Here is a 56,684-nt window from a genome sequence, read left to right on the forward strand (position 1 = left end):
CAACATCCTCGCGTCTCCAGAACCTTGACAACCCGCCCCAACCCCCAAACTTCACGGCCTTGGCACTAGCCCTGGTCCTCCCGCCCCTCCCGTTCCTTCTCCGCGAGATGGATCACGCACACCGTCAGCGCGATCAGCAGCGCCGGGTCCGCGTCGTCCCGTACGACGTCCAGGCCGTAGGTGTCCCGGAGGGTGAGCCACCGCCGGGAGGCGACGGCCAGCAGTTCGCCGTCGTACTCGATGGCGAACTCCCGGTCGAGGATCTTGCCGCTGACGTCCAGCTCGTTGCCGTCGGCCAGGGAGACCCGGTAGTGGTTGCGCAGCAGCGAGAGCCGTTTCCGCCTGATCCGCGCCAGTGGCTCGCCGTCCCGTTCGATCACCATCGTGTCGCGCAGCGCGAGCATCTTCTGGTGGATGTCGACGAGGACCCGCCCGCGGGTGTCCTTCAGCTCCCAGGTGTCCCGCAGCCGCATCGCCTTGCCGTCGACGAGGAACACCTTGTTGCCGTTGTCGTCCTCGATCCAGTAGTCGTCACCGAAGCCGAGGAGCCGGTCGTGCACGAGGAATCTCATGGCGAGATCGCTTCCCCGGCGTCCGTCGCGAAACGCCGTCGGTAGGCCGACGGGCTGAGTCCGATCTCGCGGCGCAGCCGCACCCGGAGGTTCGCGGCGGTGCCCAGGCCGCTGCGGGCCGCCACCACGTCCAGCCGCTCCTCCCCGAGCTCGATGAGCCTGCGCGCGAGGGTCACGCGCTCGGCCGTCAGCCAGGCGAGCGGCGTCGTCCCCAGCTGCGCCCGGAAACGCCGGTGCAGCGTCGCCGGTGACACCGCGGCGCGGTCCGCGAGATGCGTCACGGTCAGCGGCTCGTGCAGTCGCCCCTGCGCCCACTCCAGCAGCGGCGCCAGCGACAGGTCGGGTACATCGGGCACCGGCCGCTCCACGAACTGCCGCTGCCCGCCCTCCCGGTATGTGGCGAACACCAGCCGCCGGGAGACGGCGTTCGCGATCTCGGCGCCGTGGTCCGTGCGCCAGATGTGCAGTCCCAGGTCGAGTGCCGCCGCGCTGCCCGCGGCGGTGAGCACGTCGCCTTCGTCCACGAACAGCACGTCCGGTTCCAGCAGCACGCGCGGATGCAGCCGCCGGAAGGAGTCCGCCCACAACCAGTGCGTGGCGGCCCGCCGCCCGTCCAGGAGCCCCGCCTCGGCGAGCGCGAAGCTGCCGGTGCACAGGCTGACGATGCGTGCGCCACGCTCGTGCGCGCGCCGGACGGCGTCCAGGACGGCCGGGCCGCGCGGTACGACGTTGTCCGGCCGGCCGGGGACGACGAGCGTGTCGGCCCCGTCCGCGGCCTCCAGACCGGGCACGTCGGTGAGTGTGAAGAACCCGTGGTTCATCCGGATGTCGGTGGCCGGCCCGCACACCACCACCTCGTACAGCGGCCCGGTCAGCCCCAGTTCGGGGCGCGGCAGACCGAACAGCTCGGTGGCGCAGCCGACCTCGAACGGGTTGGTGCCCTCGTCGACGATCACTGCGACGCGGTGCGTGCGCGGGCGTTGAGAGGATCCTTGCGGCATGTGCGATTTCTAGCACTCGTCCGTCACAGGCGGCGGCGACACGATGGCGTCATGACACAGGAACCCGTCGCTCTCGCCGCCGCCCTCGCGTCCTTCGCCGAGCTGTGGAGCCCACGCATCGTCACCGCCGTCAACGACTACGACGTCCGTATCGCCAAGGTCGAGGGGGAGCACGTCTGGCACGTGCACGACCACACCGACGAGTTCTTCCTCGTCGTCGAGGGCGAACTGCACATCGCCCTGCGCGAAGCCGACGGGGAACGCACGGTCGTCCTGCCCGCGGGCTCGGTCTTCACCGTCCCGCGCGGCACGGAGCACAAGCCGTCCGCCCCCGTGCGCACCGCGATCCTGCTCCTCGAACCGACGGGGACGTCGACCGTGGGCGACCGGCACGACGAGGTGCCCGACCACGTGGACGCGACGACGGGGCACGCGCTGACGTGAAGCCGCGAGGGCGCGGGAGCCGTCCTGCTCCCGCGTCCCGGATCAGGCGCCGTAGCCGTTGTGGTACCCGTCCCGGGTGTGGGTGTGGGTGTGGGGCCGTTCCTCGACGACCGGGGTGGTCGGCGGCATCACGACGCGGCGGCGCCGGGCGATGCTGCTGAACGTCGCGACACCGATCAGGCCGACGATCATGAAGATGACACCGACCAGGTCGAGGTTGACGCCCTGCATGTCCCAGTCGGTCGCGAACGTGAGGATGGCTCCCACGGCGATGAGGATGATGCACCCGCCGAGGCCCATGAGTGTTGCCTCCCTGTCAGATCCGGTCGGTTCCGGGTTTCCGGTCGATCCGGTTCCGTGCGGGTACCCCCGGCCGGAACACACATGCGGGGCGCGGGTGTTCTTGCCGGGCAGGCCCGGGGCTCAGCCCTCCAGGAAGGCCACCAGCGCGTTCGCCAGCAGGTGCGGGTCGTCGGCGCCGCACAACTCCCGGGCGCTGTGCATCGAGAGGATCGCCGCGCCGATGTCGACGGTGCTGATGCCGTGCCGGGCCGCGGTGATGGGGCCGATGGTGGTGCCGCAGGGCATGGCGTTGTTGGACACGAAGGTCTGGAAGGGGACATCCGCCCTCTCGCAGGCGGCGGCGAACACCGCGCGGCCAGAACCGTCGGTGGCGTAGCGGTTGTTGACGTTGACCTTGAGGATGGGGCCGCCGTTGACGCGCGGGTGGTGCGTCGGGTCGTGCCGCTCCGCGTAGTTGGGGTGCACGGCGTGGCCGGTGTCGGACGACAGGCAGACCGTGCCGGCGAAGGCGCGGGCCCGGTCCTCGTAGGAGCCGCCGCGGGCGAACACCGAGCGTTCCAGGACGCTGCCGAGGAGCGGGCCGTCGGCGCCCGTGTCCGACTGGGAGCCGGTCTCCTCGTGGTCGAAGGCGGCCAGGACGGGGATGTACGACAGGTCGGCGCCGGAGGCCGACACGGCGGCCAGGGCGGCCGTACCGGCGTGCACGGACAGGAGGTTGTCCATGCGCGGGCCGGCCACCAGCTCCCGGTCGCGGCCCAGGTACGCCGGGGCCTCCACGGAGTGGGTCATCAGGTCCCAGCCGGTGACCTCGCCGCGGGCGAGGCCCGTCTCCTCCTCCAGGAAGGCGATCAGGTCGCCGTCGCGGACGGGGTCGCCGAGGCCCCAGACGGGCTGGAGGTGGCGCTGCTTGTCGAGCTTGAGGCCCTCCGCCGAGACGTTGCGGTCCATGTGGATGGCGAGCTGGGGGACGCGCAGCAGCGGGCGGTCGACGTTGACCAGGCGGGTCGAGCCGTCGCGCAGGGTGAGGCGGCCGGCCAGGCCCAGGTCGCGGTCGAGCCAGGAGTTCATCAGCGGTCCGCCGTAGATCTCCACGGCGACCTGGCGCCAGCCGTGCGCGCCGGTGTCCGGGCGGGGCTTCACGCGCAGGTTGGGGGAGTCGGTGTGTGCGCCGACGATGCGGAACGGGGTGTGCGGCTCGGCACCCTCGGGGACGTACCACGCCACGATCGCGCCGCCGCGCAGCACGTACTTGCCGCCCGCCGTCCCCTCCCAGGCGTCCGTCTCCGCGACCTGCCGGAAGCCCGCCTTCTCCAGCCGTTCGGCGGCGTTCGCGACGGCGTGGTACGGCGTCGGGCTCGCCGCCAGGAAGGACATGAGGTCGTCGGTGTGGCCGCGGTCGAAGCGGGAGGGTGCGCTCATGGGTTCACCTTAACGACGTGCGAGGGCCCGCTTCCCGCGGAGCGGGAGCGGGCCCTCGTCAGGGTGTGTGGAATTGGTGGAGGGGCCGGGCCGGTCCTAGAAGGCGGCCTCGTCCAGCTCCATCAGGTCCAGCTCGACGCCCTGGGCGACCTTGCGGGCCAGGGTGAGGCCGGGCAGGACGTTCGCGGCGAAGAACTTCGCCGCCGCGATCTTGCCGGTGTAGAACGCCTTGTCCTTGGCGGAGGCCGTCGGCAGCTTCTCGGCGGCGATGGCGGCGCCCTTGAGGAGCAGGTAGCCGACGATCACGTCACCGGAGGCCAGCAGGAGGCGGGTGGTGTTGAGGCCCACCTTGTAGATGTTCTTGACGTCCTGCTCGGTGGCGGCGAGGTCGGTCAGCATGACGCCGACGATGGCTTCCAGCTCGACGGCGGCCTTGGCCAGGTGCTCGCGGGCGCCGGACAGCTCCTCGCCGCCGGTGCCGAGGGCGAGGAACTTCTTGATGTCCTCGGCGAGCGAGTTCAGCGCGGCGCCCTGGTTGCGGACGATCTTCCGGAAGAAGTAGTCCTGGCCCTGGATCGCCGTGGTGCCCTCGTACAGGGTGTCGATCTTGGCGTCGCGGATGTACTGCTCGATCGGGTACTCCTGGAGGAACCCGGAGCCGCCGAAGGTCTGGAGCGACTGCGCGAGCTGCTCGTAGGCCTTCTCCGAGCCGTAGCCCTTGACGATCGGCAGGAGCAGGTCGTTGAGGGCGTGCTCGGTCGAGGCGTCCTCGCCGTTCGCCTCCTTGATCTGGATCTCGTCCTGGACCGAGGCGGTGTACATCACCAGCGCGCGCATGCCCTCGGCGTACGCCTTCTGCGTCATCAGGGAGCGGCGGACGTCCGGGTGGTGCGTGATGGTGACCTTGGGGGCCGTCTTGTCCATGAAGTTGGCCAGGTCGGGGCCCTGGACGCGCTCCTTGGCGTACTCCAGGGCGTTGAGGTAGCCCGTGGAGAGGGTGGAGATCGCCTTCGTGCCGACCATCATGCGGGCGAACTCGATGATGCGGAACATCTGGCGGATGCCGTCGTGCTTGTCGCCGATCAGCCAGCCCTTGGCGGGGTGGCGGTCGCCGAAGGTCATCTCGCAGGTGTTGGAGGCCTTCAGGCCCATCTTGTGCTCGACGTTGGTGGCGTAGACGCCGTTGCGCTCGCCCAGCTCGCCGGTCTCGAAGTCGAACTCGTACTTCGGGACGAGGAAGAGGGACAGGCCCTTGGTGCCGGGGCCGGCGCCCTCGGGGCGGGCGAGGACGTAGTGGAGGATGTTCTCCGACATGTCGTGCTCGCCGGACGTGATGAAGCGCTTCACGCCCTCGATGTGCCAGGAGCCGTCCTCCTGCTGCACGGCCTTGGTGCGGCCGGCGCCCACGTCCGAGCCGGCGTCCGGCTCGGTGAGGACCATGGTGGAGCCCCACTGCTTGTCGACGGCGATCTTGGCGATGTGCTTCTGGACCTCGTTGCCCTCCTCGAAGAGGATGCCCGCGAACGCCGGACCGGAGGAGTACATCCACACGGCCGGGTTGGCGCCGAGGATCAGCTCCGCGTAGGCCCAGATCAGGGAGCGCGGCGAGGTGGTGCCGCCGATCTCCTCGGGCAGGCCCAGGCGCCAGTACTCGGAGTCCATGAAGGCCTGGTAGCTCTTCTTGAAGGAGGCCGGGACCGGCGCGGTGTTGGTTTCCGGGTCGAAGACCGGCGGGTTGCGGTCGGCGTCGGCGAAGGACTCGGCCAGCTCGTTCTCCGAGAGGCGGGTCAGCTCCTCCAGGACGCTCCTGGCGGTGTCCGTGTCCATCTCCGCGAACGGGCCGGTGCCGTACACCTTGTCACGGCCGAGCACCTCGAAGAGGTTGAACTCGATGTCCCGGAGATTCGGCTTGTAGTGCCCCATGGCGACGGCTCCGTTGAGAGATCGGCGAGGCACTGACTCCTCGCATCTGTACACATACCGACTGCACGTACCGAGCAGTAGCTACGATGATGCTACCCGTCGGTAATAAGAAGCAACCCCGAGCGGGCCATCTGTGACTCGTCACTCGTTACTCTTTGTCGCATGTACGGCTACGACCAGACCGCTGGCCAACAGCAGCAGCAGTACGCCCCGCCGCAGCAGCCGATGTCCGGTGGGTACGGGCAGCAGCCGCCGCTGTACCCCGAGCCGTCCCCGCCCTCGCTCGCGGACGCGGTGCGCGCCTTCACCACCGGCCAGATGTCCGCCGAGGACTTCCAGCAGATCTTCGCCACCTCGAAGGTCTACTGCCCCCGCGGCGACAACCCCGGCTTCCTCGCGCTGCACAACACCCAGCAGCCGGTGATCCCGATGTTCACCGGCCTCAAGGAGCTGCGCCGGTACGCGGGCAAGGAGTCCAAGTACTTCGTGATCACCGGCGCGGAGGTGATCGACCTCCTGCCGACCGGCTACGGCTTCGTGCTGGACATGGAGGGCGAGCACCGGATGGTGTTCGACGCCAAGGCCGTGGAGCAGATGGTCGACTTCGCGATGCGCAGGATGTACGGCTAGACGCCGCTGCCGCGCGGACGGCTGACCGGTGACGGCGAAGCCCGTGGGCCCGGAGGGAATGCCCTCCGGGCTTTCTCGGTTCTGGGTGGCAAGAAGTTCAACGCTCAACTAAAGTGGGGCGCACGCCGCCCGAGGAGGATCGACGGGATCTTCGACCACCAGGACTCCAACGGCGGTGGCGGCACCATCACCAACGGCGACACCCAGTGGATGACGGCCGGTTCCGGCCTCCTCCACATCGAGGCGCCGCCGGAGCAGCTCGTCATGTCCGGCGGTCTCTTCCACGGCCTCCAGCTGTGGGTGAACCTCCCGGCCAAGGACAAGATGATGGCCCCCCGGTACCAGGACATCCGCAGCGGCAGCGTCCAGCTGCTCACTTCCCCCGACGGCGGCGCGCTGCTGCGTGTCATCGCCGGTGAGCTGGACGGCCACGAGGGCCCCGGCATCACCCACACGCCGATCACGATGGTCCACGCGACGCTCGCGCCCGGCGCCGAGGTCACCCTGCCCTGGCAGGAGGATTTCAACGGCCTGGCGTACGTGATGGCCGGACGCGGATCGGTGGGCGCCGAGCGGCGTCCGATCCACCTGGGCCAGACGGCGGTCTTCGGCGCCGGCGGTTCGCTGACCGTCCGCGCGGACGAGAAGCAGGACTCGCACACGCCCGACCTGGAGGTCGTGCTGCTGGGAGGCCGGCCGATCAGGGAGCCCATGGCCCACTACGGCCCGTTCGTCATGAACACCAAGGACGAGCTGATGCAGGCCTTCGAGGACTTCCAGAAGGGCCGGCTGGGGACCGTTCCCGCCGTGCACGGCATGTCGGAGGCGGGGCCGGAGGCCTGACACGCCGACGCCGGTGACGCGTCACCCGGGCGGGTCGTCCGCGCAGGACAGCCCGCCCGGTGCGTGATCGGCTGGGGGAGTGCAGCTGCTTCCCGCCCCGGTGCGTCGGTTCGCCGCCTGGTGCGCCGTCATCCTGCTCGCCAGCGGCGTCGTCTACGTGGCGATCCGGCTCTGCGTCGAGTTCCGCACCGCGGTGACCCCGGCGCTGCTCGCGCTGCTCGGCACCGCGCTGCTCAGGCCGCTGCACCGGCGGATGGTGAAGGCCCACGTGCAGCGGTCGCTGGCGGCCGGGCTCACCTGCGTCGCCGTCGTGGCCGTGGTCGGCGGGGCCGTGTACATCGTGGTGTCCGCGCTCATCGAGACCGGGGACCAGATCATCGCCTCGCTGCGGACCGCGGCGCAGGACATCGCCGACCACTTCGGGGCGGCCGGGACCTCGCTGGACGACATCGCCTCCAACGCGCGCGGGCTGCTGGGCAGGTTCGGGGGCACCGCCGCCTCCGGAGTGGTCACCGGGATCAGCGTCGTCGGGGAGATGCTGGCCATGGCCGTGCTCGCCCTGCTGCTCGTCTTCTTCTTCCTGCGCGACTCCGACCGGGCCGTCGGCACGGTGCGTTCCGTCGCCCCGCCCGGCGGTGCCGACACGGTCGAGGCGATGGCCCGGCGGGCCTTCGGGGCCGTCGAGGGCTTCATGCGGGGCACCACCCTCATCGCCCTGATCGACGCCGTCTGCATCACGGTCGGGCTGCTGATCCTGCGAGTGCCCGGTGCGGTCGGGCTCGGCGCGCTGGTCTTCGTCGGCGCCTACATCCCCTACCTCGGCGCTTTCATCTCCGGCGCCGTCGCCGTGCTGGTCGCGCTGGCCGACCGGGGATTCGTCATCGCACTGTGGGCCCTCGGGGTGGTGCTGGCCGTGCAGGTGCTGGAGGGGCACGTGCTCCAGCCGATGGTCCAGAGCCGGACCGTGCACATGCATCCCGTGATCGTGCTCCTGGCGCTCACCGCGGGGGCCTCGGTGGCGGGCATCCTGGGGATGCTGCTCGCCGTCCCGCTGACCGCGGCGGCGTTCGGAATCGTGCACGAACTTCAGGGGCGTTACGCGGCGTCGGCGCCGTCCTCCGGGCCGCCGCCGCGGCCGGCCTCCGGGCCCGTGGACTCGTAGACCTCGTACCAGATGCTCTTGCCGGCGCCGCGCGGGGCGACGCCCCACTCGTCGGCGAGCAGCTCGATCAGCATCAGGCCGCGTCCCGAGGAGGCCATCTCGCCGGGCCGGCGCTTGTGCGGCAGGTCGTCGCCGGTGTCGGTGACCTCCACCCGGATGCGGCGCTCGCCAGGCTCCCCGGTGACTTCGGCGACCAGCAGGGCGTCGGCGTCGGTGTGGACCAGGACGTTCGTCAGCATCTCGGAGAGCAGGAGCACCGCGGCGTCCAGCTGGTCCTCGCTGGGCCAGTCGTGCAGGAGGTCACGCAGGTGCCGCCGGGCGGTGGCGATCCGCTCCGGCTCGGCCTGGGCGACCGTCAGCATCGTGCGGCGCACCGGCGTCCGGATGACGTGGCTGTCGCCGCAGCCGCACCCCTCGCCCTGGCGGCAGAGCAGGAGCAGGGCGATGTCGTCCTCCCGCCGGTCGACCAGGGGGCCGGTGGTGTGGTGCGAGGAGGGCCCGTGCACGGCCTGGACCAGCGCGTCGGCCAGCTCCTCCAGATCGCCTTCGTGCTGCTCCAGGATGACGCGGAGGCGGTCCCAGCCGGTGTGCAGGTCGTGGCCGCCGGTCTCGACCAGGCCGTCCGTGCACAGCATCAGGGTGTCCCCGGGCTCCAGGGCCAGCCGGGTGGTCGGGTAGTCGGAGTCCGGGTCGATGCCCAGCGGCAGCCCGCCCGCCGTGGCCCGGATCAGCGCCGTTCCGTCCGCCATCCGGACGACGGGGTCGAGATGTCCGGCGCGGGCGCTCTCCACGGTGCCGGTCGCCGGGTCCACCTCGGCGTAGTAGCAGGTCGCGAAGCGGGTGTCGCCGGGGTCGTCCTCGGAGGAGGTGAGGCCGTGCAGGAAGTGGGAGGCGCGGGCGAGCACCGCGTCGGGACGGTGCCCCTCGGCGGCGTAGGCGCGCAGGGCGATGCGCAACTGGCCCATCAGACCGGCCGCGCGCACGTCGTGTCCCTGTACGTCGCCGATGACCAGGGCGAAGCGGCCCGCGGGCAGCGGGATCATGTCGTACCAGTCGCCGCCGACCTGGAGGCCGCCGCCGGTGGGGACGTAGCGGGCGGCGATGCCCATGCCGGGGATCTCCGGGCCGAGCACGGGCAGCATGCTGCGCTGCAGTCCGTCGGTCAGTTCCCGCTGGGTCTCGGCGGCGCCCGCCCGGGACAGGGCCTGCGCCAGCATCCGCGCCACGGTGGTCAGCACCGAGCGCTCGTCCGGCGTGAACGCCACCGGGTAGGCGAAGGCCGCCATCCACGCGCCCATCGGGCGGCCCGCCACCGTCAGCGGCAGGAAGGCCCAGGAGCGGCGGCCGTAGCGCTCGGCCAGCGGCCAGGTGAGGGGGTAGCGGGAGCGGTACTGCTCGGGGGAGGAGAGGTAGACGGCGCGGCCGGTACGGACCACCTCGGCGGCCGGGTAGTCCGTGTCCAGGGGCATGTTCACGAACGGGTTCATGTCGTTGTGCGGCTGCCCGTGGTGGCCGATGACCGTCAGACGGTCGCCCGAGACGCCGAAGACCGCGAGCCCGTCCGGTGAGAACCCCGGCATCGCCAGGCCCGCCGCCACGCGCAGCACCTCCGCCGTGGACCGTGCCTCGGCCAGCGCCCGGCCCGCGTCCAGCAGGAACGCCTCCCGCGAGCGGCGCCACTCACCGGTGACCGCGCTGCGCCCGGCGGGCGTGCCCGGCGTGGGCTCGGCGACCTCCTGGAGGGTGCCGGTCAGCTCGTACGTCTTGTGCACGGGGTCGAACGACGGCTTGGAGCGGCTGCGCACGATTCGGACGATGTGGCCCCGCTCGTCCATGATCCGCACGCGTACCTCGGCGAGGGTGCCCTCAAGGACGGCGAGCCGGACCACTCCGGTGATCTCGTTCCAGTCCACGGGGTGCAGCCGGGACCGTACCTGGGCCTCGGTGAGCCGGGCGCGCTCGGCGGGCAGCCCGAGCAACCGGGCCGCCTCCGCGTCGACCGTGACCTCGCCGGTGGCGGTGCTCCAGTGCCACAGGCCGGTCGCGAGAGCGGCAAGGACGTCCCCCACCTCGGGCAGGGGCTCACCAGTGCGCATTGCCCCACTTTAAGAAGAGGTGATCGGTCGCTGCCACCGCTCGTCCCGGCGGCGACCGGGCCCGGAGGGGGCCGGGCGGGGGCTCGCGGGCGGTCGGCGGGAGCCGACGGGAGTCAATGGGGAGGATTACAGCGGTGGCCGCCCGGTACGCTGGGGTTGTTTCACGTGAAACGCGAAACACCACTCCCGATCCGCGAAGGCTGGATGAACGACGATGCATCGGTACAGGTCCCACACCTGCGGCGAGCTCCGCTCCTCTGACGTCGGCACCGACGTCCGACTGAGTGGCTGGCTGCACAATCGGCGCGACCTGGGCGGCATCCTCTTCATCGATCTGCGCGATCACTACGGCATCACGCAGCTGGTCGCCCGTCCGGGTACGGAGGCGTACCAGGCGCTCGACAAGCTGACCAAGGAGTCGACCGTTCGGATCGACGGCAAGGTCGTCTCCCGCGGCGCCGACAACATCAACCCCGACCTGCCGACCGGTGAGGTCGAGGTCGAGGTGGGCGAGGTCGAGCTGCTCGGCGCCGCCCAGCCGCTGCCCTTCACCATCAACACGGAGGACGGGGTCAACGAGGAGCGGCGCCTGGAGTACCGCTTCCTGGACCTGCGCCGCGAGCGCATGCACCGCAACATCATGCTGCGCACGTCGGTCATCTCCGCCATCCGCCACAAGATGGTGGCCCTGGGCTTCAATGAGATGGCGACGCCCATCCTCACCGCGACCTCCCCCGAGGGCGCCCGCGACTTCGTCGTGCCCTCCCGCCTCCACGCGGGCCGGTTCTACGCCCTCCCGCAGGCGCCGCAGCAGTTCAAGCAGCTGCTGATGATCTCCGGCTTCGACCGCTACTTCCAGATCGCGCCCTGCTTCCGCGACGAGGACGCCCGCGCCGACCGCTCGCCGGGCGAGTTCTACCAGCTCGACGTCGAGATGAGCTTCGTCGAGCAGGAGGACGTCTTCCGTCCGATCGAGCAGCTGATGACGGAGCTGTTCACCGAGTTCGGCGGCGGCCGCGAGGTCACGTCCCCGTTCCCGCGCATCCCGTTCCGCGAGGCGATGCTGAAGTACGGCTCCGACAAGCCGGACCTGCGCGCCAAGCTGGAGCTCGTCGACATCACCGACATCTTCGAGGGTTCGGAGTTCAAGGCGTTCGCCGGCAAGCACGTGCGCGCGCTGCCCGTCCCGGACGTATCGGCGCAGCCCCGCAAGTTCTTCGACCAGCTCGGTGACTACGCCGTCTCGCAGGGCGCCAAGGGCCTGGCCTGGGTCCGCGTCGGCGAGGACGGCACGCTGTCCGGCCCGATCGCGAAGTTCCTCACCGAGGAGAACGTCGCGGAGCTGACCAAGCGACTCGCCCTGGCCCCCGGCCACGCGGTGTTCTTCGGCGCGGGCGAATTCGACGAGGTCTCCAAGATCATGGGCGCGGTGCGGGTCGAGGCCGCCCAGCGTGCCGGGCACTTCGAGGAGAACGTCTTCCGATTCTGTTGGATCGTGGATTTCCCGATGTACGAGAAGGACGAGGAGACGGGGAAGATCGACTTCTCCCACAACCCCTTCTCGATGCCCCAGGGCGGCATGGACGCCCTGGAGAACCAGGACCCGCTGGACATCCTCGCCTGGCAGTACGACATCGTCTGCAACGGCGTCGAGCTGTCCTCCGGCGCCATCCGGAACCACGAGCCGGACATCATGCTCAAGGCCTTCGAGATCGCGGGCTACGACGCGGAGACCGTCGAGCGCGAGTTCGCCGGCATGCTGCGCGCGTTCCGCTTCGGCGCCCCGCCGCACGGCGGCATCGCCCCGGGCGTCGACCGCATCGTCATGCTGCTGGCCGACGAGCCCAACATCCGTGAGACCATCGCCTTCCCGCTCAACGGCAACGCCCAGGACCTGATGATGGGCGCGCCGACCGAGCTGGACGAGACCCGGCTGAGGGAGCTGCACCTGACGGTGCGCAAGCCGCAGCCGAAGTAGGCCGAGGCAGGTCACGAGGGGCCCGGGGACCGATTCGATCGGATCCCGGGCCCCTTCGCCGTGGGGCAGCGGTCATGTGGCAGCGGTCATGGCACGACCGCCCGGCTTCTCCCGCGGCTCCGGGTTCAGGCGCCCGCTGCCGGGGTCTCGGTTCCGGGAGCGTCCTCGGACGAGGAACGTTCGCTCCGGCGCGAGTGTCCGCGTCAGCGGGCCACGAACTGCGTCAGGATCGCCTGGACCTCGTAGATGTCGACGCCCTTGGTGAAGGTCTTCTCGATCGGGGCCGGGGTGCCGGAGAGCCAGATCTTCAGCTCCGCGTCGAGGTCGAAGTGGCCGGCCGTCTCGACCGAGAAATGCGTGATGCTGCGGTACGGGACCGAGTGGTACTCCGTCTTCTTGCCGGTGATGCCCTGCTTGTCGACCAGGATCAGACGCCGGTCGGTGAACAGGATGGTGTCGCGGATCAGCAGGTAGGAGGCGTGTATCTGCTCGCCGTGGCCGAGCAGCCGCGCGTACTCCTGCTGAGCCTGCGTCGGGTCCATGCGGTGCGCGTTGCCGAACAGTGCCATGGATCGGTCCCCCGGGTGAGTTTGCCGTGGGTCCGATCCTCGCAAAGAGCGGGGCCCGGGCGGAAGCTCAGCTCCTCCCGGGCCCCGCCCTGTAGCGAGCGCGTTACGCGGTCGGCTTCTCCTCGAGACGAGGGAACAGCACCGCGCCCTTGGTGACCGTCGAACCGGCAGGCAGCCGGCCCCAGTCCGCCGCGTCCTGGACCTTCTGGTCCGCGAGGGCGCCGAGGGAGGGCTCGGCGCCGAGCGAGTCCCACAGCTTCTGGGAGGTGTCCGGCATGACCGGGTTGAGGAGGACCGCCACCGCGCGGAGGGACTCCGCGGCCGTGTAGAGGATCGTCGCCAGACGGGCCTTGCCCTCCGGCGAGTCGTCCTTGGCGACCTTCCAGGGCTCCTGCTCGGTGATGTAACCGTTGACCTGCTTGACGAAGTCGAATACCGCCAGGATGCCGCCCTGGAAGTCCAGCTCCTCGCCGATCTTCCGGTCGGCCTCCGCGACCGCCTTGGTCAGGCCGTCGTGGATCGCCCGCTCCGCGTCGCCGTCGGCGGTCGCGGCCGGCAGCTCGCCGCCGAAGTACTTGTTGACCATGGCCGCCACACGGGAGGCGAGGTTGCCGTAGTCATTGGCCAGCTCGCTGGTGTAGCGGGCGGAGAAGTCCTCCCAGGAGAAGCTGCCGTCCTGGCCGAACGCGATCGCGCGCAGGAAGTACCAGCGGTACGCGTCCACGCCGAAGTGCGAGGTCAGGTCCTGCGGCTTGATGCCGGTCAGGTTGGACTTCGACATCTTCTCGCCGCCGACCATCAGCCAGCCGTTCGCGGCGATCCTGCCGGGCAGGGGCAGGCCCTGCGCCATCAGCATCGCGGGCCAGATGATCGCGTGGAAGCGGAGGATGTCCTTGCCGACCAGGTGGACGTCGGCCGGGAAGGTGGCCTCGAACTTCTCCGGGTTCTCGTTGTAGCCGACCGCCGTGGCGTAGTTCAGCAGCGCGTCGACCCACACGTAGATCACGTGCTTCTCGTCCCACGGGACCGGCACGCCCCAGTCGAACGTCGAGCGGGAGATGGAGAGGTCCTGCAGGCCCTGGCGGACGAAGTTCACGACCTCGTTGCGCGCGGACTCCGGCTGGATGAAGCCCGGGTTGGCCTCGTAGTGGGCGAGCAGCTTCTCGCTGTACTCGCTCAGCTTGAAGAAGTAGTTCTCCTCGCTGAGGATCTCCACCGGCTTCTTGTGGATCGGGCACAGCTTCTGGCCCGCGTACTCGCCCTCGCCGTCGAGCAGCTCGCCGGGGAGCTTGTACTCCTCGCAGCCCACGCAGTACGGGCCCTCGTAGCCGCCCTTGTAGATCTCGCCCTTGTCGTACAGGTCCTGCACGAACTCCTGGACGCGGTCGGTGTGCCGCTTCTGCGTGGTGCGGATGAAATCGTCGTTCGCGATGTCGAGGTGCTCCCAGAGGGGCTTCCAGGACTCCGTGACGAGCTTGTCGGCCCAGGCCTGCGGGGTGACCCCGTTGGCCTCGGCCGTGCGCATGATCTTCTGACCGTGCTCGTCCGTGCCGGTGAGGTACCACACCTTCTCGCCGCGCTGGCGGTGCCAGCGGGTGAGCACGTCGCCTGCGACGGTCGTGTAGGCGTGGCCCAGGTGAGGAGCGTCGTTGACGTAGTAGATGGGGGTCGAGACGTAGTACGCCTTCGCCCCCTGCTTCTCGGTTCCAGTGGCCGCCATGGGCGAAATCCTACTGGTCCGGTGGGGATCGGCTCACACGCGTTCCGGGGGGTGGACCGGGCCCTTCCGGTCCACCCCCCCGGGGGGTGCGGCTGCGGTGGCGCCGGGGCGGCCTACGGGCGCCAGGCGGCCAGGACGCCCTCGTAGAGCTCCTTGTCGGTGAGCTCCTTCGGGGTCTCGCCGGCGAGGAAGTGAGAGGTGTTGGGTGTCTTGAGCTTGCGGAGGTAGTCGAAGGCCTTGTTCTCCCGGTCACCGAAGGCGACGAAGGAGAAGTGGACGTTCGGGTGGTCGGCCGCCGCCTTGGTGAGGGACTGGGTGGCGGGGGTCTTGGCGTCCGGGGCGCCGTCGGTCTGGAAGACCACCAGGGCGGGGGTGCCGGGGGCTAGCTTCTCGTGGCGGGCGAGGACCGCCTCCACGGCGGCGTGGTAGCTCGTACGGCCCATGCGGCCGAGGGCGCCGTGCAGCTCGTCGATCTTGTTCTCGTGGTCGGTGAGGGTGAGCTCGCCGGTGCCGTCCACTTCCGTGGAGAAGAACGTGACGTGGACGGTGGCCTCGGGGTCGAGGTGGGCGGCGAGGGCGAGGGTCTGCTCGGCGAGGGCCTGGGCGGAGCCGTCCTTGTAGTACGGGCGCATGGAGGCGGAACGGTCGAGGACCAGGTGGACGGTGGCGCGGATGCCGGTGAGCTCGCGCTTCTTGAGGGCGGCCGCGGCGGCCTTGTAGGCGGTGGTGAGGCCGGGGGCGCGGGTGCGGATGCGGGCTGCGGGGGTGGCGGGCTTGGGGGGCGCCTCGGCTTCGCCTTCGGTGGGGGTGTTCCCACCCGCACGATCCGTGCTGCTCTCGTCGTCGGGTGCGGGTGGCCCCTGGGGGGCGGGTCCGCCGTCGGCGGCTGACGGTTCGGGGGCGGGGTCGGGGGCGAGGGCCGGAGCAGCCTTCGGCTCCGGCTGGGGCTCGGGAGCCGCGTCGGCTGTGGGCTCCGGCCGGGCGTCGGCGGTGGCGTCGGTCGTGGGCTCCGGCGCGGTCCCAGGGGTCGCGGGCGCTGTGGGGTCAGCTGCGGCCTGGGGCTCGGCCTCGGCTTCCGGCTTCGGCTCGGGCTCCGGGGGCGCCTCGGTCTCGAGCTTCGGCTGGGGCTCGGCCTCGACCGCGGGCTCCGTTCGCTTCGGCTCGGGCTCGGGCTCCGGCTGGGGCTCGGGGGCCGCGTCGGCTGCGGGCTCCGCCTCGGGCTCGGTCTCGGTCCCGGGCTTGGGCTCCGCCCCGATCACGGGCTTGGGCTCGGGCTCCGCCTCGATCACGGGCTCGGCTTCGATCACCGGCTCCGCCTCGATCACGGGTTCCGCCCGGGTCTCAGGAGCCGCCGCCGCTGCGGGTTCCGCGTCGGCCAGTGGCTTCGGCTCAGTCTCGGCCGTGGGCTCTGTCACGGTCTCGGCGACCGGGGTCGGGGCCGGGTCCGAGGCCGGAGCCGGAGCCGGAGCCGGAGCCGGCGCCGGGTCGGAGGCCGCGGCCGGGGTCGGGTCCGAGGACTCCGTCGGTTTCGGGACGGTGACGTTGGCGAAGGCGGCCTTGACGAGTTCGTGCTCGTCGGGGGCGGCCGGTTCCCGGCGGGGCTCGGGGACCTGGGCGGATTCCGACGGGGCCGGCTCCTCGACCGGCTCCGCGGGCGCGGTGGGCTGGGACGGGAGCTTCGGCTCCGGCGCGGTGGCCGGCGGTGCCGTCTCCTGCACCGCACCCTCCGCCTGGGCGGCCCGGTCTTTGCGTGACCGGCCGAACGCGTTCCGCAGGAGAGTGAGAATGCCCATGTGCGCAACCCTTCGCGTGAGTTGATGCCCGTAGATCCCTGGCCAGGACGGACACGTAAGGTTAGCGGCCCCGACTTGTGATCTTGTGCAGGGTCTGCCACGGAAGCACCGGCGCGTCAAGGCGGGATCGAGACGCCGCACGAATTCCTTCCCGGCTGCCACGGGTTCACCCGTCGTTCACCGCGACGCCCGTCTCCCGCACGTATGTGCACCTACGGTCGCGCTGATACCAAGGGCATACGAGGGCATCTCAGGGAGAACACAGTGCGCAAGCTGCTGCCGTTGATCGGAACGCCGTCCGGTTCGCACCCCGGCGGCCGGTCCGCCATGACCTGCCGTTTCCGGTGTGGTGACGCCTGCTTCCACGAGGTGCCCAACACCAGCTCCAACGAGTACGTCGGCGACGTCATCGCCGGCGCGCTCAGCCGCCGCTCCATGATGCGTGCCGCCGCCGTCGTCACCGTCGCCGCGGCGGGCGCCGGTGCCGCGGGCGTGGCCGGGGCGCCGTCGGCGCAGGCCGCGCCGGCGGCCGGAAAGGGACCCGGGACCGGAAAGCCGTCGAAGACGGACGGTGCGCGCGGGCTGCGGTTCGCGCCCGTCGCGCCCAACACCGACGACGTGGTGACCGTCCCGGAGGGTTACCGGCAGGACGTCGTGATCCGCTGGGGCGAGCCGATCCTGCGCGGTGCGCCCGCCTTCGACCCGGAGAACCAGACCGCGAAGGCGCAGGCGGGGCAGTTCGGTTACAACAACGACTTCCTCGCGCTGCTGCCGCTGCGCGGTGAGCACGGCCGGCAGGTCCTCGTCGCCAACCACGAGTACACCGACGAGGTGCTCATGTTCCGCGACTACGACCCCGAGAACCCGACCCGCGAGCAGGTCGAGATCGCCTGGGCCGCGCACGGCCTGTCCGTCGTGGTCGTGGAGGAGGAGCGCCGGAGCGGGAAGCTGACGCCCGTCACGCGGCACCGCCTCAACCGGCGGGTCACCGCGACCACCGAGTTCCGGCTGACCGGCCCGGCCGCCGGGTCCGAACTGGTGAAGACCTCCGCCGACCGCACCGGCCGCAAGGTCCTCGGCACCCTCAACAACTGCTCCGGCGGCACCACCCCGTGGGGCACGACGCTGCACGGCGAGGAGAACTTCAACCAGTACTTCGCCAACAGCAGCCGGGCGACGGACAAGCGCTACGGCATCGGCACCGGCGCCACCGAGCGCAAGTGGGAGCGTTTCGACAAGCGGTTCGACGTGGCCCAGGAGCCGAACGAGCCGCACCGCTTCGGCTACGTCGTCGAGCTGGACCCGTACGACCCGGAGTCCACCCCGCGCAAGCACACCCTGCTCGGCCGCTTCAAGCACGAGGCGGCGACCGTGCGGCTGACCGACGACGGGCGCCCGGTCGTCTACACCGGCGACGACGAGCGGTTCGACTACTTCTACAAGTTCGTCGGCAGCAAGCGCATGCGGCACGGCAACTCCCGCTCGGCCCGCGAGCACAACCTGTCGCTGCTCGACGAGGGCACCCTGTACGTCGCCAAGCTCTCCGGTGACTCCCCCTCGATCGAGATCGACGGCACGGGCAAGCTGCCGAGCGACGGCGAGTTCGACGGCAGCGGCACGTGGATCCCGCTGGTCACCGCCACCGAGGACGGCGCCGTCTCGCACGTCGAGGGCATGACCGCCGAGGAGGTGTGCGTCTTCACGCGGCTCGCCGGTGACAAGGTCGGCGCCACCAAGATGGACCGTCCCGAGGACATCGAGCCCTCGCCGAAGACCGGCAAGGTCTACGTCGCCCTCACCAACAACTCCAACCGGGGCAGGACCGGTTACGCCGGTCCCGACGAGGCCAACCCGCGCAACTCCAACAAGCACGGCCACGTCCTGGAGCTGACCGAGCGCTGGAACCGGGCCGACGCCACCCGCTTCGCCTGGTCGCTGTTCCTGGTCGCCGGTGACCCGGAGGACCCGGCGACGTACTTCGCGGGCTTCCCCAAGGACCGGGTCAGCCCGATCTCCTGCCCGGACAACGTCGCCTTCGACGACCACGGCAACCTGTGGCTGTCCACCGACGGCAACGCGCTCGGCAGCCACGACGGCCTCTTCGGGGTGGCGACCAAGGGTGACCGGCGCGGTGAGCTGAAGCAGTTCCTGACCGTGCCGACCGGCGCGGAGACCTGCGGCCCGCTGATCCAGGACCGGCGCGTGCTGGTCGCCGTGCAGCACCCGGGCGAGGTCGACGGCGCCTCCGTGGCGGAGCCGGCCAGCACCTGGCCCGACGGGCCCGGCACGTACGTGCGCCCGGCGGTCGTGGCGGTATGGCGCGCGGACGGCCGCGACATCGGCGTCTGAGCCCGGTCCCCGAACGCGGCTCTCCCGCACGGGGCCGGTGTCAGCCGGCCCCGTGCAGCGTGAGGTCGACGACCAGGGCCCGGTGGTCGGTGTCGGCCAGGTCCAGGAACCGGGCGCGGTGCGCGGCGAACTCCTCGGAGACGAGGACGTGGTCGATCTGCACGCCGAACGCCGGGGCGGTCCGGGCCGGCCAGGTGACCGTGCGGTCGGCCCCGGCCAGCCGGGCCGCGTCGTACAGCCCCGTGTCGAGGATGCGGCGGAAGGCGGCGTGGTCCTGGGAGGCGTTGAAGTCCCCGGCGAGGACGGTCGGGGTTCCGTCGGCCCCGGCGGCGGCGTCGCGCACCGCGTCCAGTTCCTCGCGCCACAGCCCGACCTGGTCCGGCAGCGGCGGCATCGGGTGGGCGAGCTGGAGCCGTACGGCGTGGCCGCGCACGTCGGCGACGGCGCCGGGCATGCCCATGGTGCCGGGAACGCCGGGGGCGGCCTCGAGCGGGAAGGCGCTCAGGATGACCGAGCCCTCGGAGCCTCCGCCCTCCACGGCCCGCCGGTGCGGGTAGGCGGCGGCGAGTTCGCGCCGCAGCGCCGCGTCGCACGTGTACTCGCACTCCTGCACGAACACGAGGTCCGGCTTCTCGCGCCGTACGGCGGAGACCAGCTCGTCGGTGCCCTGGCCGAACTCGACGTTGGAGGTCAGCACCCGCAGGTCGGCGAGCGGCGGCCCGGCGGGCTCGGCGGTCTTGCCGTACGGCTCGATGAACCACGCCAGCAGCCCCAGCAGCGCGACTCCCCACACCGCCCCGGTCCACCACCGGGCGAGCAGCGTCAGCAGCAGTCCGGCGCCGACCGGTACGAGCAGCCAGGGCAGGAAGGCCAGGAGCTGCGGCACGGGGGTGACGCCGTCGGTGTCGACGACGCGGCAGCCGACGACCACGCTCACCCCGGCGAACAGCAGTCGCGCGCACCACGCCCCGAACCGCCGCCCTCCGGAGCGGCGGGCCGCCGGCCGGTCGCGGGAGTCCGTCCACTCGCCGGTCGCCGTGTCGGTGTCCAAGTCCCGGCCCTTCGCTCGCGGGTGCGGTGCCTGCCTTGCGGTGCCGTGTCTCGCGGGGCCTGCCTCCGCGATGCCCGGATCCTCCCTCGAAGACGGGAGCGGCGGGTGGAAAGTTGCGCCTCCCCGTGCTTCCGCGACTTCCGCGTGCCCGGTGGGGAGGGCGGTTCAGAGCCGGGCGCGGGGCGGCCGGGACGGTGCCGGGTCGACGGGTGTCCCCGCGGGCGCCCGGCGGCGGCTCAGCAGGTGGCCGTACCGGCCGGTGAGCCAGGAGGCGAGGGCGACCGCGAGGCCGAGGCCGACCAGCAGCCAGGCGGCGGTGCGCAGAGTCTCGGTGAGGGCGTCGTAGACGACGCCCGCGGCCGGGCCGTCCACCGCGCCGGGCAGTCCGGCGAGGGTGACCCGGCGGCCGATCACGACGGCGAGGGCGAGCAGGGCCCCGCCGAGGGCGGTGCCGATCCCGGCGGCCGTGACCGCGCGCCGGCGGCAGGCGGCGACGGCGATGCCGGTGAGCGCGAAGACGACGGCCGCGAGCGGCAGCCAGAAGGCGGCGACGTCGAGCACGTGGTAGCCCTTCCTGAGCCGGTCCGCCTCGTGGGCCGGGAGCACGGTGACCGCGGTGTGCCGGACCGGGATGCGCCGCGTGAAGGGCACGTTGTCCTCGGCGAGCCGGTCCTTGACTCGGGCGGTGACGGGGGCCAGGTCGACGGTGACGGGGCGGCCGGCCGTCCGGTCGTCCCGCAGGGCGCGCAGGACGGCCTCGTGCACGGTCCGGTTGGCCTCGTTCCAGCCCTCGCGGAAGGCATCGGTCCGCGTGAACGACCGTGCCGCGTCCTCCACGAAGTCCCGCACGGTGCCGTGCAGCGGGCCGGCCGCCGTGTCCTCGCCCGCGACGCCGTCGCCCACGGCGTCCGCGACCGCGTCCCGGACGTCCGGGTCCCCGGCGAGCGGGGCCATGACGGCGACGTACCGCCCGGTGTCGGCCAGCCCGTACGCCGCCCAGGCGGCCAGCGTGCCGCACGGCGCGAGCAGGCAGGCGAGGGCGATCAGGGTGGCCGACAGGACGGTGCGAGGACGTGGGGACACCTCTCCAGGCAAGGGCCCGCGGGCGGCGGGGGCGACCGGGGCGACTGCATATGGCCGCCCCGGGCCCATCGAACGGGCGCCGCCGCGGTCCGCCCGCATACGCGTGGGCGGGCGTGCGGCTTCCGGGGGTGGGTGTGAGTCCGCGCGGCTTCCCGGGGAGCCGCACGGGCGCGTGGCTTTCCCGGGGACGCCGTGGCGGCGCGGCGGGGAACCGGTCGTGCTCCCCGCCGCCTCCCCTGACCGGATGCCGCGCGGCCCCTCAGGCGATACGGTGGCCCTCCGCGTCCTCACAGGTGTAGTAGCGGTAGAACAAGGCGCCGGCGACCGCGGCCGCGACCAGCAGGGACACCGGGACGCAGGTGAACATGGCCACGCCGCTGAGCGAGTACAGGAACCCCACCGTGCTGCCCGCGAACGCGCCCCACAGCCCCGCGTGGCCCTCGCGGGGCAGCCGTTGGGCGACCGCGCGGACCACGGCGTAGAGGATGGCGAAGGCGAGCGCGGTCAGCAAGCCGAACAGCAGGTGCCAGCCGGTGACGGGGCCGCCGCGGCGGCTGATGGACGCGGCCCAGTAGCCGTAGACCAGTGCGGCCAGGACGGGCAGCGCCCACTTAGCCACCAGGTGGGTCCGCTCGCTGAACACGTCGGGCAGGGCGTTCGCGACCGGCAAGTCAGGATGCGGGCCACCGGGGACCGTGTTTCGCTGGGGCCCGTGAGGGGTCGCGTCCGCAGGCCGGTGCGCGGCCGGTGGCGGCTGCTCGGCCGGCTCGTCCACGCCGCCGGCCGGGGCGACGCCGTGTCCCGGCACGAACTGCTCAGCGTGCGCGGCCACAGCGTGGCCTGGCTGTTCCCGCTGCTGATGCTCGTCACCATCGCGGCGATCGACACCGCGACCGGCGCCTTCCACATCATCTCCTGGACCGTCCTCGTGCCCGGCGTCGCCGCGTCGATCTGCGGAGTGCGGGTCACGGCAGCGTTCGCGGTCGCCGCCGTCGCCGTCTACGTCCTCGCCGACACCACCTGGCAGCACCGCGAGCAGACCGGACTGTCCGGCCTGATCCTCGTTACCCTCGGCGGGTCCATCGCCGTGCTGGCCGCCGCGGTCCGGGTCGGCCAGGAGCAGCGCATGCTGCACATGCGGGACATCGCCGAGACCACCCGGCGCACCGTGCTGCGCCCGATCCCGGCCGGCTTCGGCGGCCTCGACCACGCCGCCGTCTACCTCTCCGCCGACACGGTGGCCCGGGTCGGCGGCGACTTCTACGACATCCAGCCCGGCCCGCACGGCACCCGCGTCCTCGTCGGCGACGTGCAGGGCAAGGGGCTGGGCGCGGTGGAGACGGCCGCCGCGCTGCTCGGCAGCTTCCGCGAGGCCGCCTACCACGAGCCGGACCTCGCCACGGTCGCCGAACGCCTGGAGATCCGCATGCGCCGCCACCGCGCGCACACCACCGCCCTCGGCCGGTCCGACGGGGACCGTTTCGCCACCGCCGTGCTGATCGGCTTCAGCCAGGACCTGCCGGACGCCGTCGAGGCCGTCGTCTTCGGCCACGAGCCCCCGCTGGCCGCCGGACCCGGCGGCGTACGGTTCCTGCCGGTCACCGGCGGGCTGCCGCTGGGCATGAGCGACCTCCTCCCCGGTCCGTCGGCACCGCCGGTCACCCGGCAGGCCCTCGGCCCCCGCGAGACGCTGCTGCTGGTCACCGACGGGGTGACGGAGGCGCGCGACGCCGAGGGCTGCTTCTACCGGCACGCCGACGCCGTCGCCCGCGCCGTCACCGCCGACCCCTCGAACGCCGCGCCGTCCCGGCTGGTGGCGCTCGTGCGGGACGGCACGCTGCGGCACTGCCGGGGACGGCTCTCGGACGACACCACGGTCTTCGCGGTACGGCGCAGTGGCGGACCGGCGTACGGCTGAGTGCCCCGCTTTGCAGCCGCAGCGGTTACCGTGCTGCCGTACGTGATCGACAGGGGGAGGGGACATGCCCGGAACCGTGCTGCTGCTCGCGGCGTCGCCCGTGGGCAAGGGGTGCCTGGTGGACGCCGCCTCCGTGCTCCCGGTGCTGGCGGCCGTGGAGCCCGCCGTGCTCTCCGGCGCCGACACCGCGAACGTCGTCGAGCTCGCCGACCCGCTGGAGCCGCAGGCCGTCCTCACCCGGCTGCGCGCCGCCGCGGCGGCCCCCGGACCGCTGACCGTCTACGTCGTCGGGCAGCTCCAGCTCGACCGGCGCCAGCGCCTGCCGCACCTCGCGCTGGCCCGCACCACCCCGGCGACCGTCCGCTACACCGCGCTGCCCTGGCACTGGATCAAGGAGGAGCTGAGGCTGCGGCCGAGCGGCGCGACGACGCTGCTGCTCGACCTGCACGCCGACCAGGAGACCTGGGCGTGGCTGCGGGCGAACCCGCTGGACTGCGGTCGCAACAACGCGGTTCACGGTCGCATCGCGCCGCCGCCCTCGCGGCGGACGGTGGCCACCCCGGCGTACATGCGCGCCGTGGCGACGATCCTGCGCAGCGGGCACCGGCCGCCGACGGACCAGCTGCACCAGCAGGCGCTGGCCCGCGTCGCGGCCGACGCCGCGGCGAGCGGCACGCCGGCCGGGGCGGACCTGGTGCTGACCGTGCCGGGGCCCGCCGCGGGCGACCCGCACGCCGTCATCGCCGCCGCCGTGCAGTCCGGCCGGCACGCGGACGCGGACGCGCTCGCCGCACGGCACGAGGCGGCCGCCGCCCACGCGCACGGGGCCGCCTCCGAGGACGCGCTGCACTGGGCGGAGGTCCGGGCCGACCTGGCGATGTTCGCGGGGGACCCGGTGCGCAGCTGCCGGGCCTGGCTGACGGTCGCCCAGACCCGCCTGGGCGCCGGGCAGCCGCCCGGCGCGCCCGCCGTGGAGGCGGCCGTCGACCGGGCCCACCACCAGTGGGGCCGGGTCCGCGACGCCGGTGCCGCCCGTGAACTGGGTACGGCACTCGCCGCGCTGCGGGGCCGGGTGCCGGGCCGGCGCGAGGGCGCCCTGGACCATGTGCAGCGGGAGCTGAGCCGGTTGCAGACACAGGGCTGAGCGCGGCGGCCCGGAGGCGCACCCGGCCGGTGTGCGCCCGCGTGCGCGTCATGGAAGCGGCGTACGGACCCTCCCCCGCGCGCAACAGCGGTGCCATGATGGTGAGTTATGGCTGAGGGGGATGGAGTGGTGACGCGCGGTATCCGCATCCGGCTGGACGGGACCGCGAGCGAGGGCGACATCGGCGCCCTGCACAAGTGGCTCGAACGGGAGAAACCGCTCGCCGATCTGGCCCGGACCGACCAGCTGCGCATCGACGAACGGAGCCGGACCGACGAGGCCGGCGCCCCCATGGGCATCGGCATGGACATCGTCGTGGCGGTCATCGGGGGCGCCGCCGGCGCGATGTTCCAGACGGTGGTGGACCAGGTCATCCGTTCCGTGGAGGCCTGGCGGGCCAATCGCCGCGCGGTCGAGGACGGCGAGCCTCCCGAGGCCAGCGTCGAGCCGGTGCGTCCCGACGACAGGTAGGCGGCCGGTGACCGGTCACGACCCGCGGGGGAAGGCGAACACCGGTTGCGACCCGCGTGGAAAGGCGAACCGGGCGCTGCTGGTCGGGGTGTCCGAGTACGACAACACGGCACCCCCGGACGGTGTGCCCGGCGACCTCCCGGCGGTCAAGCACAACCTGAACCAGCTGGCGGAGGCACTGCGGCACGGCGGAGTGTTCGGCGACCGGGAGATCGCGGTGTGCCGTTCCCCCGACCAGGTCACCTTCGGCCGGGAGCTGTGGACGGCCACGAAGGAGGCCGAGGGCGTCCTGCTGCTGTACTTCGCCGGGCACGGGGCGATACCGAACGCCGGTGACGAGCTGTTCCTCCAGATGCGCAACGCGCGCGTGGTCGCCGGCGGGCACGCGGTCTTCCCCGGCGCGGAGATGTTCAGCACCGTGCAGGCGGTGCTCGCCGCCAGTCCGGCCCGGCGGATCGTGATCGTCCTCGACTGCTGCTTCGCGGGCAACGCCGCCTGGATCCGCCCCGATCCGCGGGACAAGCGGCGTGTGCTGCTGCTGATGAGCGTGCAGGCCAACCACCGGATCGACGCGGGCGATCCCGAGACGCCGACACCGTTCACCACCGAACTCGTGGCGCTGTTGAAGGCGGGCGGCGACGTTTCGTTCCGCGCGCTCGCGGACGGCCTGCGTGCGCGGATGGCCGCCGCCGGGCACCGGACGGTGCGGGGTGACGCCTGGGAGCCGGAGAGCCGCGTCGAGCCGGGGGAGGACGTACTCCTCACCGCCGGTGCGAAGGGTCTCGACGGGTCGGCCGGTCCTGCGCCTGGACTGGGGCCCGGGGCTGTGCCTGGTTCCGTGCCCGGCTCTGGTCCTGCGCCCGGTCCTGGTCCTGGCCCCGACCCCGCGCCCGGCCCAGGGGCCGTCCGCCGGGCCCTGAGGCGGCTGGTCAGGCTGCTGGGTGCCGTCGGGGGTGCCGGGCGGGTGCTGGTCCGCGGCATCGTTCGGATCGCGGACTCCCTGGTGCCCGGGCCGGAGCCGGGCGGATGGGCCCGGCGGCTGGTCGTCGGGGCCGCGGTGCTGCTCGTCCTGGCCGCCGGCGGCTTCGGCGTCCACCAGCTCACCGACCGCCCCGACGGCCCGCCCTCCTGCGCCCCGCCCCTGGAGCTGCGCGTCCTGACCGACCCCGACCTCGAACCGACCGTCCGGGCCGCCGCCGACGCGTACCTGACGTCCGGGGAGAACACCACCGGCGAGGGCTGCCGGCTCAGCGGCATCACCGTCTACAGCGCGGGCGCCGCCGACGCGGTCACCGCCTTGCGCAAGCAGACCCGCGCCTGGCAGGAGCCCTCCGACGACGACACCAACCCGCAGCGCGACGTCGGCCCGCAGCCCGACGTGTGGATACCCGGCTCGCCCGCCGACGCCGCCCGGGTCACCGCGGGGCAGGACACCGACGCCGTGGCCGAACTGGACGCCGACGAGGAGCCCATCGCGTACTCCCCGATCGTGCTCGCCGTGCCCCAGGGTCTCGCCGCCGACGCCCGCGACGAGCGCACCGGCCCGCCGCTCACCCGCATGATCGACGCCCTGCGCGCCCGGGACGCGTCCGCCCGGGTGCGCCGCCCCGACCCCGAGCACACCGACACGGGGCTGCTCGCGACGATCGGCCTGTACCGCGGAACCGGCGACACCGCCCCGGACCTCCGCCGCGCCGAGGACCGGGTCGCCCAGACCGGCCCGCCCGCGCCGACCGCCGCCGAGCTGCTGTGCTCGCTGCCCGACGACGACGCCGTCGACAACCGCACCGCGGCCCTCGTCCCGGAGTTCCTGCTGAGCAGCGGCGTGGGCTGCGACAGCGCCCGCCGCACCCCGCGCATGGCGCAGTACCCCGGCGACGTACCCGGCCTGGAGCCCCTTTTCGTCCGGGTCCGCTGGCAGGGCGCCGACCGCGACCGGGCGGACCGGGACCGCGCGGCGGACGGCTTCCGGCGGTGGCTCACCGGCGAGGGGGGCCGGGCGGCGTTCGCCCGGGACGGCTTCCGGGCGGCCGACGGTGACCGTGCCCTGCTGTATACCAAGGCCGACGGAGTGCTGCACGCGCCGTCCCCGCTGACCGAGTCCGCCGGACGGGACGCGATGGAGGCGTCCCTGGAGGGCTACAAGGGCGCCAACGGCCCCGGCCGGGTGCTGTTCCTGCTGGACGGCTCCGGCTCGATGGCCGGCCAGTGGGAGGGACCCAGCGGCGGCCCCGGCCTGCTGAAACAGTCCCTGGGTGGCCTCGGCGAACGGGACGAGTACGCCGTGTGGGAGGTGTCCGGCACAGGCGGGGACCCGTACGAGCCCCTGCTGTCCTTCGGCCGGCACACCCGTGGGGAGGCCGAGCGCACCATCGACCGCGAGGCCCGGGTCCGGGACGCCGAGGCCGACCCGCTCGGCGCGCTGCTGGCGGCGCTCGACGCCATGAGGCAGCGCGGAGCCGAGGACGAGCGTCCCGGGCTGATCGTCTTCGTCACCGACGACGAGGACGTGGGCGCGCTGAGCGGCGACCGCTTCGGCGACCTGCTGGTCCTCGCCCGCGCGGTGGACGTACCCGTCGCGATGGTCTCCCTCAAGGGCGGCGCGTGCGACGAGGGGAAGCCGGACGCCCAGGTCTCCGAGGCGAGCGGCGGCCGATGCGTCGACGCCGACGAGGACCTCGGCGCCGCCCTGCACGACGAGGTCGCGCGCATTGGCACGGGGGAGGCCTGATGCTCCGACGGCGGCGAGTACCGCGACTCCGGCAGCCACAGGAATCACGGCAGCCACCGGGATCACCACAGTCACAGAAACTGCGGCAATCACAAGGGCCTGGACCGTCACAAGAGCCACAGCAGTCACAGCAATTCCCGCAGTCGCAGCGGCCACGGCGTCGTCGGCGCCGGTGGCCCGCCGTCCTGCCGGCCGCGCTGTTCCTGCTCCTGCCGACCGCGTGCGGCGGCGGTGACGACGGCGGCCCCGCCGCGACCCCCTCCACCGGCGTACCCGGCGACATCGTGGTCGCCAGCGGCCGGGACGTCACCGGCAAGAACGGCATTCGCCAGCGGCTCATCGACGCCTGGAACACCGAGCAGGAGAAGGCGGGTACCGGCTACCGCGCCCGGCTGGTCGAACTGCCCGGGAACGCCGACGAACAGCGCAGCCAGCTGCTCGGCGCGCTCCAGTCCGGCAGCGCCGCCTACGACGTGGTCAACCTCGACGTCACCTGGGTCCCGGAGTTCGCCGCCGCGGGCGTGATCAGCCCGCTGCCCGGATCACTGCTCGACAAGGACGTCATCCCGGCCGTGGCGAGCACGGCCCGCTGGCAGGGCGAGGTGTACTCCGCGCCCTTCAACAGCGACGTCGGCCTGCTCTACTACCGGCGCGACCACCTGCGGCAGGCGGGCGTCGAGCGCCCCGACCTGGCGGGCGGCCTGGACTGGCCGCAGCTCAAGCGCCTGATCTCCACCCTCGACGACCACAAGCCCGAGGGCTACGAGAAGGGGTGGACGACCCAGCTCGCCGGCTACGAGGGGCGCACGGTCAACGCCGTGGAGGCGTTCGCGTCCGCCGCGGGGGGCGTGTTCGCGCTCACCGACGAGGACGGCCACTACGACGCCACCGTCGAGGAGCTGACGGAAGGAATCACCGAACTGCGCCGCCGCACCGAGGCGGGGACCGTCCTGCCGGACGCGTTCGACTCCGACGAGGCAGCCTCCCTCGGCGACTTCGCCGCCGGCCGCACCGCCTTCCTGCGGCACTGGCCGTACGTGTACCCCGCGCTGCACCAGTCGTTCCCGGGCGGCGACCGGCTCGGTGTGACCGCGCTGCCGGGGCGGGCCGTGCTCGGCGGCCAGAACCTCGCCGTGACCGCCGGGTCGCCCCGGGCGACGAAGGCGGCCGAGCTGATCAGCTACCTGACCGGGAGGGAGAGCGAACGCTGCCTGCTCGACGCCGGTTTCGCGGCGACGCGCACCTCGGCGTACACGGACGACGCGGTGACGTGCGCGGTGGCCGCCGCGGCGCCCTCGGCGGCGCCGACCGGCGAGGGCGCCGACACCGTGCCGCGCGACGCAGCAGGGCGGCCGGAGTACGCCCGCGACGTCCTGCTGCCCGCACTCCGGGACGCGGTCCACCGTCCGCGCACACCGCTGTACGGGGCGTTCACCCAGACCTTCACCACCGAACTGGGAGCCCTGTTCGCCGACGACCCGCCGGGCGACGCGGAACTGGCGCGGCGGCTGGACAAGGCGCTGCGGCGCGCCCTGCCGGACTGACCGGCCCGGTGGCCGGCGGCCCGGCAGCGGTGCTGAGCGGTGAGTGGCCGGCGGTCGGTCGCCAGTGTGGTCAGTGGTCCACGGTGACCAGCGGGTCGGCGACGGATTCCGTGACCGCGTCCGTGACCGGGGCGGTGTCCTGCTCCGTGGCTGGCGCCGGGGCGCGCGCCGTGTCCGCCGGTCCCGCGTTCGAGGCCAGCACGAGGTACGCCACGGCGGTGACGGCGGCGGCTACGGCCCTGGCGTGCCTCCCCCAGTGCCTGAAGGGCCTGGGAGGTACCCCCGGGGCGGTGTGTGTGCGTACGGGCACGGCGTCCTCTGCGGATCGTGTCAAGTGCGGTTAAGCGCGCTTAATCCGCGGTTTAACCTAGAGCCGTCGGGGCAGAACGGCAAGAGCCACAGGGGGAGTTGGCAGTGGGCGACCGCGACGACCGGGGGACCATCGGACGCAGGGTGCAGCGGCTGCGGGCGGAGCGCGGGATGACCCAGCGACAGCTCGCCGAGCCGGCGTACACCCCCGCCTACATATCCACCCTGGAGGCCGGCCGTGTCCGCCCCTCCGAGGAGGCGCTGCGGCACCTCGCCGAACGGCTCGGCGTCGGCTACGAGGAGCTGGCCACCGGACGCCCGGCGCGGCTCGCCACCGATCTGCGGCTGCGGCTCACCGAGGCGCAGCGTGCGCTCGCCACCGAGGGCGCCGAGGAGGCGGCCGGGCAGTACGCCGGGTTGCTCGCCGAGGCCGAGGCGTACGAGCTGCCCGAGGAGCGGGCCGCAGCGCTGCTCGGGCTCGGCGAGTGCGCCGTGGAGACCGGTGAACTGATCGCCGGACGCCAGTACTTCGAGCAGGCCGAACAGTGCCTCGCCGACGCCGGCGCCCCGCTGCCCGCCCGCGTACCCGCCCTGCGCGGACGTGCCCTCGCCCACTACCTCGCCGGTGAGCTCCGCTACGCCGTCTACCTCCTCGAAACCACCCTCGACGAGCTGAATCGCGGCGGCCTGCACGACCCCGACGCGCTGCTGCTCCTCTACGCCAGCGCCATCGGCCCCTACATGGACATGGGCGCCCACGCCCGCGCCGCCCAGGCCGCCGAACTCGCCCTCGCCCTCGCCCCCAACGCCGGCGACCCCGCACTGGTCGCCCGCATGCACCGCTCCGTCGCCCGCACGCTGCTCGCCGAGGGCCGCCTCGCCGAGGCCGACGCGTCGCTCGCCAAGGCGGCCGAGCTGTACCGCACGCTGCAGCTGCGCACCGAACTGGCCAACTGCCACTGGATGCGCGGCTACGTCAGCGCCCAGAACGGGGAGCTGACCCGCGCGGAGGCGGAGATGCGGGAGGCCCTCGACATGCTCTCCGCCAGCCGCGCCACCCTCTACAGCAGCCAGGTCGCCGTCGAGCTGGCCGACGTACTGCACCGGCGGGGCAAGTCCGCCGAGGCCGCCGAACTGCTGCACGGGGTGCTGGACGACCTGTCCTCCGAACGCGGCGCCGTGCACTCCGCGGGCGCGCACCGGCTGCTCGGCATCATCGCCGAGGACGCCCGGGACACCGAGGCGGCCGAGGAGCACTACGTCCGTGCGCTGAGCCTGCTGGAGCGGGCGGGCGCGGCCGGCGACCTGGCCGACCTGTGTCGGCTCCTCGGCGACCTGCTGCGCCGCACCGGCCGGGTGGAGGCGGCCCTGGACGCCTACCGCACCGGCCTCGGGCACCGTACGGCGCCCGGTACGACGACCCTGGGGCCGGCGCCCGCACAGCCACCGCTGTAGGGAATCCTGGGCGGCGCACAGCGGCGCCGGTTAGCGTGCCGGCAAGGTATGCGACCAGCGGAACGAGGCACGTGGACGACCAACGGGTGGTGACGGGACGGACGGTGGCGGACGTCGTGCGGCTCGCCGTGCGCGCGCTGGTGCACGTCGTGCTCGGCGGCACCGCGCTGCTCACCATCGCGACCGTCGTCTCGGTGCTGGGGCCGACGCTGGCGCTGGACCTCTACACGCCCGCGGTGGCCGCCTGGTGGACGGTGTTCACCGCCGTCGTCGTCCAGGGCGTGCCGTTCCTGCTGCTCGGCACGGTCGTCTCGGCGGCGATCGGGGCGTTCGTGCCGGAGCGGGTCTTCCGCCGCCTGCTCCCCCGCAACCAGGCCCTCGCGGTGCCGGTCGCCGGGGCGGCGGGCGTGGTCCTGCCGGGTTGCGAGTGCGCGTCGGTGCCGGTGGCCGGGAGCCTGATGCGGCGTGGGGTGGCCCCGGCGGCGGCCCTCGCCTTCCTGCTCTCGGCGCCCGCGATCAACCCGGTGGTGCTGGTGGCCACGTCGATCGCGTTCCCCGGGCAGCCCGCGATGGTCGGCGCGCGCCTGGTCGCCTCGCTCGCGGCGGCGGTGGTGATGGGCTGGCTGTGGGCCCGGTTCGGGAAGGACGAGTGGCTGCGGCTGCCGAGGACCCGCACGGCTCCGGAGGCTTCCTCCCGGGGCTGGGCCGGCTTCGTCGCCGGGCTGCGGCACGACTTCCTGCACGCGGGCGGCTTCCTGGTGGTCGGCGCGGGCGCGGCGGCTGCCTTCAACATCGCCGTCCCCCGTTCCGTCCTGGACGTCTTCACCGACTCGGCCTGGCTGTCCGTGCTGCTGCTCGCGGTCCTCGCGGTGGTGCTGTGCGTGTGCAGCGAGGCGGACGCCTTCGTCGCCGCCTCGCTGAGCGGGTTCTCGCCGACCGCGCGGCTGGCGTTCATGGTGGTGGGGCCGATGGTCGACCTGAAGCTGATAGCCCTGCAGACCGGCACCTTCGGGCGGGCCTTCGCGGTGCGGTTCGCGTCGGTGACGTGGGTGGTGGCCGTGGCGAGCAGTGTGCTGGTGGGGTGGTGGCTGCTGTGAGGCGGTACGGACCGGCGGTCCTGCTCGCGCTGACCGGCGCGGCGGTGCTGCGCATCTCGCTCTTCGGCGACCTGTACCTGCGGTACGTGCAGCCGGGTCTGCGGCCGTACCTGATCGTGTCCGGTGCGGTGCTGGTGCTGCTCGCGGTGGTGACGACGGCGACGACGGCGCGTGCCGCGCGGGAGGCCGCCGGGGAGGACCGGGGGTTCGAGCGCGACCTCGGCCCGGCACCCGACGACCGACCTGCGGACGACCACGCGCCCGACCACGCGCACACCCACGGACCCGCCGGCCCCCGCTTCGCCTGGCTGCTCACCCTGCCCGCCCTCGCCCTGCTGCTGTTCCCGCCGCCCGCCCTCGGCTCCTACAGCGCCGAGCGCGAGGCGGCGCAGCGTGCGGCGCAGGGCGTCGGGACCTTCCCGGCGCTGCCGTCCGGGGACCCGGTGGAGCTGACCCTCGCCGAGTTCGGCTCCCGCGCGGTCCACGACAGCGGACGGTCCCTCACCGGCCGCACTGTCCGCCTGACCGGCTTCGTCACCCGCGACGACGACGGGGCCTGGTATGTCAACCGGCTCCAGGTCTCCTGCTGCGCCGCCGACGCCACCACCGGCAAGGCCGAGATCCGCGGGTTCGGCGCGCCGCCCGCCGACACCTGGGTCACGGTCACCGGCACCTGGCACCCGGAGGGCGCGCTCGGCTCGGACGCGGCCTGGCCGCCGGTCCTCGACGCGACGGACGTACGGCGGGTGGAGCAGCCCGCGAACCCGTACGAGAAGCGCTGAGAGTCCGTACGCGACCTGCCGGCAGCCGTGTTTCCCCCGTTCGGGCACGGGTAGTCGAGCCTGCGGCCGCGTCGGAGAAGGAGGCGGTGCGCGTGCGGCCCAGCGAGGAACCCGGGTGGCACCCTGACGGGACACGCGCCGCCGAGGCGCTCGCCGCCCAGGTGCGCGGCGCCCCGCCCGGAGAGGTGCCGGGCCGCCTGTGCCGGATGGCGGTGCGGCTGCTGCCGGTGACCGGCGCGAGCGCGTCGCTGCGCGGCGAGGGCGTGCCGGTGCGGCTGTGCGCCAGCGGGGACCGGGCTTCGTACCTGGCGGAGATCCAGGCCACCCTGGGCGACGGCCCCTGTGTGAGCGCCGCCGAGGCGGGCGCCCCGGTGCTCGCCTGCGACCTGACGTCGGACACGGACGCGGGACGGTGGCCCGTCTTCGCCCAGCAGGCGACGGCCGTCGGCGTACGGGCGGTGTACGCGCTTCCGCTGGGCAGCGACGCCGTGTGCCTGGGCACCCTCGACCTCTACCGGGACACCCCCGGCGGGCTGACCGGCCCCCAGCTGAGCACGGCACGGCTCGTGGCCGGGGTGATGACGGTGGCGCTGATGGCGCTGCCGCGCGGGGAGGATGCCTGGCTGGACGAGTTGGCCGGCGACCACGACGAGGTGTACCGCGCGGTCGGCATGATCATGGCCCAGCTGGGTGTCGGCGCCGACGAGGCCCTGGCCCGCCTGCGCGCGGACGCCTTCGCCCGCGGCCGCAGCGCCTACGACGTGGCCCGCGAGGTACTGGCCCACCGCCAGCGTTTCGAGCGCGACCGATAGGCGCCGCCGGACGGGGTGCCCGGACGCGCGATTGACAGAGCACGCCGGGCGAAGTTTCCTAACTGGTGAACGGCACCCGCGACCGACGGGGGCCAGGACCCGCGACCGACAGTCCTGTCGGGCGGGGTGCGGGACCCGCGGCCGACAGGTCCCGCCGGACAGGGTGCCGGACCCGCCACCGACAGGGACGGCCGGACAGTGAGCCCGGCCCCGCCACCGACAGCCCCCGCCGGACACGGACGCGCCTAGACCTGCGCCCGCCCCTGCCGTCGTACCTCCGCCAGGCGTTCCGCGCCCGCCTCCACGGCCGCCAGGGTCGCGTCGTCGGCCGGTTCGTCAAGGGTGCCGTTGGTGAGGCTGATCGCGTCGTCGCCGAGGCGTACGGCGGCGAGGGACACCGTGAGGACGGCGTCCTCGGCGTGCACCGTCACCCGCAGGCCCTGCCGGGCGTCCCCCGCCTGGGGCAGTGTCACGTCGGTGACCCGGACGTCCCGGGGGGCGCCGCGCGCGGCGCGGGCCGTGAAGTGCCCGCACGTGTCCGCCAGCGTGCCGAGCCAGGCCAGTGTGCCGTCGATGTCGGCGGCGCGGTGGGAGGTGATCCGGTAGTGGAGCTGGGCCCCGCCCGTCACCTCGTCCAGGGCGGTGGCGGCCCGCGGGGCGGTGGCGGCGCCGAAGAGGTCCTCGGTGTAGAGGACGTCCAGCAGCCGGGCGCAGTCGGGCCGCTCGGCGGTCGACTTGAGCACCGCGTCCCGCCAGGTCGCCGCACCCCGCGTCGGCTCCCACGCTCCTTCCAGGTCGGCCGCCGTGATCAGGGCCGCCCTCGCCTGCCCCCGGGTGAGCACGGGCGGCACGGTGGCGGGCGGAAGCGCGGCCGGGGACTGCGGGGTCGCCGACGCGGTGCCGGCCGGCCGGTCCGCCCCGCGCCCGCCGGTGGAGCAGGCGGCCGCCGTCAGCACCAGCACCGCCGAGAGCGCGGCGGCGGGCAGCGGGCGGGCGGCGAGCGCGGCGTGCTGCATCGGGGTGCCTCCTGGAGGGCCGGGGCGAACGGCGCCGTTCAGGGCCGGTCGCACCCTCCACGGCACCACCCCGCCCGCCCCGCCACCAGCGTGCGGGTCCGTCCGGGTGAGCAGGCCCGGGCCCGGACGGTGGCCCCGGGGCCTACAGCGCCAGCCACACCGTCGTGTCGGGCCCCAGGCGGCCGTCCTCCAGCGGCGCGCTGCTCAGCAGCACCTCGCCGGCCGGCCGGTCCACCACTCGGTCCGAGAGGTTGGTGACGCAGCGCCAGCCGGCCGAGCGGTCGAACTGGAGGACCCCGTCCGGGACGTCGTCCGCCCAGGTCAGCGACTCCCCGTCGAGCAGCTTGCGGCGCAGGCGCAGGGCCGTGCGGTACAGCTCCAGGGTCGAGCCCTCGACGCCGTCCTGGGCGTCGACGGCGTACGCCGCGAAGCCCGGCGGCTGCGGCAGCCACGCCGCGCCCGCGCCGAAGCCGTACGACGGCCCCTCCGTCGTCCACGGCAGCGGCACCCGGCACCCGTCGCGGCCCTTGCGGACGTGCCCGGTCTGCTCCCAGATCGGGTCCTGGAGCACCTCGGTGGGCAGGTCGGCCACCTCGGGCAGTCCCAGCTCCTCACCCTGGTAGACGTACGCCGAGCCGGGCAGCGCCAGCATCAGCAGCGTCGCCGCGCGGGCCCGGCGCAGCCCGGCCGCCTCGTCGAGGGCCGGGGCCCGGCCGCCGGACAGCAGCCAGGCGTCGGTGTCGGTGCCCGGCGGCAGGACCAGGCGGGAGGCGTGGCGGACCACGTCGTGGTTGGAGAGCACCCAGGTCGCCGAGGCGCCGGCCGCGCGGGCGTCGGCGAGCGAGCCGGTGATGATCTCGCGCAGCTCCGCCGCGTCCCACCCGGCTTGCAGGTACTCGAAGTTGAAGGCCTGGCCCAGTTCGTCCGGACGGGCGTACAGCGCGCGCCGGGCGCCCGGCACCCAGGCCTCGGCGACGGCCATCCGGGGCGGCGCGTAGGTGTCGAAGATCTTGCGCCAGTCGCGGTAGACCTCGTGGACGTCGTCGCGGTCGTAGAAGGGGTGGGTGCCCGGGGCGAACTCGGTGAGCGCCCTCTCGCTGCTCAGCTCGGGGGAGCCGAGGTCGCGCAGCGGCTCGGTCAGGTCCTTGACCAGCGCGTGCGCCACGTCGACGCGGAAGCCGTCGACGCCCCGGTCGCACCAGAACTTCAGCGTGGTGCGGAAGTCGGCGCGGACCTGCTCGTTCTCCCAGTTCAGGTCGGGCTGCTGAGGCGCGAAGAGGTGCAAATACCACTGCCCGTCCGGCACCCGCTTCCAGGCGCTGCCGCCGAACACGGACTGCCAGTCGGTGGGCGGCAGTTCCCCTTGGTCGCCGCGGCCGTCGCGGAAGACGTAACGGTCGCGGGCCGCCGAACCCGGGCCCTCCGCCAGGGCCTCGCGGAACCACGCGTGGCGGTGGGAGGTGTGGTTGGGGACCAGGTCGACGATCACCTTCAGACCCAGCCGGTGGGCCTCGGCGGCCATGGCGTCGAAGTCGTCCAGGGTGCCGAGGCGGGGGTCGACGTCGCGGTAGTCCTCGACGTCGTAGCCGCCGTCGGCGAGTTCGGAGGGGTAGAACGGGCTGAGCCACAGGGCGTCGACGCCCAGGGCGGCCAGGTGGGTCAGGCGTTGGGTGATGCCGCGCAGGTCACCGAGCCCGTCGCCGTCGGCGTCGGCGAAGCTGCGGGGGTAGACCTGGTAGATGACGGCCTGCCGCCACCAGTTGGGGTCCTTGGACGACAGGTCGGGCGTGCTGGCGGTGCTGCGTACGGACACGCGGTCTCCTTCGCGGTGCGTGCGGGCGACACGAATAGATCTGTCCACATCACCCGAAAAGTGAACCCGTGCGCCCGCGACGCGCCGGGCACCGCACACCTTGGCGCCGGCGCGGGGACCGGTGACCGGAGTGCTCCGCCTCCCCTCACCTCCTCCTCGGCGCGTCCTCGGTCCCCACCGCGCACGGGCACCGGCTCCGGCTTCGAGAACGCGGCCCGGCCGGTCCTAGTCCCGCGGTGCCAGGGTGCGCAGGACGTCGAACTCGTTGCCTTCGGGGTCTCCCGACACGCGTGTCTAGCAGTTCTGGAGATACGCCCGATGGCAGCAAAAGCGCAGGTCAGCGCGGGGGATGCAACTAACTCACTCGGGGTAGGTATGGAGACCCAACCCCGCGCACTGTCCGCTGTCCGTCTGTCGGTGGAGACCGACGAAACCACCTCGCCCGGCCGCCAGCGCGCCGCCAACGAGGGGGCCGCCGCATCCGTCGGTGCCCGCATCATCGGGGAGGCCGTAGACCTCGGAGTCAGCGCGTCCAAGACCACGCCCTTTGAGCGGCCGGAACTCGGCCCGTGGCTTGCCCAGCCGGACAGCTTCGACGTTCTGTGTTTCTGGCGATTCGATCGCGCCGTTCGCAGCATGGCGGATATGAACGCGCTTGTGCAGTGGGCGCGCGAACACCGGAAAGTGATCGTGTTCGCTGAGGGACCGGGCGGCCGTCTCACGCTGGATTTCCGCAGTGGCGTGGATCTCATCACTCAACTGATTCTCCAAATCTTCGCGTTCGCCGCTGAATTCGAGGCGCAGTCCATCCGTGAACGTGTCCTCGGGGCACAGGCAGCCATGCGCGGAATGGATCTTCGGTGGCGCGGTTCCCGCCCGCCGTACGGATACGTTCCCGTTCCGCTGGAATCCGGCGGGTGGACGCTGGCACCGGCCACCGAGGAAATCCCCGGATGCGGTCCCGCCCCGGTCGCTGTCATTGAGCGGATCATCCGTGACTTGATGGGAGATCCGGCACAGGGCGTGAACGGCAAGACCGTGAGTGCCATTGCCGAGGAACTGAACAACGAGGGAGTTCCCTCTCCCCGTGACTGGTGGGCACTGGCCAAGGGGCGGACGACTGGAGGAAAGACGGGCGGGGCCAAGGGACAGCGCGTGACCCGTGAGCGGTTCAAAAGCTGCTGCGTTCCCCGGCGTTGCTCGGTTGGAAGACGCACGACGGCAAGCCTGTGCGGGACAGCGAGGGACGGCCGGTTATGGCGACGGCTGACCCGATCCTGACCCGCGCCGAGTACGACCGGGTAGGCGCGCTGCTGGACGCCCGGAGCATCAACAACCGTGAGCGGAAGGACACGAACGCGCTGCTGCTCGGAGTGGTCCACTGCGTGAGCTGTGGGGGCCGTATGTACCTCAACGCGCAGACCGGAAAAACGCCCACCTACAAGTGCAACAGTCATGCGCGCGGGGACAAGTGCGAGGCACCGGCGAATGTTCGGGGAGATTGGGCCGACGAATACGCGGAGCGGGAATTCATCGCTGCGGTCGGTGGGCTGCACGTGACTCGCGTTATCGAGATTCCGGGATATGACCCGGCCCCCGAGATTGCGGCGACGCTGGCCGAGTTTGAGGAACACCAGCGGCAGGAAGGGCGGCAGAAATCGCGGGCAGCGCGTGAGGCATGGCAGCGCCGGGCAGACGCCCTCGACGCCAGGTTGGCCGAACTGGAGGCGACCCCGGCAACTCCCGCCCGCCGCGAGGTGATCGGCACCGGCCGGACGTACGCCGATGAATGGCGGGACGCTGACACAGCGGGACGCCGTCGAATGCTGCTGGACGCTGGCGCGCATCTCACGGTGAAGCGGGGACGGCCGGGCGGTTGGCGACGGCTGGACGAATTGCGGGTGGTCTTCACGCTGCGGGACGCCGACCACGCCGAGGCGGCGGAATGGGCGGAACACACGGCCTTTGACGCCGTGTAAGCCACGCAGACACCCTTGGGCCCACCCTGACATCTCACGTCAGGGTGGGCCCTTCGCATGCCTGACAACCGATGCCGCCCCAGAGGCTCCAGAAAGGCCCTGAGCGCCCTTCTAACGCCCTAAGCCCACGGGTGGACCCTTTAATGTCGGTGAATGCGCCGCAGGCTCTCAGGCGGGCGCACAGGGCTTCGCTGCAAGTTGTAGCCATTGGATTGCAGAAAGTAACGTCAGGGTTCGTCGGCCCGCCTCTTAACTCGCGCCCTCCCTGGATTACGTAACGCCACCAACAATCGACCGGCAGAGAGGGGACCGCGATGCCGATCACGAACACGCTCGATCTGGAAACGCTCAGTGCCCGCATGAACGAGTGGGCAAGCGAAGCGCGCACCAAGCGGGGCCACCTCGTTCGCGCTTTCCGGGCGAACCTCGGTAACCGCACCGACCTACAGGCGGCCCGCCTCGCGCTGATCCTCGAATACGCGGAGAAGCACGCCTAGACGCGCTGCCGCACCCCCTAGGAAATCCCCGTCTCTCCCGGGCGGGGATTTTTTGCGGACTACTTACGCGGACATTCGCGTAATGCCCTACTGCCTTTCGCGGAGCCGAGCGGACTTGCGACGGACATTCGCGGAATCACTGAACCCTTTAGCGGACTTGAGAGGAATGAAGCCATGATCGAGCCGACTTACGACGGAGTTAAGCGGAAGCCCAAGGGGGGTTACGTCGCGATACGCGGGGCAATCCGGCGGGCCGAGTCGCTCGCCTATGAGGCACTGCCGACCGGCCACCCCACAGCGCACGAGATCCACGCAGCCCTGACGGAAGCACTGGAAATCGTGGATGCCGTCCTGTTCCCCGCCGGGGGCTGCGCGGGCCCTGAGTGCACGAACCCCGTGCCAGACAAGGGAATGGGCCGCCCGGCGCTGTACTGCTCGCGTCGCTGCAAGGACCGGGCCGCGTACCGCGCACGTAAGGAACGGGGACAGCGGAAGAGCGGGGCCGCGAGCTGAGCCCTCCCTCTATTTCCTCTTTCTTTCTCTGGTGTGACGAAGCTAGGTATGTAGAGACACAGTGTGTATAGAAGAGCTGTAGAAGTTAGTTGCTCGCCTCCCAACCAAACCGTGTCGCTATACACAGGGAACGTCACACCTCCCGACCTACCGAGGAGGTACCGAAAATGGGCTACTACACGTGGCAGGCTCAAGAGAGTCACTGCGTGATCTGCTCTCGCTCGCTGACCGGCCGACAGGAACGCTACTGCTCGAATGCCTGCCGACAGGCCCACAAGCGACAGGCCGCGCTGACCAACGATGCAGCCTTGGGGAAGCGCACGTGCGATTTCTGCGAGCGTAGTTTCTGGCCAGAAAGCAAGCGTCAGCGTTTCTGCTCCCCCGTCTGCGCCGACGGGAAAAGGTCTCAAGCCGAGGACGCGCGTTGGGATGCCGTCTGCCAGCTTGACGGCTGCGAGGACAATGCCGGATGGGACGGCACAGGACGTGCCCGCCGGTACTGCTCGCGCGCCCATCAGCAGAAGGCTTATCGACTGCGGAAGAAGGCTGAGGGTACGGCGTAACGTTACGCACTGATCGTGGCGTAAGTCACTCACGCTTAATCGACGCTCTCTCTGGAGGGTAGAGGCTCGTCACCTCTGCGGTGCGCATGACTTTTGGTCTTCCTCTTCTTCAAGAGTCGGCGCGTAGCTCACGCGTGCTTAGTCCTTTCCCACGCGTGCGAGGGCACCTATCGGCTTTCTTAGCGACCGGTGGGTGCCCTTTTTTTGTTCGGGTGAGGGCGGCCCCTGGTGATCCTTCACCTTTGCTGTGGCGCTTTATTCGCTGGCTCTGAATTCCTCGGAACTCTCCGCCCCCTTTTACCCATGGGGGCGTCACTATATGTGACTAAAGGGGGTGGGGAGGGGCCCTTTCCCGGGTTTACGGACACCGCAGGGGTATAGCTGCTCGCTGTCTGTACGGGTTCTCAAGTCGTTGCGCCAAACATTGCGATACATACGGGATCGCTCCGCAACCGATCGAGAGCCGGTCACCGATGTACGGTTGCGCCAGATAGCGCTATTAGTTGATGTAACTGCACTCCTCGCAGCAGTCACTCGCACTCTGTCCGTAGATGTTCCAAGCGGGGTTTCTGGACCTCTCGATTAGCGTGTCCCAGGTATTCACCGCGAACCTATTTCCGGCGTCCATCAGAGCCTTGACTCGCTCACGATCAGCATTCGTGACAATCGCACGCCGGCCGATTACGATCTGGGCGTTGACCGTGTGACTCGAAAGATGACTGAGGCCACCGCCATACGGCCTAGGTTCATTGATGTAATATTGGAGCTTGTTTATCCAGTATCGCCATTCGCCAACCTGCTGAATGGCTTCCACCATTTTTTCTGCCGGCCTGCGGTTGCTCGGATTGAACCATCTGGCAGTTGGGCTCTCCAGTTCTACCATGGTGTAGTTAAGGGGCAGACTCTCTGTCCGTGCAGCCAGGAAATCCATCCTCACCTCATTCCCTAGGCGCACTTCTTGCTTAATCCACCAGCAGAAGCCGGGCCCCAGAAACCGGGCAAGAATTACTGGATGCTTCCAGAGAAATACTTGCAGCGGCTTCTCTGTGTCGGAGTTTTCTACCAGCTCCCGAAATTGACCTACAAGTTCTGGGTCGATCGGATCCAGGGCGCATACCCTCTTGAACCCGAGAGGGGTGAGAATGTTATTCGCATAGTTGACTCGCCGGTCAAGCTCCTGATCGTATTCCATTTAAGCCTCACAGTCGGGTCTAATGTCGCATCGATCGTGCTCATGCCGCCGTATGTACTTTAGGTGAGCCCTCGACTGACCGGAGGGTGAACGGGGAAAATCCTCGGCAGATTCCTGTGTGCGTGCTGATGGCCAGGAAGACGTGAACGACCCGAGCTATGGCGGGCGATGGCTGGCCGCTTGGACGGCGGGACGAGCTAAGTGGGGCAATCGCCGTAGAGGAACAGGCCAGAGGTAAACGTTCCTCTCTGGCCCCACAGCGAAGACCCTACAGATTGCCCGGTGGTCGGGCGCTGTAGGTCTTTTGTCTGCTACTTGTCCAGCAGATCGGTCACCATTCTCCCCGCCCGGCGAACCACCCGGCGAGATACGCGGTTGCCATATCCAGCGAAGGGAGAGGCCAGCCCGGATTTTCATTGGGTCCCGGCTGGACCCAGTAGGCTGCTTCCTGGCCCCGCTCGGCCGGGATTTCGATAATCCACATCCGGTAAAACCGCTCCGGGTCGTTATCCGGGTCGTCCTGGAAGAACCACCCGCAAAGGGCTCCGTTTTCCTTCCGCCGCTCGGACCATTCGAACCGGAAGCCCTGCGCGTATTCAATATCGCCCAACCTACGTGTCATGCTGCCCCACCCTCCGTCGATCTTCGTAGCACCCTCAACCTAGGCCCCACGGTCGCCCAATTGCCGGGCGAGCTGTGGGGCCTCTCTACTTGACTACACAGAGTCACGGCTTTGGCCAATATTGTGATTAGTCTTTGCGCGCGACGAACGTTCCCCATCCCGGCGACGCGGTGACCAGTCCGCGCCGCTTGAGGTCCTGCACCGCTCGCGCTGCCGTCGATGACGCGACCCCAAATTCCTCTGCCAGCGGGACGGCCCCCGGCAGTCGAGTGCCCGGCGGGTACGTGCCATCAGCGATCCGCTGTTCGAGGATCGCGGCGATTTGCGGCCACGCGGGCAGGGTCGGGTCAAGCTCCATGGCGATCAAGCCAGGTCGGCTGACAGACCGCTGCATCTCGACTATCTTCGGATGCCCGCCATGGTTCGAATGGCGTGGTTCAAAGAGTGCAACAAAAACGCCCCCGGGATGGCCGGTAGGAGGGCCGCCCCGAGGGCTAAGCCGACTGAATAGGAGTCGACCTATGGCAAGGCTACTGGCCGCCCTTCTCGCATGGTTCCTGCCCGCCCGTGGGAAGCGGCGCGCGGCCCCGGCACCCGTACCCGTTCGCCGCTTCACGCCGTGCATTCCCGCGTATCGCGTGGCCGCCGCTAAACCGCCCCATCTGCCCGGCGAGGAGATCGCCCTAGTCCGCCCGTACCTGATCGCGTGGGAGCGGGCCAGCACGGCGGAGCGTGAAGCCATCTTGCGACGGAATCGCCGCATGGACGCTGCGGAGGTGGCGGCATGACTGAGCCGATCCGGTACCCGCAAGAGCCGGTAGAACTGCCCTACCAGGAACCCCGGCTAGAGCCTGCACCGGTCGAAGGGTGCGCCGGTTGCCGGGAGCTGGCGAACGTCCGTGATCGTGCCCGCGCTGGCAACGATCAGACGACCGTGACGGACTGCAACGTCCTCATGGCGCGGCACCCCGAGGGGCACGGATGACGACGGCCCCGCAGAGGCCGCGTACGGCCCGCAGGCGGCCCGCTAGGTCGGTCCCGGCCCCCGCGCCGTACCACCCGAAGCCGCGCGCCGGACGGACCGGAGGAGAGGAACCCTGGTCGCTCTGGAAGTGGGGCGACCTCTGCGGCTGCTGCGCTGGACACCGCGCCATCTGGTGTGACGGCTGCTGCGGCTTCACCGGCTGTGCGCTGTGCGGGTGGACCTACAAGCGCCCGTGCCCTGTCTGTGTCGGCGGTGACGCCGAGCGAATCCAGTGGTGACCCCGGCGCGCTGAGCTACGCCGATGGCTGAGCGGGCCGGTACGGGCCCCGTCTGTGCACTTCCCCCGGTGCGCGGGCGGGGCCTTTTCCCTGCGCTGACCAGGCATGTTCCGCTAGAGTTGCTAGTCCGGCGTGTTGGGGTCGGCCATGACCACCCAGTTCCGGTCCGGGCCCCGGCCCACGTCCGCCCTGGTGGCGCCGAGGCCGAGCAGTCTGGTCACCTCGCCCTCGGTGCTGCCGTCGACCGGGCTGACGTCGAGATGCAGCCGGTTCTTGACGGTCTTGCCCTCGGGCACCCGGACGAAGACCAAGGTGGGCGGCATCTGGCGGGCCCGGACGTCCTCGGCTGTCGGCACCCAGGAGCCGATCTCGACCTTGCCCTCACCCCGGTCGATCACCTGGAAGTCCAGGACCTCGCACCAGAAGGCCGCGAGCCTCTCCGGGTCGTGGCAGTCGACGGTCAACTCGGTGAACCTGCTCGTCATGCTTCTCCCGGACAGTACGAAGTGGAGGGAACCGCCCTAGGCCACGGGCCCCCGGGGCCGCTCCACCGCGGTCAGGTACAACTCCACGTACCGTGCCACATCCACGTCCAACCCCACGTCCACCAGGGGCTGTTCGCGGGTGTCCCCGTGGAGCTCGGCCTCGCCGACGCGGCCGCGGCGGTCGACGAGGGTCTGGCCGCGGCCCGGTCCGGGGGCCAGACAGACCTCGACGGGCAGCCGCTCCGTGGCCAGGCCCGCCGGGTCGATCACCGCGCAGACCGCGCCCGCGTCGCCGAGGCCGCCGCCGGGGTCCGACTCGTCGGTGGCCGGGCCGCGGTGGGCGAGCAGCTCACCGGCGAGCCGGGTGCCGGGCTCGGTGCTCGCGCGCAGGCGGCGCACGTCCGGGCCCGGCACGATCACCCGCTGGAACACGTCCAGCCCGTACATCGTGATCGGAACCCCGGCGCCGAGCAGGATCGCGGCGGCCTCCGGATCGTGCCAGACGTTGAACTCGGCGACCGGCGTGGCGTTCCCGGTGGCCACCGCGCCGCCCATGAAGACGATCCGCTCGATGTTGCGGGTGACCTCGGGGTGGGTGCGCAGCAGCAGCGCGATGTTGGTCGCCGGGGCGGTGGGGATCAGGGTGACCGGGCGCGGGGAGGCCAGGATCTCCCGGCGCAGCAGCGTCACGGCGTCCACGTCGACGGGGACGCGGGCGGGCGCGGGCAGGCCCAGGTCGCCCATGCCGTCGTGCCCGTGCACGTGCCGGGCGGTGCGCACCGCCTCGATCAGCGGACGCTCGGCGCCCCGGGCGACGGGAACGTCCGGGGCGCCGGCCTGCTCCAGCACGGTCAGGGTGTTCCGTACGACCCCCTCCACGTCGGTGTTGCCGGCCACGCAGGTGACCGCGCGCAGGTCGAGCCCCGGGTGGCGGACCGCCAGCAGCAGGGCCAGGGCGTCGTCGACGCCGGTGTCGCAGTCGATGATCACCGGAACGGGCTGCTGCGGGTCGGGGGCGGTCGGCACGGCGGGGGCTCCTCGGTCTGCGTGGGGGCGCCGGTCCGGGTGACCCTAGCTCAGGCGGATTCCCACAGCTCGGGGCCGCGCGCCCGGACCCGGTCGGTGATCCGCCGCAGCAACTCGGCGCCGGACAGCCGCCCGGGCCGGCGCCCGTCCCGCAGGCGTACGTCCGCCAAGTCGCCGCCCGCTGCCTCCCGGGCGCCGATCACCGCCCGGTACGGCACCTTCCGCGCCGCCCGGACCCGGGCGCCGAGAGTGCCGTGCGCCGGCCCGGCGACCTCGGCGCGCAGCCCCTGCGCGGTGGCCCTGCGCACCAGTGCGTACGCCCGCTCCCGCTGCTCCTCCCGACCGGTAGCACGACCAGTTGCACGGGCGCCAGCCACGCCGGGAACGCCCCGCCGTGCACCTCGATCAGGTGCGCGACCGCCCGTTCCACGCTGCCGATGACGCTGCGGTGCACCATGACCGGCTGGTGCTTCTCGCCGTCCGGACCGGTGTAGCGCAGGCCGAAGCGTTCGGGCTGGTGGAAGTCGATCTGGACGGTCGACAAAGTGGACTCGCGCCCGGCGGCGTCCGCGATCTGCACGTCGATCTTGGGTCCGTAGAAGGCGGCCTCGCCCTCCACCGGCTCGTACGGCACTCCGTCCAGGGCCTCCTCCAGCAGTGCTGCGGCCCGCCGCCACAGCTGGGGGCCGGTGACGTACTTGCCGCCCGGGCCGGGCAGGGAGAGGCGGTACCGGGCGGCCTCGATGCCGAGGTCGGCGTGGGCGCGGCGGATCAGGCCGAGGGCGGCGCGGGCCTCGGCGGCGGCCTGGTCGGGGGTGCAGAAGACGTGCGCGTCGTTGAGGTGGACGGCCCGTACGCGGGTCAGGCCGCCGAGCACGCCGGACGGCTCGGAGCGGTACATGGCGCCCAGTTCGGCGATGCGCAGGGGGAGCTCCCGGTAGCTGCGGGCCCGTGAGCGGTAGACGAGGGCGTGGTGGGGGCACAGGCTCGGGCGGAGCACGACCTCCTGACCGCCCAGCTCCATCGGCGGGAACATGTCGTCGCGGTAGTGCTCCCAGTGGCCCGAGATCTCGTACAGCTCGCGTTTGCCGAGGACCGGCGAGTACACGTGCCGGTAGCCGGCCCGCAGTTCGGTCTCGCGGACGTACTCCTCCAGGGCGTGCCGCACGGTCGCCCCGTCGGGCAGCCAGTACGGCAGGCCCGCGCCCATCAGGGGATCGGTGCCGAACAGGCCGAGCTCGCGGCCGAGCCGCCGGTGGTCGTGGTCGTGGGCGTGGCCGTGGGCGTGGTGCGGGCCGCCGCTGTGGCCGCGGTCGTCGTCGTGCACGTGGGTCTCCTCCGGACGGGGGACGAGCACCACGCGAAGAAGCCCCGGGCGCTCGCCCCGGGGCTTCGGACTTCTGGTCAGCAGTCAGCGCGCCGGGACACTCCCCGGCGTCGTCATCAGGAAGGGGCGGGCGCGCTTCATACACGGAACGGTACCGACGCCCCCGCGCCGGTGCGAGGGGATTTCCCCCGGGCCGCCGGCGTCGTGCCCTCCGTGACGTCACCCGGGTCGTCAGGGGCGCTCACGGCGGTCAGTGGCGCACGGCCCGGGCCACCACCGCGCGCACCTCGCCCGACAGGTCGTGGCTGCTGCGTGCGGTGGCGCGGGCGGACTCGCCGGCGGGGACGTCGGGGACGGTGACGACGACCGTGTCGAGCAGACCGCCGTCGGCGCCCGTGAGGTTCACCCGCACCGCTAAGGACTTCGTCGAGTCGGCGGTGTTGCGGACGGTGACCTCGACGGCGGTGCGCCCGCCGGTCTCCGTCCTCGGTTCGCCCAGCCGTACGTCGGCCTCGACGTCGGCGCCCTTTCGGATGCCCTCCAGCCACCGTCCGGCCTCTGCCGACGCCGACGCCGCGGCGTCCGCGCCCTCAGAGGCCAGCGAGGAGGCCGCCGACGCGGCCCGGCCCGCCGCCGCGCTGCCGGCGTCCGACGGTGCGTCGCCGTCACCGCCCCGTCGGAGCAACCGGCCAGCACGGCGCCCGCCAGGACCACCGTGCCGACCGCACTGAACACCCGGGTACTCCCCCATGCCGCCTCCAGGGGCATGGGGGAGTACCCGCCCGCGAGAGCACGCGGGTCGTCCCCTCAGTGAAGGTCCACGGACACCGCCGCGCGAGCCGGCGCCGGGCCGGACGGGGAGCGGTGTCAGACGTGCCCCGGCCCGCCGCCGCCGAAGGACCCGCTCGACCCCGGCAGCCAGCGGCGGCGGTTCTGGTCCGCGCAGCGGCGGCTGCCCGAGTGGTGAAGTTCGTACGGCATGAGCCGTGGACTGCCGTCCGCCGCAAGCGGGATCTCGTCGGGTTCCCGCATCTCCCGCTCCTCGTGGACGGCACCGGTGGCCGGGAGCTTGCCGTGCTCGTCGGCGTGCGGGCGTTCGGATTCTCGTTCCATGACCCTCTGGCCCATGCGTACGGCCCAGATCAGCGCGCCGGCGATCACCAGCCCGCCGATGAAGGCGATGGTCATGTTGAGCGCGTGCGAGGACGCGGCCAGCAGTTCATACGTTGCCGTACTCATGTTCTGATTATGTACCCCCAAATGAGATAAAGCGCCACGTATGTCCGAATGTGGGGTGGGGTGCTGCGGGTGTGCAGCAAGAGCTTCGCGGGGGCCGTCGCGGGGTCTGTGGAACAACACCACCACCGAACTCACCCTCGCCCCGCGGCGCCCCGGAGCACGGACCGCCTGGCCGTCCGACGGCACTCCCGCGCGGGGCGCCGCCTACCGCCTCCCGGACGCCCCGTCGCCACGCACGGGCCTCACCGCCGCCGCGGCCGTCACCCACCCGTACGTGCAAGGCAACCGGATCCGCGACGACGGGCACCCGCGCACCCAGACCCACGCCCTGTGGATCGCCCCCGAGGCCACCTGGACCGCCGGCCGGGTCTCCGCCAACGACTTCAGCGGCAACGCCTCGGCCGCCACCCGCTTCGACTCGGCCCCGAGCGGCGGCCGGTGGCGGGACAACGACGGCTGACGGGCCCGCCGGCCGGGAGCACGACCGCCCGGCATCAGCAGAACGTGCCCCTGACGGCGTCCAGCACCTGCGCGCTCTGCTCCCAGGTCACCCGGAACCGCTGGGCCGCCGCGTCCCGCACCTCGTCCTCGGGCCGGTCCTGGCGGAGGTCGACGCACAGCCAACGGGCGTTCTCGACCGCCTCGTCCTCGTCCGCGGTGATGACCGGGTCGACGGCCGCCAGGTCGCTCAGCAGCAGTTCCCGTTGCCCTGCGTCGGGCGACGGGATCACGTGCTGCTCCCCGCCGCCGACCGTCACGGACTCCACGCTGTCCGGGCCGTCCCCGTCTCCCCCGCCGCCGTACACCACGGCCGTGGTCACACCGGCCACCGCCACCAGCGCCGACACGGCGATCGCCGACCGCTTCCCCATGCCGTTCCCCTCCCTGTGGATCGCCCGCCGACCCTACGCCGCCCCTCACGGGGTCGCCGCCCGCCGCCCCGCCTCACGGCGCCCGCAGCGCGTCCACCGCGATCCGTGCCGCCGTGCCGATCACCGCGTCCGCCGCCGGGAGCGTGGCCGCCGGGTTCGCGGTGCGGGTGAAGACGGCCACGGCGTAGCGTCCGCCGTCGGGGTACTCGACGACACCGACCTCGTTGCGCAGGGTCGGCAGGCTGCCGGTCTTGCCGGCCACGTGGACGTCGTCGAAGGGGAAGCCCGAGGCCAGGCGGTGCGGCCAGACCTGGAGGCTCATGACGCGGCGCATGGCGGCGCCGTACTCGGACGGGCACGCCTCGTCCCGCCACAGGGCGCTGAGCAGGCGGGTCATGTCCCGGGGTGTGCTGCGGTTGGTGCGGGCCGGGTCCAGGGCGCGCAACCGGGCGATGACGTGGGGGTCGGTCAGCGCCCGGGTTCCGGCCGGCCCGGCGTCCTCGCGCATGGTGCCGAGCATCTCGGCGAAGCCGTACACCGTTCGCGTGCGGGTGAGGCCGAGCCGGGCCGTGGTGCGGTTGACGGCGTCCAGTCCGACCCGGCGCAGCAGCAGGTCGGCGGCGGTGTTGTCGCTGACGGACATCATCAGCAACGCCGCGTCGCGCAGCGACAGCCGTACCGGGTCCAGCATCGCCGCGAGCCCCGTGGGCCCGGGGGTGCGCCCGGCCGGCGGGCACTCCACCTGCTCGGTCAGGTCTATCTCCCCGGCCGCCGCCAGTTCGTGCAGCGTCACCAGTACACACACCTTGTGGACGCTGGCCGTGCACACCGGCTGGTCCGCCCCGGCCTCGACCTGCGCTCCGGAGTCGATGTCCACGGCGTGCAGCCACCCCGTGACCCCGGCGTCGGCGAAGGCCGCGTGCAGCCGGCCGGTGGTGGCGGTGTCGGTCATGACCGCTGCCCCGGGGTCCGGGGACCCGCGTGCGGGGCGTCGGCGGAGCGCGCCGCGGGGTCGGTCGCGGACGCGTGGCTCACGGGGGCGGTGTGGATCAAAGCCAGTACTCCGATGCCGGGCGAAGGTGCAGGGGCCGGGCGGTCGTCTCGGTGCGGGCGTCGGCCGTGGTGCGCAGGGCGTGGGTGGCGGCGTCCGCGAACGCGTCGACGGCGGCGTCGCCGCGCCCCCTGGGCCAGGCCACGGAGTGCCGCCAGGCCAGCGGGGCTCCGGCCAGCGGACGCCAGACGAGGTCCGGGTCGGCCGGGTCCGCGTGCTGCGTGTCGCGGGGTCCGAGGGCGACGGCCCCGGACGACAGCACCAGACCGCGTACGAAACTGGCGCCCTGGCCGTGCCGTACGGCGGCGGGGGTGTAGCCGCCTCGGGCGCACGCGGTGAGCAGGTCGTCGTAGACCGCGGGGGCGTGGGCGCGCGGGAAGAGGACCAGGTCGTAGCCGGTGAGGGAGGCCAGCGGCACCTCGTCGTCCGTCGCCTGCGGGGCCTCGCGCGGCAGCAGCACGCCGAGGTCCCGGCGCAGGATCGGTCCGAGCTCCAGGCCGGTGACGTCGCAGGGGTGGTGGATCACGCCGACGTCCAGTTCGTGGGCGGTGAAGGCGGCGAGCTGCTCGGCGGTGGACAGCTCGTGCAGCTCCAGCTCCAGCCCGGCGTGCCGGCGCCGGAAGTCCGACAGGAGGGCGGCCACGGTCCGGCCGGAGACGTCGGGGGACAGCGCGGCGCGCAGCAGGCCCGTCTCGCCGTCCCGGATGCGGCGCGCGGTGGCCAGGAAGGTGTCGGAGCGGGCGAGCAGCTCGCGGGCCTCGGCGAGCAGCAACGTGCCCGCCTCGGTGATCGTCACCCGACGGCTGGAACGCTCGAAGAGCCGGACGCCCAGCTCCTTCTCCAGTCGCTGGATGCGTTGCGACAGGGGCGGCTGGGCCATGCCGAGGCGGGCGGCGGCACGACCGAAGTGTGACTCTTCTGCAACAGCCACGAAGCACTCCAGGTGCCGCACCAGGTCCACGACCAGTAATCATATCGGGGATTGATCGAATCGACATCGATATGAATCTTGGACAGGAGCCGCGAGGGTTGCTCTGCTCGGGGCATGCGATCCCTCCGTGAGCTCTCGCCCGGCGCCCGCCGGTGGCCCGCCGCCCTCGCCCTCGCCCTCGTCGTCCCGCTGGCCGGCTGCGCCACCGGTTCCGGGTCCCCGGACGCGTCGCCGTCGGCGAGCGCCCCGACCCGGGCCGGCGGTACCGCCTCCGCGGCGCCGGACGTCCGCGCCGAGCTGCGGGTGGACGGCCGCACCCGCGAGTACCTCCTGCACCGGCCCGCCTCCGCAGACGGCCCCCGGCCCCTCGTCGTCGCCTTCCACGGCCGCGGCTCCGACGCCGCCGAACTGCGCGAGCAGAGCAGGCTGGAGAAGGCCGCCGGGGCGCGCGGCATGCTGGTCGCCTGGCCCGAGGGCATCGACAGCGGCTGGGGCGCCGGCACGCGGGAGACCCCGCAGCGTCCCGACCCCGACCTCGACGTGCGGTTCACCGAGGCGCTGATCGAGCACCTGGTCCGCACCGAACAGGCCGACCCCGAGCGGGTCTACGTCGCCGGCTTCTCCAACGGCGGCTCCATGGCCCTGCGCATGGCCGCCGAGCGGCCGGGTCTGCTGGCGGGCGCGGCCTCGGTCGCCGGCCAGCTGCCTGCGGGAGCGGCCGCGGTGGAGCCCACCGGCGCCGTCCCGGTCATGGTCGTCTACGGCGCCGACGACCCCGTGCGCCCGATCGGCGGCTGGCCCACCCCGCCGCCGGACCCCGAGGAGCCGATCCTCCCGAGCCGGTCGGCCCGGGACACGGCGGAGGCGTTCGCCGCGGCGGGCGGCGCGGGGGAGCCGGTCACGGAGGAGGAGAAGGGGTACGACCGCACGGTCTGGCACCTGAAGGACGCGTCCGGGGACGCGTCACCGAGCACCGGCGGCAGTACTCCCGCCGCTCCCCCCGCCGCCACCGTCCAGCTCCTCGTCGTCCACGGCGGCGGACACACCTGGCCGGGCTCGTCCTTCGTCCCGGACAAGCGGCTCGGTCCCACCAGCAAGGCCCTGGACGCCACGGACGCGATCCTCGGCTTCTTCGCCGCCGGCTGACCGGTGCGGCGGCGAACCCGACCCACTGACAGGAGAAGACTCCGATGCCGGACACTCCCCACCTCGCCCCTCCTCCCCGTCGCCGGCCCCGCAACGGCGTACGCGCCGTCACCGCCGTGGCGGTCGTGCTCGCGGTCGCCGCGGGCGGTTCCTACGCCGCCGGACTCGGCCCCTTCGCGCGCGGTGACGACGGACCCGACCCCGCCGCGATGAGACAGGCGCGCGCCTTCCTCGCCGACTGGGCCGCCGGGCGCCTGCCGGGCGCGGCCGACCGCACCACCAGACCCGACACGGCCCGGGACGTACTGCAGAGCTTCACCGCGGGCCTCGACATCGAGGGGCCCCGGCTGGCGGCGGCCGAGGAAGCGGAGGAGGCCGAGGACGGCACTCTCACCGTCCCGTTCACCGCGAAGATGCCGATCACCGGCCTGGGCACCTGGACGTACGAGTCCGAACTGCCCCTGGTGCGCGAGAAGAAGGACGGCGGCTGGAAGGTGGACTGGCGGCTGTCACTGGTCCACCCGCGACTGAGCGACACGCAGAAGTTCCGCCTGGAGCGCGAGGATACGACCCCGCCGAAGGTCACCGACCGCCACGGAACCTCGGTCGCGGACGGCTCGTACCCCTCCCTGACCCCGCTGCTCGGCCGGCTGGCCGACCGCACCGGCGGCGGACCGCGCGGCGCGGTCCGGCTCGTCGACCGGGCCACCGGCGAGACCGTGCGCACCGAGGCGTCCTTCGGTGAGAGGCCCGACCCGGCGGCCGACGACCGGCCCGTGCGCACCACCCTGGACGCCACCTGGCAGGCGGCGGCCGAGCAGGCCCTCGCTCAGGCCGACGGCAAGAACGCCGCCCTCGTCGCCCTGCGCATCGACAACGGCGAGATCCTCGCCCTCGCCAACTCCCCCGCGTCCGGCTTCAACCGCGCCGCCTCCGGCACCTACGCGCCCGGCTCCACCTGGAAGATCGTCACCAGCAGCGCCCTGCTGCTCAGGGGCGCGGTGCAGCCCGACGACGTCGTGGACTGCCCCAAGTACCTGACCGTGGGCAAGCAGTTCCACAACGTGGAGACCTCCGAGTTCCCCGGCGCCACTTTCCGCAAGGACTTCACCGAGTCCTGCAACACCGCCTTCATCAGCCTGCGCGGCAAGCTCGACGAGGGGGAACTGGGCAAGGTCGCCCGCACCTACTTCGGGGTCGGCCAGGAGTGGCACATCGGCATCCCGACGTACGACGGGTCGGTGCCGGTGCCCAAGGACGAGACGGAGAAGGCCGCGTCGATGATCGGGCAGGGCCGCGTCCAGGCCAACCCGCTGATCATGGCGTCGGTGACGGCCACCGCGGTCTCCGGGGAGTTCCACCAGCCGTCGATCACCGCCGGGAACGAGGACGGGACGCGCACCGAGCCCCTCCCCGACGAGGTCGTCGGCCGGCTGCGCGAGCTGATGCGGGCCACCGTCACCGACGGCACCGCGCACGTCCTCGCCGACCTGCCCGGCGAGATCGGCGCCAAGACCGGCACCGCCGAGGTCTCGGACGACCAGGACAACAACGGCTGGCTGGTCGCCCACCGCGGCAACGTGGCCGTCGCCGTGGTCGTCGAGGAGGGCGTCACCGGCGGCGGCTCGGCGGGCCCGGTCGTGCACAGCCTGCTGTCCTCCGTACCGGAGGACCCGTCCTGAGCGCCGGTCGGTGTCCGTGGGCGGACGGGCACGGGCGGGTCGGGCACGGGCGGATCAGGACGGGCGGACCGGGCAGGTGTGGATCCGGTGCGGATCCGGTGCGGGCGGTCAGCCCCGGTCCGCGTCGTTCCGGCCCCCGGCCGTGCCGTCGGTCTCCCCGCGCTCGACCGTCTCGCCCCTGATCACGCGCGGCGCCGCGCGGTCCTCGGCCGGTGTCCGCTCCTCGTCCTTCATCGCGCGGGCCTCCGCCTTGAGGATGCGCGCCGACTTGCCCGCCGAGCGGGTCAGCTCGGGGAGCTTCTTGGCGGCGATGACGGCGATGACGACGATGAGAATGATCGCGAGTTCGCTCAGTCCGAACACGGCGCTCCCCTGGTGACGTACGGTGCGGACCCGCGGTAAGGGCCCGCACGGAATCTACGGCATGGCCGACGGGCGCCGGAGGCGATCTCCCACAATTCTTCTACAGTTGCGTAGAAGTTATCAGCCCTCTTCGCCCTCGGAGCCGTCCCCGCCCTCGTCGTCACCCTCGAAGAAGTCCCCCACCTCGTCGACGACCTCGGCCGCCACCATGCCACCGGCGACGCCCACCGCTAGCCCGGCCGCGCCCGCCGCCACCGCGGTGCCGACGCCGGGGGCGCCGCCCGGGAGCCCGGACTCGTGCCCGTACACGGCGTGGGAGCCGTACGACGCCCGGTGTTCCACCAGCTCCTCAATCCAGCCCTCGACGAGCGCGTTCCAGTCCTGCGGTCCGGCCGGCCCCTCGTGCGGGACGGTGAAGCGGCTGAGGGCGTCGTGGCCGTCGGCGAACGGGCCGCCGCGCTTGTCCGCCTCCAGCACCACCTCCAGGGCGCCCGGGACGGTCAGGAAGGTCAGTTCGATCTCGTTGACCTGGTGGGCGTACCGAGCGGGCGGGGTCAGCTCGATCTCCTGGTAGAAGGGCAGCTGCTGCCCGGTGCCGCCGATGCGGCCGTACTCCAGGTCGGCGGAGCGGAAGCCGAAGCCGAGCTGCCCGAAGGCCTCCAGGACGGCTTCCTGGGCGGGCAGTGGCGCCACGGTCAGCGGGTCCAGGTCGCCCTTGTCCCGGGCGCCCGCCACCGCCAGCTCGGTGCGCACGCCGAGCACGATGCCCAGCGACTGCCCGCGCAGCTCGGTCACCGGGGTCTCCCAGGGCAGCGGCACCGAGAACGGCACCTCGTGCCGCGCGCCCGCGGCCAGCCGGAAGGAACCGCCGACGGTGTGCCGGTCGAAGGCGACGACGCCCTCGCTCTCCCCGTGCTCGCCGTGCTCGGCCTCGACGCGGGCCACCAGCTCCAGCCCGATGTGCTCGATGTGATGGTCGACGGTGCCGCCGACGAGCTCGACCCGGCCGGACAGCACGCCCCCGGGCCGGGCGGCGCCCGCGTCCAGGACCGTGTCCACCGTGGGTCCGCCCACGCCGAGGGAACCGAGCAACCGCTTGAACACCATCGAGGCGTCCACTCCTTCACGTTCGTGCGGGGAACAACCGGAGCCCTCCGGCCGTTCTCTACAGGCGAGTAGAAGCATAGGGGCCGAAGGGCTCCCCTTGTCTTTGCTCATCCTTTACCATGAGGTTTGACCCCAGGGCGGCCGGCAGGCACCGGCCCCCTCCGACCCCGTTAAGGAGTCCCGTTCCGTAATGGAGCCTCCCAGTACCGGCCGTGCCATGGCCGACCCGCCGGTCCCCCCGAATGCGCGTGAGGGAAGCGGGGTGGCACGGTGACCGAGGTCCTGCTGCTCCTGCTGGCCCTCCTCCTCACCCTGGCCTGCGCCCTCTTCGTCGCGGCCGAGTTCTCCCTGACCACCGTCGAGCGCTCCGACCTGGAGCGTGCCGCCGAGTCCGGTGAGCGCGGCGCCGACGGCGCCCTGAAGGCCGTACGGTCGCTGACCCTCCAGCTCTCCGGCGCTCAGCTCGGCATCACCGTGACCTCCCTGGTCATCGGCATGCTGGCCGAGCCGTCGGTCGCCGTGCTGCTGCGCGGCCCGCTGACGGCGATCGGCCTGGGCGGTGCCGCCTCGACGGTGGCGACCGTGCTCGGCGTGGTCGTCTCCACCGTCGTCCTGATGGTCGTCGGCGAGCTGGTCCCCAAGAACTGGGCGATCTCCCGCCCGCTGGCCGTCGCGAAGGTCGTCGCCGGCCCGCAGCGCGGCTTCACCACCGCCTTCGGCCCCTTCATCCGCCACCTGAACGACACGGCGAACCGTTTCGTGCGCCGCTTCGGCCTGGAACCGGCCGAGGAGCTGGCCTCCGCCCGCAGCGCCGAGGAACTGGTCGCCCTGGCCCAGCACTCGGCCGCCGAGGGCGCCCTGGAGGCGGACTCGGCCGAGCTGTTCGTGCGCACCCTGCACCTGAGCGAGCTGACCGCGGAGAACGTCATGACCCCGCGGGTGGACGTCAAGGCCCTGGAGGCCCACGCCACCGCCGCCGACGCCGCGAACCTCTCGCACGCCACCGGCCTGTCCCGCTTCCCGGTCTACCGGGACAGCCTCGACGAGGTCATCGGCACCGTGCACATCCGCGACGTGCTGGCCCTGGAGCCGGACAAGCGCCGGGCAACCCCCGTCACCGAGCTGGCCACCGCGCCGCTGCTGGTGCCGGACAGCCTGCCCGCCGACCGCCTCCTGGAGCGCATGCGCTCCACCCGCACCATGGCCGTCGTCATCGACGAGTACGGCGGCACCGCGGGCGTGGCCACCGTCGAGGACATCGTGGAGGAGGTCGTCGGCGAGGTGCGCGACGAGCACGACCCGGTCGAGATACCGGACCTGCTCCCCGTCCCCGCCGAGGCCGACGGCCGCGCCGCCTGGGAGGCCGACGGCTCGCTCCGTCTGGACCACCTGGAGCGCATCGGACTGACCGCGCCGGAGGGGCCGTACGAGACCCTGGCCGGTCTGGTCGCCACCCACCTTGCCCGCATCCCCGCCAAGGGCGACGTCATCGAACTGGACGGCTGGCGCGTCGACGTCCTGGACGTCGACCACCACCGCGCCGACCGTCTGCGGATCACCGCGCCCGCGCCGGTCATGCCGGCCGACCGGGAGCCGGAGGCCGCCCGATGACCGTCGTGCAGCTCTTCATCGGCGCCCTGACGCTGCTGACCAACGCCTTCTTCGTCGGCGCCGAGTTCGCCCTGATCTCGGTGCGCCGCAGCCAGATCGAGCCGCGGGCGAAGACGGGCGACAAGCGCGCCCGGATGACCCTGTGGGGCCTGGAACACATCTCCCAGATGATGGCCACGGCCCAGCTCGGCATCACCGTCTCCTCCCTGGTGCTCGGCGCCGTCGCGGAGCCGGCCATCGCGCACCTGATGGAGCCGGCGTTCGAGGCGGTCCACATGCCGCACGCGCTGGTCCACCCGGTCGCATTCGCGATCGCCCTGGCCCTCGCCACGTACCTGCACATGCTGATCGGCGAGATGATCCCGAAGAACATCGCGCTGGCCGCCCCGGCGACCACCGCGATGGTCCTCGGCCCGCCGCTGGTGGCTCTCACCCGGGCCCTGAAGCCGGTCGTCTTCGGCATCAACGCCTTCGCCAACACCCTGCTCAAGCTGCTCAGGGTGGAGCCGAGGAACGAGGTGGAGGCCGTCTTCACCGACGACCAGCTGGCCCGCATGGTGGTCGACGCCAGCGAGGCCGGACTGCTCACCCCGGCCGACGGCGAGCGGCTGCGCGACGCGCTGGAGCTGGGCACCCGCCCGGTCGGCGAGATCCTGGTCCCGGCGCCGAAGATGCGCACGGTCGGCCACACGGTCACCCCGGCCCAGCTGGAGCGCCTGGCCGCCGAGGCGGGCTACTCCCGCTTCCCGGTCACCGGCCCCGGCGGCACCGTCCTGGGCTACCTGCACATCAAGGACACCCTGGGCCTCACCGACCGCGACGCCCCCTTCCCGCGCACGGCCCTGCACCGGGTCACCCGGGTCCGCATCGACACCCCGCTGGACGACACCCTCACGGCACTGCGCACCGAGGACAGCCACCTGGCCGCCGTCACCGGCGAGACGGGCGCGGTCCTGGGCTTCGTGACGATGGAGGACGTCCTGACGGAGCTGGTGGGGCCGACGCCGGTCTGATCCTCCGACGTCCGGCTGACGTGGCCGCCTCCCGCGGTGACACCACTGCGGGAGGCGGCCACGGCTCGTCCTGCCGGTCCACCGGAGCACCGGCCCCGCCTCACACCGCCCGCAGCGCGTCCGCCGGCGGCGTGCGCAGGGCGTGCCGGGTGGGCAGCTCGATGGTGGCGTACG

At 72.3% G+C, this 56,684-nt stretch carries 52 protein-coding genes and 2 pseudogenes (1 of these 54 running past the window's edge); 25 read left to right on the forward strand and 29 right to left on the reverse strand.

The window, feature by feature from the left end; translation table 11 throughout:
- Positions 1-65: 65 nt before the first annotated feature.
- Both IE142_RS20550 and IE142_RS20555 read right to left on the reverse strand, forming a co-directional pair.
- Positions 66-572, reverse strand: coding sequence for an LURP-one-related/scramblase family protein (locus IE142_RS20550; protein WP_191887112.1), 507 nt, complete (start codon positions 570-572; stop codon positions 66-68).
- Positions 569-1,573, reverse strand: a complete 1,005-nt coding sequence (locus IE142_RS20555) for a helix-turn-helix domain-containing protein (RefSeq protein ID WP_191887113.1) — start codon at positions 1,571-1,573, stop codon at positions 569-571. Before IE142_RS20555 ends, IE142_RS20550 begins: the two co-directional genes overlap by 4 nt.
- A 51-nt stretch (positions 1,574-1,624) precedes the next feature.
- Here IE142_RS20555 and IE142_RS20560 point away from each other — a divergent pair, with 51 nt between their 5' ends.
- Positions 1,625-2,017, forward strand: coding sequence for a cupin domain-containing protein (locus tag IE142_RS20560; protein WP_191887114.1), 393 nt, complete (start codon positions 1,625-1,627; stop codon positions 2,015-2,017).
- Positions 2,018-2,059: 42 nt separating this feature from the next.
- On the opposite strand, the gene IE142_RS20565 is transcribed toward IE142_RS20560, so the two are convergent.
- The 3 genes from IE142_RS20565 to IE142_RS20575 form a co-directional block, all read right to left on the reverse strand.
- Entirely contained in the window at positions 2,060-2,317 is a 258-nt protein-coding gene (locus IE142_RS20565; RefSeq protein WP_191887115.1) for a DUF6458 family protein, read from the reverse strand.
- A 123-nt stretch (positions 2,318-2,440) separates the two neighbouring features.
- Positions 2,441-3,739 carry a M18 family aminopeptidase gene (locus IE142_RS20570; protein ID WP_191887116.1) on the reverse strand — a complete coding sequence of 433 codons (1,299 nt, stop codon included), beginning with the start codon at positions 3,737-3,739 and terminating at the stop codon, positions 2,441-2,443.
- A gap of 96 nt (positions 3,740-3,835) precedes the next feature.
- Positions 3,836-5,662: an acyl-CoA dehydrogenase gene (locus IE142_RS20575; protein ID WP_191887117.1), complete on the reverse strand. Its 1,827-nt coding sequence runs from the start codon at positions 5,660-5,662 to the stop codon at positions 3,836-3,838.
- Between the two features lie 162 nt (positions 5,663-5,824).
- On the opposite strand from IE142_RS20575, the gene IE142_RS20580 reads away from it, so the two are divergent.
- From IE142_RS20580 to IE142_RS20590, 3 genes and pseudogenes are all read left to right on the forward strand, one after another.
- Positions 5,825-6,292 (forward strand): SseB family protein, encoded by a 468-nt coding sequence (locus tag IE142_RS20580; protein ID WP_107477858.1) that lies wholly within the window; start codon positions 5,825-5,827, stop codon positions 6,290-6,292.
- Positions 6,293-6,430: 138 nt separating this feature from the next.
- Positions 6,431-7,135, forward strand: a pseudogene (locus IE142_RS20585) (pirin family protein); the annotation flags it as partial.
- 79 nt (positions 7,136-7,214) lie between these two features.
- Entirely contained in the window at positions 7,215-8,297 is a 1,083-nt protein-coding gene (locus IE142_RS20590) for an AI-2E family transporter (RefSeq protein ID WP_191887118.1), read from the forward strand.
- On the opposite strand, the gene IE142_RS20595 is transcribed toward IE142_RS20590, so the two are convergent.
- Entirely contained in the window at positions 8,231-10,393 is a 2,163-nt protein-coding gene (locus IE142_RS20595) for a SpoIIE family protein phosphatase (RefSeq protein ID WP_191887119.1), read from the reverse strand. The genes IE142_RS20590 and IE142_RS20595 overlap by 67 nt on opposite strands.
- A 214-nt stretch (positions 10,394-10,607) precedes the next feature.
- Between IE142_RS20595 and aspS the strand changes: the two genes are divergently transcribed.
- Positions 10,608-12,371, forward strand: coding sequence for an aspartate--tRNA ligase (gene aspS, locus IE142_RS20600; RefSeq protein ID WP_191887120.1), 1,764 nt, complete (start codon positions 10,608-10,610; stop codon positions 12,369-12,371).
- 203 nt (positions 12,372-12,574) lie between these two features.
- Here aspS and IE142_RS20605 read toward each other — a convergent pair whose 3' ends face one another.
- The 3 genes from IE142_RS20605 to IE142_RS20615 form a co-directional block, all read right to left on the reverse strand.
- Positions 12,575-12,940: a PH domain-containing protein gene (locus IE142_RS20605; RefSeq protein ID WP_043371442.1), complete on the reverse strand. Its 366-nt coding sequence runs from the start codon at positions 12,938-12,940 to the stop codon at positions 12,575-12,577.
- 103 nt (positions 12,941-13,043) lie between these two features.
- Positions 13,044-14,660, reverse strand: a complete 1,617-nt coding sequence (gene metG, locus IE142_RS20610) for a methionine--tRNA ligase (protein WP_191887121.1) — start codon at positions 14,658-14,660, stop codon at positions 13,044-13,046.
- A 113-nt stretch (positions 14,661-14,773) separates the two neighbouring features.
- A complete protein-coding gene (locus IE142_RS20615) occupies positions 14,774-16,453 on the reverse strand; it encodes a VWA domain-containing protein (RefSeq protein WP_191887122.1) in 1,680 nt (559 codons plus the stop codon).
- Positions 16,454-16,717: 264 nt separating this feature from the next.
- On the opposite strand from IE142_RS20615, the gene IE142_RS20620 reads away from it, so the two are divergent.
- Positions 16,718-18,802 carry a PhoX family protein gene (locus IE142_RS20620; RefSeq protein WP_191887123.1) on the forward strand — a complete coding sequence of 695 codons (2,085 nt, stop codon included), beginning with the start codon at positions 16,718-16,720 and terminating at the stop codon, positions 18,800-18,802.
- Between the two features lie 40 nt (positions 18,803-18,842).
- On the opposite strand, the gene IE142_RS20625 is transcribed toward IE142_RS20620, so the two are convergent.
- The 3 genes from IE142_RS20625 to IE142_RS20635 form a co-directional block, all read right to left on the reverse strand.
- Complete coding sequence (locus IE142_RS20625) at positions 18,843-19,853, reverse strand: endonuclease/exonuclease/phosphatase family protein (RefSeq protein ID WP_191887124.1); 1,011 nt, start codon at positions 19,851-19,853, stop codon at positions 18,843-18,845.
- A gap of 165 nt (positions 19,854-20,018) precedes the next feature.
- Complete coding sequence (locus tag IE142_RS20630) at positions 20,019-20,936, reverse strand: hypothetical protein (protein WP_191887125.1); 918 nt, start codon at positions 20,934-20,936, stop codon at positions 20,019-20,021.
- A 259-nt stretch (positions 20,937-21,195) separates the two neighbouring features.
- The gene (locus IE142_RS20635) at positions 21,196-21,606 is read right to left on the reverse strand and encodes a hypothetical protein (RefSeq protein ID WP_191887126.1); all 411 of its coding nucleotides are present in this window, start codon (positions 21,604-21,606) and stop codon (positions 21,196-21,198) included.
- A 6-nt stretch (positions 21,607-21,612) separates the two neighbouring features.
- Between IE142_RS20635 and IE142_RS20640 the strand changes: the two genes are divergently transcribed.
- From IE142_RS20640 to IE142_RS20660, 5 genes are all read left to right on the forward strand, one after another.
- Positions 21,613-22,854 (forward strand): PP2C family protein-serine/threonine phosphatase, encoded by a 1,242-nt coding sequence (locus IE142_RS20640; protein ID WP_191887127.1) that lies wholly within the window; start codon positions 21,613-21,615, stop codon positions 22,852-22,854.
- 64 nt (positions 22,855-22,918) lie between these two features.
- Positions 22,919-23,998 (forward strand): hypothetical protein, encoded by a 1,080-nt coding sequence (locus IE142_RS20645; RefSeq protein WP_191887128.1) that lies wholly within the window; start codon positions 22,919-22,921, stop codon positions 23,996-23,998.
- Between the two features lie 108 nt (positions 23,999-24,106).
- Positions 24,107-24,469: a hypothetical protein gene (locus IE142_RS20650; RefSeq protein WP_043371456.1), complete on the forward strand. Its 363-nt coding sequence runs from the start codon at positions 24,107-24,109 to the stop codon at positions 24,467-24,469.
- A gap of 7 nt (positions 24,470-24,476) precedes the next feature.
- Positions 24,477-27,200: a substrate-binding domain-containing protein gene (locus tag IE142_RS37380; RefSeq protein WP_191887129.1), complete on the forward strand. Its 2,724-nt coding sequence runs from the start codon at positions 24,477-24,479 to the stop codon at positions 27,198-27,200.
- 185 nt (positions 27,201-27,385) lie between these two features.
- Positions 27,386-28,744 (forward strand): extracellular solute-binding protein, encoded by a 1,359-nt coding sequence (locus tag IE142_RS20660; RefSeq protein WP_191887307.1) that lies wholly within the window; start codon positions 27,386-27,388, stop codon positions 28,742-28,744.
- 70 nt (positions 28,745-28,814) lie between these two features.
- Here IE142_RS20660 and IE142_RS20665 read toward each other — a convergent pair whose 3' ends face one another.
- Positions 28,815-28,958, reverse strand: coding sequence for a hypothetical protein (locus IE142_RS20665; RefSeq protein WP_191887326.1), 144 nt, complete (start codon positions 28,956-28,958; stop codon positions 28,815-28,817).
- Positions 28,959-29,158: 200 nt separating this feature from the next.
- On the opposite strand from IE142_RS20665, the gene IE142_RS20670 reads away from it, so the two are divergent.
- The 4 genes from IE142_RS20670 to IE142_RS20685 all read left to right on the forward strand — a co-directional run bounded on the left by IE142_RS20670 (position 29,159) and on the right by IE142_RS20685 (position 33,199).
- Complete coding sequence (locus IE142_RS20670; protein WP_191887130.1) at positions 29,159-30,508, forward strand: helix-turn-helix domain-containing protein; 1,350 nt, start codon at positions 29,159-29,161, stop codon at positions 30,506-30,508.
- A gap of 71 nt (positions 30,509-30,579) precedes the next feature.
- On the forward strand, positions 30,580-31,605 hold the full coding sequence (locus IE142_RS20675) for a permease (RefSeq protein ID WP_229830731.1): 1,026 nt from the start codon (positions 30,580-30,582) through the stop codon (positions 31,603-31,605).
- Entirely contained in the window at positions 31,602-32,387 is a 786-nt protein-coding gene (locus tag IE142_RS20680; protein ID WP_191887309.1) for a TIGR03943 family putative permease subunit, read from the forward strand. Before IE142_RS20675 ends, IE142_RS20680 begins: the two co-directional genes overlap by 4 nt.
- Positions 32,388-32,473: 86 nt before the next feature.
- Positions 32,474-33,199, forward strand: coding sequence for a GAF and ANTAR domain-containing protein (locus IE142_RS20685; RefSeq protein ID WP_229830732.1), 726 nt, complete (start codon positions 32,474-32,476; stop codon positions 33,197-33,199).
- A gap of 245 nt (positions 33,200-33,444) precedes the next feature.
- On the opposite strand, the gene IE142_RS20690 is transcribed toward IE142_RS20685, so the two are convergent.
- Both IE142_RS20690 and IE142_RS20695 read right to left on the reverse strand, forming a co-directional pair.
- The gene (locus IE142_RS20690; RefSeq protein WP_191887131.1) at positions 33,445-34,215 is read right to left on the reverse strand and encodes a hypothetical protein; all 771 of its coding nucleotides are present in this window, start codon (positions 34,213-34,215) and stop codon (positions 33,445-33,447) included.
- Positions 34,216-34,357: 142 nt separating this feature from the next.
- A complete protein-coding gene (locus IE142_RS20695; protein ID WP_191887132.1) occupies positions 34,358-36,028 on the reverse strand; it encodes a glycoside hydrolase family 13 protein in 1,671 nt (556 codons plus the stop codon).
- Between the two features lie 417 nt (positions 36,029-36,445).
- Between IE142_RS20695 and IE142_RS36825 the strand changes: the two genes are divergently transcribed.
- The 5 genes from IE142_RS36825 (at position 36,446) to IE142_RS20715 (ending at position 39,580) form a co-directional block, all read left to right on the forward strand.
- Positions 36,446-37,309 (forward strand): recombinase family protein, encoded by an 864-nt coding sequence (locus IE142_RS36825; protein WP_229830734.1) that lies wholly within the window; start codon positions 36,446-36,448, stop codon positions 37,307-37,309.
- Positions 37,285-38,007, forward strand: coding sequence for a recombinase zinc ribbon domain-containing protein (locus tag IE142_RS36830; protein ID WP_368857237.1), 723 nt, complete (start codon positions 37,285-37,287; stop codon positions 38,005-38,007). The genes IE142_RS36825 and IE142_RS36830 overlap by 25 nt, the downstream gene beginning before the upstream one ends.
- 314 nt (positions 38,008-38,321) lie before the next feature.
- Positions 38,322-38,504, forward strand: a complete 183-nt coding sequence (locus tag IE142_RS20705; protein ID WP_191887133.1) for a hypothetical protein — start codon at positions 38,322-38,324, stop codon at positions 38,502-38,504.
- 174 nt (positions 38,505-38,678) lie between these two features.
- Entirely contained in the window at positions 38,679-39,017 is a 339-nt protein-coding gene (locus IE142_RS20710) for a hypothetical protein (protein WP_191887134.1), read from the forward strand.
- Between the two features lie 167 nt (positions 39,018-39,184).
- Positions 39,185-39,580, forward strand: a complete 396-nt coding sequence (locus tag IE142_RS20715) for a hypothetical protein (RefSeq protein WP_191887135.1) — start codon at positions 39,185-39,187, stop codon at positions 39,578-39,580.
- Between the two features lie 499 nt (positions 39,581-40,079).
- Here the strand turns inward: IE142_RS20715 and IE142_RS20720 are convergent, their stop codons facing one another.
- The 8 genes and pseudogenes from IE142_RS20720 to IE142_RS20755 form a co-directional block, all read right to left on the reverse strand.
- Positions 40,080-40,772 (reverse strand): Shedu anti-phage system protein SduA domain-containing protein, encoded by a 693-nt coding sequence (locus IE142_RS20720; RefSeq protein ID WP_191887136.1) that lies wholly within the window; start codon positions 40,770-40,772, stop codon positions 40,080-40,082.
- A 331-nt stretch (positions 40,773-41,103) separates the two neighbouring features.
- A complete protein-coding gene (locus IE142_RS20725) occupies positions 41,104-41,394 on the reverse strand; it encodes a hypothetical protein (protein ID WP_191887137.1) in 291 nt (96 codons plus the stop codon).
- A gap of 127 nt (positions 41,395-41,521) precedes the next feature.
- Positions 41,522-41,752, reverse strand: coding sequence for a winged helix-turn-helix domain-containing protein (locus IE142_RS20730; protein ID WP_191887311.1), 231 nt, complete (start codon positions 41,750-41,752; stop codon positions 41,522-41,524).
- A gap of 1,027 nt (positions 41,753-42,779) precedes the next feature.
- Positions 42,780-43,142 carry a VOC family protein gene (locus IE142_RS20735; protein ID WP_191887138.1) on the reverse strand — a complete coding sequence of 121 codons (363 nt, stop codon included), beginning with the start codon at positions 43,140-43,142 and terminating at the stop codon, positions 42,780-42,782.
- A gap of 36 nt (positions 43,143-43,178) precedes the next feature.
- The gene (locus IE142_RS20740) at positions 43,179-44,168 is read right to left on the reverse strand and encodes a nucleoside hydrolase (protein ID WP_191887139.1); all 990 of its coding nucleotides are present in this window, start codon (positions 44,166-44,168) and stop codon (positions 43,179-43,181) included.
- A gap of 50 nt (positions 44,169-44,218) precedes the next feature.
- Positions 44,219-45,399 (reverse strand): annotated as a pseudogene (gene thrS / locus IE142_RS20745) (threonine--tRNA ligase).
- Positions 45,400-45,745: 346 nt separating this feature from the next.
- On the reverse strand, positions 45,746-46,180 hold the full coding sequence (locus IE142_RS20750) for an FxLYD domain-containing protein (RefSeq protein ID WP_191887140.1): 435 nt from the start codon (positions 46,178-46,180) through the stop codon (positions 45,746-45,748).
- Positions 46,181-46,362: 182 nt separating this feature from the next.
- Complete coding sequence (locus IE142_RS20755; protein ID WP_043371481.1) at positions 46,363-46,734, reverse strand: DUF6479 family protein; 372 nt, start codon at positions 46,732-46,734, stop codon at positions 46,363-46,365.
- Positions 46,735-46,774: 40 nt separating this feature from the next.
- Between IE142_RS20755 and IE142_RS20760 the strand changes: the two genes are divergently transcribed.
- The gene (locus tag IE142_RS20760) at positions 46,775-47,194 is read left to right on the forward strand and encodes a hypothetical protein (protein ID WP_229830740.1); all 420 of its coding nucleotides are present in this window, start codon (positions 46,775-46,777) and stop codon (positions 47,192-47,194) included.
- 34 nt (positions 47,195-47,228) lie between these two features.
- On the opposite strand, the gene IE142_RS20765 is transcribed toward IE142_RS20760, so the two are convergent.
- The 3 genes from IE142_RS20765 to IE142_RS20775 all read right to left on the reverse strand — a co-directional run bounded on the left by IE142_RS20765 (position 47,229) and on the right by IE142_RS20775 (position 49,588).
- Positions 47,229-47,606: a DUF732 domain-containing protein gene (locus IE142_RS20765; protein WP_191887141.1), complete on the reverse strand. Its 378-nt coding sequence runs from the start codon at positions 47,604-47,606 to the stop codon at positions 47,229-47,231.
- 73 nt (positions 47,607-47,679) lie between these two features.
- Positions 47,680-48,558 carry a serine hydrolase gene (locus tag IE142_RS20770; protein ID WP_191887142.1) on the reverse strand — a complete coding sequence of 293 codons (879 nt, stop codon included), beginning with the start codon at positions 48,556-48,558 and terminating at the stop codon, positions 47,680-47,682.
- 97 nt (positions 48,559-48,655) lie between these two features.
- Positions 48,656-49,588 carry a LysR family transcriptional regulator gene (locus IE142_RS20775; RefSeq protein ID WP_229830742.1) on the reverse strand — a complete coding sequence of 311 codons (933 nt, stop codon included), beginning with the start codon at positions 49,586-49,588 and terminating at the stop codon, positions 48,656-48,658.
- A gap of 114 nt (positions 49,589-49,702) precedes the next feature.
- Here IE142_RS20775 and IE142_RS20780 point away from each other — a divergent pair, with 114 nt between their 5' ends.
- Together IE142_RS20780 and IE142_RS20785 are read left to right on the forward strand one after the other, a co-directional pair.
- Positions 49,703-50,734 (forward strand): CE1 family esterase, encoded by a 1,032-nt coding sequence (locus IE142_RS20780; RefSeq protein ID WP_191887144.1) that lies wholly within the window; start codon positions 49,703-49,705, stop codon positions 50,732-50,734.
- A 44-nt stretch (positions 50,735-50,778) separates the two neighbouring features.
- Positions 50,779-52,416 carry a penicillin-binding transpeptidase domain-containing protein gene (locus IE142_RS20785; RefSeq protein WP_191887145.1) on the forward strand — a complete coding sequence of 546 codons (1,638 nt, stop codon included), beginning with the start codon at positions 50,779-50,781 and terminating at the stop codon, positions 52,414-52,416.
- 108 nt (positions 52,417-52,524) lie between these two features.
- Here the strand turns inward: IE142_RS20785 and IE142_RS20790 are convergent, their stop codons facing one another.
- Both IE142_RS20790 and IE142_RS20795 read right to left on the reverse strand, forming a co-directional pair.
- Positions 52,525-52,779, reverse strand: a complete 255-nt coding sequence (locus IE142_RS20790) for a twin-arginine translocase TatA/TatE family subunit (protein ID WP_191887146.1) — start codon at positions 52,777-52,779, stop codon at positions 52,525-52,527.
- 120 nt (positions 52,780-52,899) lie between these two features.
- A complete protein-coding gene (locus IE142_RS20795) occupies positions 52,900-53,886 on the reverse strand; it encodes a sporulation protein (RefSeq protein WP_191887312.1) in 987 nt (328 codons plus the stop codon).
- A gap of 270 nt (positions 53,887-54,156) precedes the next feature.
- Here IE142_RS20795 and IE142_RS20800 point away from each other — a divergent pair, with 270 nt between their 5' ends.
- Positions 54,157-55,497 carry a hemolysin family protein gene (locus IE142_RS20800; RefSeq protein ID WP_191887147.1) on the forward strand — a complete coding sequence of 447 codons (1,341 nt, stop codon included), beginning with the start codon at positions 54,157-54,159 and terminating at the stop codon, positions 55,495-55,497.
- Positions 55,494-56,510: a hemolysin family protein gene (locus tag IE142_RS20805; protein WP_191887148.1), complete on the forward strand. Its 1,017-nt coding sequence runs from the start codon at positions 55,494-55,496 to the stop codon at positions 56,508-56,510. Before IE142_RS20800 ends, IE142_RS20805 begins: the two co-directional genes overlap by 4 nt.
- A gap of 100 nt (positions 56,511-56,610) precedes the next feature.
- Here the strand turns inward: IE142_RS20805 and IE142_RS20810 are convergent, their stop codons facing one another.
- Positions 56,611-56,684: the 3' end of an FtsX-like permease family protein gene (locus tag IE142_RS20810; RefSeq protein ID WP_229830743.1), read on the reverse strand. The gene runs 691 nt beyond the window's last position; the window shows 74 of its 765 coding nt (coding positions 692-765); the start codon falls outside the window, past its right edge — the gene reads right to left on this strand; it ends in the stop codon at positions 56,611-56,613.

This window comes from Streptomyces mutabilis (assembly GCF_014649815.1).
GTDB lineage: Bacteria > Actinomycetota > Actinomycetes > Streptomycetales > Streptomycetaceae > Streptomyces > Streptomyces mutabilis.

Bases quoted from the DNA above. Each gene is read 5' to 3' on its own strand.
- IE142_RS20690 (WP_191887131.1), bottom strand. From the start codon at position 34,215: ATGCAGCACGCCGCGCTCGCCGCCCGCCCGCTGCCCGCCGCCGCGCTC.
- IE142_RS20715 (WP_191887135.1), top strand. From the start codon at position 39,185: ATGGGCTACTACACGTGGCAGGCTCAAGAGAGTCACTGCGTGATCTGC.
- IE142_RS20755 (WP_043371481.1), bottom strand. From the start codon at position 46,734: ATGAGTACGGCAACGTATGAACTGCTGGCCGCGTCCTCGCACGCGCTC.
- IE142_RS20710 (WP_191887134.1), top strand. From the start codon at position 38,679: ATGATCGAGCCGACTTACGACGGAGTTAAGCGGAAGCCCAAGGGGGGT.
- IE142_RS20595 (WP_191887119.1), bottom strand. From the start codon at position 10,393: ATGCGCACTGGTGAGCCCCTGCCCGAGGTGGGGGACGTCCTTGCCGCT.
- IE142_RS20795 (WP_191887312.1), bottom strand. From the start codon at position 53,886: ATGGTGTTCAAGCGGTTGCTCGGTTCCCTCGGCGTGGGCGGACCCACG.
- IE142_RS20565 (WP_191887115.1), bottom strand. From the start codon at position 2,317: ATGGGCCTCGGCGGGTGCATCATCCTCATCGCCGTGGGAGCCATCCTC.
- IE142_RS20580 (WP_107477858.1), top strand. From the start codon at position 5,825: ATGTACGGCTACGACCAGACCGCTGGCCAACAGCAGCAGCAGTACGCC.
- IE142_RS20730 (WP_191887311.1), bottom strand. From the start codon at position 41,752: ATGGAGCTTGACCCGACCCTGCCCGCGTGGCCGCAAATCGCCGCGATC.
- IE142_RS20780 (WP_191887144.1), top strand. From the start codon at position 49,703: ATGCGATCCCTCCGTGAGCTCTCGCCCGGCGCCCGCCGGTGGCCCGCC.
- IE142_RS36830 (WP_368857237.1), top strand. From the start codon at position 37,285: ATGGCGACGGCTGACCCGATCCTGACCCGCGCCGAGTACGACCGGGTA.
- IE142_RS20640 (WP_191887127.1), top strand. From the start codon at position 21,613: ATGCGGGCCACCGGGGACCGTGTTTCGCTGGGGCCCGTGAGGGGTCGC.
- metG (WP_191887121.1), bottom strand. From the start codon at position 14,660: ATGGCGGCCACTGGAACCGAGAAGCAGGGGGCGAAGGCGTACTACGTC.
- IE142_RS20785 (WP_191887145.1), top strand. From the start codon at position 50,779: ATGCCGGACACTCCCCACCTCGCCCCTCCTCCCCGTCGCCGGCCCCGC.
- IE142_RS20650 (WP_043371456.1), top strand. From the start codon at position 24,107: ATGGCTGAGGGGGATGGAGTGGTGACGCGCGGTATCCGCATCCGGCTG.
- IE142_RS20605 (WP_043371442.1), bottom strand. From the start codon at position 12,940: ATGGCACTGTTCGGCAACGCGCACCGCATGGACCCGACGCAGGCTCAG.
- IE142_RS20720 (WP_191887136.1), bottom strand. From the start codon at position 40,772: ATGGAATACGATCAGGAGCTTGACCGGCGAGTCAACTATGCGAATAAC.
- IE142_RS20550 (WP_191887112.1), bottom strand. From the start codon at position 572: ATGAGATTCCTCGTGCACGACCGGCTCCTCGGCTTCGGTGACGACTAC.
- IE142_RS20560 (WP_191887114.1), top strand. From the start codon at position 1,625: ATGACACAGGAACCCGTCGCTCTCGCCGCCGCCCTCGCGTCCTTCGCC.
- IE142_RS20805 (WP_191887148.1), top strand. From the start codon at position 55,494: ATGACCGTCGTGCAGCTCTTCATCGGCGCCCTGACGCTGCTGACCAAC.
- IE142_RS20765 (WP_191887141.1), bottom strand. From the start codon at position 47,606: ATGGGGAAGCGGTCGGCGATCGCCGTGTCGGCGCTGGTGGCGGTGGCC.
- IE142_RS20735 (WP_191887138.1), bottom strand. From the start codon at position 43,142: ATGACGAGCAGGTTCACCGAGTTGACCGTCGACTGCCACGACCCGGAG.
- IE142_RS20555 (WP_191887113.1), bottom strand. From the start codon at position 1,573: ATGCCGCAAGGATCCTCTCAACGCCCGCGCACGCACCGCGTCGCAGTG.
- IE142_RS20770 (WP_191887142.1), bottom strand. From the start codon at position 48,558: ATGACCGACACCGCCACCACCGGCCGGCTGCACGCGGCCTTCGCCGAC.
- IE142_RS20725 (WP_191887137.1), bottom strand. From the start codon at position 41,394: ATGACACGTAGGTTGGGCGATATTGAATACGCGCAGGGCTTCCGGTTC.
- IE142_RS20570 (WP_191887116.1), bottom strand. From the start codon at position 3,739: ATGAGCGCACCCTCCCGCTTCGACCGCGGCCACACCGACGACCTCATG.
- IE142_RS20760 (WP_229830740.1), top strand. From the start codon at position 46,775: ATGTCCGAATGTGGGGTGGGGTGCTGCGGGTGTGCAGCAAGAGCTTCG.
- IE142_RS20575 (WP_191887117.1), bottom strand. From the start codon at position 5,662: ATGGGGCACTACAAGCCGAATCTCCGGGACATCGAGTTCAACCTCTTC.
- IE142_RS20645 (WP_191887128.1), top strand. From the start codon at position 22,919: ATGCCCGGAACCGTGCTGCTGCTCGCGGCGTCGCCCGTGGGCAAGGGG.
- IE142_RS20615 (WP_191887122.1), bottom strand. From the start codon at position 16,453: ATGGGCATTCTCACTCTCCTGCGGAACGCGTTCGGCCGGTCACGCAAA.
- aspS (WP_191887120.1), top strand. From the start codon at position 10,608: ATGCATCGGTACAGGTCCCACACCTGCGGCGAGCTCCGCTCCTCTGAC.
- IE142_RS20705 (WP_191887133.1), top strand. From the start codon at position 38,322: ATGCCGATCACGAACACGCTCGATCTGGAAACGCTCAGTGCCCGCATG.